Source organism: Bradyrhizobium sp. ARR65 (genome assembly GCF_000472385.1).
GTDB lineage: Bacteria > Pseudomonadota > Alphaproteobacteria > Rhizobiales > Xanthobacteraceae > Bradyrhizobium.
The window spans coordinates 54,113-105,017 of sequence record NZ_AWZU01000027.1; the positions used below are offsets into that span (position 1 = coordinate 54,113).

52 protein-coding genes and 1 pseudogene (1 of these 53 only partly in view) are annotated in these 50,905 nt (G+C 60.9%); 18 read left to right on the plus strand and 35 right to left on the minus strand.

Annotation, left to right across the window (positions count from 1 at the left end; genetic code table 11):
• On the minus strand, window positions 1-371 hold the 5' portion of the coding sequence (locus F758_RS49850) for a hypothetical protein (RefSeq protein WP_157450164.1). Its footprint begins 1 nt before the window's first position; 371 of the gene's 372 nt are visible here — the first part of the coding sequence; it begins with the start codon at window positions 369-371; only part of the stop codon is in view: it crosses the left edge, with 2 bases visible at window positions 1-2.
• 185 nt (window positions 372-556) lie between these two features.
• Here F758_RS49850 and F758_RS50960 point away from each other — a divergent pair, with 185 nt between their 5' ends.
• On the plus strand, window positions 557-730 hold the full coding sequence (locus F758_RS50960) for a hypothetical protein (protein ID WP_198026570.1): 174 nt from the start codon (window positions 557-559) through the stop codon (window positions 728-730).
• A gap of 68 nt (window positions 731-798) precedes the next feature.
• On the opposite strand, the gene F758_RS0126225 is transcribed toward F758_RS50960, so the two are convergent.
• Both F758_RS0126225 and F758_RS0126230 read right to left on the minus strand, forming a co-directional pair.
• The gene (locus F758_RS0126225; protein WP_024510662.1) at window positions 799-1,329 is read right to left on the minus strand and encodes a gamma carbonic anhydrase family protein; all 531 of its coding nucleotides are present in this window, start codon (window positions 1,327-1,329) and stop codon (window positions 799-801) included.
• A gap of 79 nt (window positions 1,330-1,408) precedes the next feature.
• Entirely contained in the window at window positions 1,409-1,738 is a 330-nt protein-coding gene (locus tag F758_RS0126230) for a DUF6949 family protein (RefSeq protein ID WP_024510663.1), read from the minus strand.
• A gap of 197 nt (window positions 1,739-1,935) precedes the next feature.
• Between F758_RS0126230 and F758_RS0126235 the strand changes: the two genes are divergently transcribed.
• Entirely contained in the window at window positions 1,936-2,667 is a 732-nt protein-coding gene (locus tag F758_RS0126235; protein ID WP_024510664.1) for a hypothetical protein, read from the plus strand.
• Between the two features lie 3 nt (window positions 2,668-2,670).
• Here the strand turns inward: F758_RS0126235 and F758_RS0126240 are convergent, their stop codons facing one another.
• Window positions 2,671-2,883 carry a DUF3126 family protein gene (locus F758_RS0126240; protein ID WP_024510665.1) on the minus strand — a complete coding sequence of 71 codons (213 nt, stop codon included), beginning with the start codon at window positions 2,881-2,883 and terminating at the stop codon, window positions 2,671-2,673.
• 236 nt (window positions 2,884-3,119) lie between these two features.
• Entirely contained in the window at window positions 3,120-3,947 is an 828-nt protein-coding gene (cysE, locus tag F758_RS0126245) for a serine O-acetyltransferase (protein ID WP_024510666.1), read from the minus strand.
• Between the two features lie 292 nt (window positions 3,948-4,239).
• On the opposite strand from cysE, the gene F758_RS0126250 reads away from it, so the two are divergent.
• On the plus strand, window positions 4,240-5,598 hold the full coding sequence (locus F758_RS0126250) for a hypothetical protein (RefSeq protein WP_024510667.1): 1,359 nt from the start codon (window positions 4,240-4,242) through the stop codon (window positions 5,596-5,598).
• Here F758_RS0126250 and F758_RS0126255 read toward each other — a convergent pair.
• Entirely contained in the window at window positions 5,584-6,336 is a 753-nt protein-coding gene (locus tag F758_RS0126255; RefSeq protein WP_024510668.1) for an alpha/beta fold hydrolase, read from the minus strand. The two genes, F758_RS0126250 and F758_RS0126255, sit on opposite strands and share 15 nt — an antisense overlap.
• A gap of 46 nt (window positions 6,337-6,382) precedes the next feature.
• Entirely contained in the window at window positions 6,383-7,513 is a 1,131-nt protein-coding gene (locus F758_RS0126260) for a hypothetical protein (protein WP_024510669.1), read from the minus strand.
• A 259-nt stretch (window positions 7,514-7,772) separates the two neighbouring features.
• Between F758_RS0126260 and F758_RS0126265 the strand changes: the two genes are divergently transcribed.
• Both F758_RS0126265 and F758_RS0126270 read left to right on the plus strand, forming a co-directional pair.
• On the plus strand, window positions 7,773-8,015 hold the full coding sequence (locus F758_RS0126265) for a zinc-finger domain-containing protein (RefSeq protein WP_024510670.1): 243 nt from the start codon (window positions 7,773-7,775) through the stop codon (window positions 8,013-8,015).
• A 14-nt stretch (window positions 8,016-8,029) separates the two neighbouring features.
• A complete protein-coding gene (locus F758_RS0126270; protein ID WP_024510671.1) occupies window positions 8,030-9,235 on the plus strand; it encodes an FAD-dependent monooxygenase in 1,206 nt (401 codons plus the stop codon).
• On the opposite strand, the gene F758_RS0126275 is transcribed toward F758_RS0126270, so the two are convergent.
• The 4 genes and pseudogenes from F758_RS0126275 to F758_RS0126295 all read right to left on the minus strand — a co-directional run bounded on the left by F758_RS0126275 (window position 9,214) and on the right by F758_RS0126295 (window position 14,099).
• Window positions 9,214-9,570 carry a hypothetical protein gene (locus F758_RS0126275; RefSeq protein WP_051387050.1) on the minus strand — a complete coding sequence of 119 codons (357 nt, stop codon included), beginning with the start codon at window positions 9,568-9,570 and terminating at the stop codon, window positions 9,214-9,216. The two genes, F758_RS0126270 and F758_RS0126275, sit on opposite strands and share 22 nt — an antisense overlap.
• A gap of 444 nt (window positions 9,571-10,014) precedes the next feature.
• A complete protein-coding gene (locus F758_RS0126280; RefSeq protein ID WP_198026571.1) occupies window positions 10,015-10,788 on the minus strand; it encodes a methyltransferase domain-containing protein in 774 nt (257 codons plus the stop codon).
• A 763-nt stretch (window positions 10,789-11,551) separates the two neighbouring features.
• A pseudogene (locus tag F758_RS53365) lies at window positions 11,552-11,962 on the minus strand (IS5/IS1182 family transposase); the annotation flags it as partial.
• Window positions 11,963-12,959: 997 nt separating this feature from the next.
• A complete protein-coding gene (locus F758_RS0126295) occupies window positions 12,960-14,099 on the minus strand; it encodes an MFS transporter (RefSeq protein ID WP_024510676.1) in 1,140 nt (379 codons plus the stop codon).
• Window positions 14,100-14,408: 309 nt separating this feature from the next.
• Between F758_RS0126295 and F758_RS0126300 the strand changes: the two genes are divergently transcribed.
• Window positions 14,409-14,723, plus strand: a complete 315-nt coding sequence (locus F758_RS0126300; RefSeq protein ID WP_024510677.1) for a hypothetical protein — start codon at window positions 14,409-14,411, stop codon at window positions 14,721-14,723.
• Window positions 14,724-14,912: 189 nt separating this feature from the next.
• On the opposite strand, the gene F758_RS44600 is transcribed toward F758_RS0126300, so the two are convergent.
• From F758_RS44600 to F758_RS46655, 3 genes are all read right to left on the minus strand, one after another.
• Window positions 14,913-15,722 carry a hypothetical protein gene (locus tag F758_RS44600; protein ID WP_051387048.1) on the minus strand — a complete coding sequence of 270 codons (810 nt, stop codon included), beginning with the start codon at window positions 15,720-15,722 and terminating at the stop codon, window positions 14,913-14,915.
• 153 nt (window positions 15,723-15,875) lie between these two features.
• Window positions 15,876-16,490 carry a potassium channel family protein gene (locus F758_RS50965; protein ID WP_198026572.1) on the minus strand — a complete coding sequence of 205 codons (615 nt, stop codon included), beginning with the start codon at window positions 16,488-16,490 and terminating at the stop codon, window positions 15,876-15,878.
• Between the two features lie 121 nt (window positions 16,491-16,611).
• Window positions 16,612-17,397, minus strand: a complete 786-nt coding sequence (locus tag F758_RS46655; RefSeq protein ID WP_502689183.1) for a restriction endonuclease — start codon at window positions 17,395-17,397, stop codon at window positions 16,612-16,614.
• Between the two features lie 77 nt (window positions 17,398-17,474).
• On the opposite strand from F758_RS46655, the gene F758_RS53370 reads away from it, so the two are divergent.
• Complete coding sequence (locus tag F758_RS53370; RefSeq protein WP_084305658.1) at window positions 17,475-17,621, plus strand: hypothetical protein; 147 nt, start codon at window positions 17,475-17,477, stop codon at window positions 17,619-17,621.
• A gap of 25 nt (window positions 17,622-17,646) precedes the next feature.
• Here F758_RS53370 and F758_RS0126325 read toward each other — a convergent pair whose 3' ends face one another.
• From F758_RS0126325 to F758_RS0126370, 8 genes are all read right to left on the minus strand, one after another.
• The gene (locus F758_RS0126325; RefSeq protein ID WP_024510680.1) at window positions 17,647-18,204 is read right to left on the minus strand and encodes an amidohydrolase family protein; all 558 of its coding nucleotides are present in this window, start codon (window positions 18,202-18,204) and stop codon (window positions 17,647-17,649) included.
• A gap of 376 nt (window positions 18,205-18,580) precedes the next feature.
• Window positions 18,581-18,817 (minus strand): DUF6894 family protein, encoded by a 237-nt coding sequence (locus F758_RS0126335; protein ID WP_024510681.1) that lies wholly within the window; start codon window positions 18,815-18,817, stop codon window positions 18,581-18,583.
• Between the two features lie 164 nt (window positions 18,818-18,981).
• Window positions 18,982-19,221 carry a hypothetical protein gene (locus tag F758_RS0126345; RefSeq protein WP_024510682.1) on the minus strand — a complete coding sequence of 80 codons (240 nt, stop codon included), beginning with the start codon at window positions 19,219-19,221 and terminating at the stop codon, window positions 18,982-18,984.
• A 631-nt stretch (window positions 19,222-19,852) separates the two neighbouring features.
• Complete coding sequence (locus F758_RS0126350) at window positions 19,853-21,736, minus strand: TRAP transporter large permease (protein WP_084305662.1); 1,884 nt, start codon at window positions 21,734-21,736, stop codon at window positions 19,853-19,855.
• Window positions 21,737-21,741: 5 nt separating this feature from the next.
• Complete coding sequence (locus tag F758_RS0126355; protein WP_024510684.1) at window positions 21,742-22,767, minus strand: TRAP transporter substrate-binding protein; 1,026 nt, start codon at window positions 22,765-22,767, stop codon at window positions 21,742-21,744.
• Window positions 22,768-22,949: 182 nt separating this feature from the next.
• On the minus strand, window positions 22,950-23,960 hold the full coding sequence (locus F758_RS0126360; RefSeq protein WP_024510685.1) for a transketolase family protein: 1,011 nt from the start codon (window positions 23,958-23,960) through the stop codon (window positions 22,950-22,952).
• Window positions 23,957-24,796, minus strand: a complete 840-nt coding sequence (locus F758_RS0126365; protein WP_024510686.1) for a transketolase — start codon at window positions 24,794-24,796, stop codon at window positions 23,957-23,959. The genes F758_RS0126360 and F758_RS0126365 overlap by 4 nt, the downstream gene beginning before the upstream one ends.
• Before the next feature lie 23 nt (window positions 24,797-24,819).
• On the minus strand, window positions 24,820-25,569 hold the full coding sequence (locus F758_RS0126370) for an SDR family NAD(P)-dependent oxidoreductase (protein WP_024510687.1): 750 nt from the start codon (window positions 25,567-25,569) through the stop codon (window positions 24,820-24,822).
• 110 nt (window positions 25,570-25,679) lie between these two features.
• On the opposite strand from F758_RS0126370, the gene F758_RS44610 reads away from it, so the two are divergent.
• From F758_RS44610 to F758_RS0126405, 7 genes are all read left to right on the plus strand, one after another.
• Window positions 25,680-26,570 (plus strand): LysR substrate-binding domain-containing protein, encoded by an 891-nt coding sequence (locus tag F758_RS44610; protein ID WP_035723100.1) that lies wholly within the window; start codon window positions 25,680-25,682, stop codon window positions 26,568-26,570.
• 601 nt (window positions 26,571-27,171) lie between these two features.
• Window positions 27,172-29,142, plus strand: a complete 1,971-nt coding sequence (locus F758_RS0126380; protein WP_024510688.1) for an AMP-binding protein — start codon at window positions 27,172-27,174, stop codon at window positions 29,140-29,142.
• Window positions 29,139-29,924, plus strand: a complete 786-nt coding sequence (locus F758_RS0126385) for an ABC transporter ATP-binding protein (protein ID WP_024510689.1) — start codon at window positions 29,139-29,141, stop codon at window positions 29,922-29,924. Before F758_RS0126380 ends, F758_RS0126385 begins: the two co-directional genes overlap by 4 nt.
• A gap of 9 nt (window positions 29,925-29,933) precedes the next feature.
• Entirely contained in the window at window positions 29,934-30,863 is a 930-nt protein-coding gene (locus F758_RS0126390) for a branched-chain amino acid ABC transporter permease (RefSeq protein WP_157450166.1), read from the plus strand.
• Between the two features lie 15 nt (window positions 30,864-30,878).
• On the plus strand, window positions 30,879-32,006 hold the full coding sequence (locus F758_RS0126395) for a branched-chain amino acid ABC transporter permease (protein WP_024510691.1): 1,128 nt from the start codon (window positions 30,879-30,881) through the stop codon (window positions 32,004-32,006).
• Between the two features lie 108 nt (window positions 32,007-32,114).
• On the plus strand, window positions 32,115-33,443 hold the full coding sequence (locus F758_RS0126400) for an ABC transporter substrate-binding protein (protein ID WP_035723103.1): 1,329 nt from the start codon (window positions 32,115-32,117) through the stop codon (window positions 33,441-33,443).
• 72 nt (window positions 33,444-33,515) lie between these two features.
• Window positions 33,516-34,358, plus strand: a complete 843-nt coding sequence (locus tag F758_RS0126405; protein WP_024510693.1) for an ABC transporter ATP-binding protein — start codon at window positions 33,516-33,518, stop codon at window positions 34,356-34,358.
• 107 nt (window positions 34,359-34,465) lie between these two features.
• Here the strand turns inward: F758_RS0126405 and F758_RS48155 are convergent, their stop codons facing one another.
• Entirely contained in the window at window positions 34,466-34,705 is a 240-nt protein-coding gene (locus tag F758_RS48155) for a helix-turn-helix domain-containing protein (protein WP_024510694.1), read from the minus strand.
• A gap of 90 nt (window positions 34,706-34,795) precedes the next feature.
• On the opposite strand from F758_RS48155, the gene F758_RS0126415 reads away from it, so the two are divergent.
• Window positions 34,796-35,191, plus strand: coding sequence for a hypothetical protein (locus F758_RS0126415; protein ID WP_024510695.1), 396 nt, complete (start codon window positions 34,796-34,798; stop codon window positions 35,189-35,191).
• A 15-nt stretch (window positions 35,192-35,206) separates the two neighbouring features.
• Here the strand turns inward: F758_RS0126415 and F758_RS0126420 are convergent, their stop codons facing one another.
• The 12 genes from F758_RS0126420 to F758_RS0126480 form a co-directional block, all read right to left on the minus strand.
• On the minus strand, window positions 35,207-35,440 hold the full coding sequence (locus F758_RS0126420; protein WP_024510696.1) for a DUF2274 domain-containing protein: 234 nt from the start codon (window positions 35,438-35,440) through the stop codon (window positions 35,207-35,209).
• 4 nt (window positions 35,441-35,444) lie between these two features.
• Window positions 35,445-36,638 (minus strand): TraB/TrbI/VirB10 family type IV secretion system protein, encoded by a 1,194-nt coding sequence (locus F758_RS0126425; protein WP_245286597.1) that lies wholly within the window; start codon window positions 36,636-36,638, stop codon window positions 35,445-35,447.
• Between the two features lie 86 nt (window positions 36,639-36,724).
• A complete protein-coding gene (trbG, locus tag F758_RS0126430; protein WP_024510698.1) occupies window positions 36,725-37,750 on the minus strand; it encodes a P-type conjugative transfer protein TrbG in 1,026 nt (341 codons plus the stop codon).
• Window positions 37,747-38,451 (minus strand): conjugal transfer protein TrbF, encoded by a 705-nt coding sequence (gene trbF, locus F758_RS0126435; protein WP_024510699.1) that lies wholly within the window; start codon window positions 38,449-38,451, stop codon window positions 37,747-37,749. The genes trbG and trbF overlap by 4 nt, the downstream gene beginning before the upstream one ends.
• A gap of 3 nt (window positions 38,452-38,454) precedes the next feature.
• Window positions 38,455-39,618 (minus strand): P-type conjugative transfer protein TrbL, encoded by a 1,164-nt coding sequence (gene trbL, locus F758_RS0126440; protein ID WP_024510700.1) that lies wholly within the window; start codon window positions 39,616-39,618, stop codon window positions 38,455-38,457.
• An 11-nt stretch (window positions 39,619-39,629) separates the two neighbouring features.
• The gene (gene trbJ / locus F758_RS0126445; protein ID WP_024510701.1) at window positions 39,630-40,385 is read right to left on the minus strand and encodes a P-type conjugative transfer protein TrbJ; all 756 of its coding nucleotides are present in this window, start codon (window positions 40,383-40,385) and stop codon (window positions 39,630-39,632) included.
• Between the two features lie 28 nt (window positions 40,386-40,413).
• Window positions 40,414-42,993 carry a conjugal transfer protein TrbE gene (gene trbE / locus F758_RS0126450; RefSeq protein ID WP_024510702.1) on the minus strand — a complete coding sequence of 860 codons (2,580 nt, stop codon included), beginning with the start codon at window positions 42,991-42,993 and terminating at the stop codon, window positions 40,414-40,416.
• Window positions 42,987-43,244, minus strand: a complete 258-nt coding sequence (locus tag F758_RS0126455) for a VirB3 family type IV secretion system protein (protein ID WP_024510703.1) — start codon at window positions 43,242-43,244, stop codon at window positions 42,987-42,989. The genes trbE and F758_RS0126455 overlap by 7 nt, the downstream gene beginning before the upstream one ends.
• Window positions 43,244-43,528, minus strand: coding sequence for a TrbC/VirB2 family type IV secretion system protein (locus F758_RS0126460; RefSeq protein ID WP_024510704.1), 285 nt, complete (start codon window positions 43,526-43,528; stop codon window positions 43,244-43,246). Before F758_RS0126460 ends, F758_RS0126455 begins: the two co-directional genes overlap by 1 nt.
• A 92-nt stretch (window positions 43,529-43,620) precedes the next feature.
• Window positions 43,621-44,604 carry a P-type conjugative transfer ATPase TrbB gene (gene trbB / locus F758_RS44615; RefSeq protein WP_035723107.1) on the minus strand — a complete coding sequence of 328 codons (984 nt, stop codon included), beginning with the start codon at window positions 44,602-44,604 and terminating at the stop codon, window positions 43,621-43,623.
• Window positions 44,597-45,148, minus strand: a complete 552-nt coding sequence (locus F758_RS0126475; protein WP_024510707.1) for a hypothetical protein — start codon at window positions 45,146-45,148, stop codon at window positions 44,597-44,599. The genes trbB and F758_RS0126475 overlap by 8 nt, the downstream gene beginning before the upstream one ends.
• Before the next feature lie 13 nt (window positions 45,149-45,161).
• Window positions 45,162-47,189, minus strand: coding sequence for a conjugal transfer protein TraG (locus F758_RS0126480; protein ID WP_024510708.1), 2,028 nt, complete (start codon window positions 47,187-47,189; stop codon window positions 45,162-45,164).
• Window positions 47,190-47,784: 595 nt separating this feature from the next.
• Between F758_RS0126480 and F758_RS0126485 the strand changes: the two genes are divergently transcribed.
• The 3 genes from F758_RS0126485 to F758_RS0126495 all read left to right on the plus strand — a co-directional run.
• Window positions 47,785-48,390: a hypothetical protein gene (locus F758_RS0126485; protein ID WP_245286598.1), complete on the plus strand. Its 606-nt coding sequence runs from the start codon at window positions 47,785-47,787 to the stop codon at window positions 48,388-48,390.
• A gap of 68 nt (window positions 48,391-48,458) precedes the next feature.
• Entirely contained in the window at window positions 48,459-48,977 is a 519-nt protein-coding gene (locus F758_RS0126490; RefSeq protein WP_245286599.1) for an RES family NAD+ phosphorylase, read from the plus strand.
• 441 nt (window positions 48,978-49,418) lie between these two features.
• Window positions 49,419-50,905 (plus strand): adenylate/guanylate cyclase domain-containing protein (locus F758_RS0126495; protein WP_024510711.1); only part of this gene is annotated, 1,487 nt, incomplete at its 3' end.

Consider the following 50,905-nt stretch of genomic DNA (forward strand, 5'->3'; position numbering starts at 1 on the left):
CAGCAGCCGCGGCAAATGCCTTTCACCTTGCGATCGACGGATTGATTTTGCGAATCGATCGCCGAGTCATATTGCGTGTCGGGAGCGGTCCCGCTGCTGCCGGGAGCAGCCGATCCTGTCGAGCCTGTGGTCGCGCCTGCCCTCGCATTCGGGGCGCCACCCGATGACTGCGCGGTGCCGACGGCGTTGGGACTTCCTGTCGACGGACCAGTGGCTGCGCCGGCCGCTCCTGTCGCGCCGCCTCCGGCGCTACCAGCACCTCCGCCTCCGCCGCCACCACCGCCCTGCGCCAAAGCGGAATTGCAGCCGGCGAGAATTGCGATCGCAAGCATCGATGCCAAGCGGATCGACCAGGCGTTTGATCGGGTCATGGGCCTCTCCTTTTCTTGCCCCAACAGCGCACCGCGCCCGCGGTTCCTGTAGGCGTCGCCGACACGGGAATCCGAGGTCAGCGCACCGTCGCTCGAGAAAGGGAAGGCCGCTTGACCCGGCCGATCGTTCCTGTTCGCCTTGCCTGGGCGCCGATCAGCGCCGGCGTCCACAGAGATGGCTCACTATGCGTAAATTGATCGAGTTCGATGAGGATACCTACGACAAGCTCAAGCAATTGGCACGGGACCGCATGGGAACGCTGCAGGAGCTGGCGGACGAGGCGTTCGCCGACCTGCTTAAGAAGCACGGCGTTCCGGTCGATCTGAAAGATGCCTTGCGCAAGAGCGCTCGCCTGTAGGAGCCGCCGGCAAAGTCCGGCGCGCGCGCGAAGAGCACAGCCAAGAAGAGAGCGCGCGGAGCCAGCGGCTAGCCGATACGCTTCAAGCCCTTCTTGAACCGCGGACCGTTGGCGACATAGAAGCGTGCCGCGCTTCCCATGCGCTCGACCTGCGCGGGATCCAGTGTCCTGATCACGCGCGCGGGCGCGCCGATGATCAGCGAATGTTCGGGAAACTCCTTTCCCTCGGTGATGACCGCGCCGGCGCCGACGATGCTGCCGCGGCGGATCTTCGCGCCGTTCATCACGGTTGAGCCCATCCCGATCAGCGCGCCGTCTTCCAGCGTACAGCCGTGCAGAATGACATTGTGGCCGACGGTACAGTTCTTTCCGATGGTGAGCGGAAAGCCGAGATCGGTATGGCAGGTCGAATTGTCCTGTACATTCGAGCCCTCACCGATCTCGATCCATTCATTGTCGCCGCGCAGCACCGCGCCGAACCAGACGCTGGCGCCCTTGTGCAGACGCACCTTGCCGATCACCGTTGCGGTTTCCGCAATGAAGTAATCGCCGTCGGCAGGAAGGTCGGGCGCCTGCCCGTCCAGCTCGTAAATCGCCATGAAGTTCTCCTTCTGCTGCGGAGAACTTGGCAAAAGCAAAGCGCGCTTTCAAGCGCGCCCCGCGCGGGCGCGGGCTGACTTAAGCGAGCACGCCGGCGGCGCGCAGCGTCATCAGGAAAAAGGTTCCGGACATCATGCTCCAGAACCCGGCAATTACGGTCGCCATCATCACGAATTCAAAGCGGCGCCGCTCGACCTGAATACCCAGCAGCGTGTTGCGCATGATGATGAAGGGCGCCGCAAAGACCAGGAACGGCACGGCGGCAAAGCGCCTCGGGGTGACCCCCTCCTGCAGCAGCCCAAAGCCGGCAGGCCGCTCCGTCATAAGCTGATATCCGCTGGTCAAGGCGCCCGCCAATGCAAAACCGATGCAAACGGCGAACAGGGAATTCAACGCTTCCGGCGACATCGAACACTCATCCGCAACACAAACCACCCCGCCAACCAGCCTTCGCAGAATTGGCGCGGCGACGCTACATCATCCTTAAGAAAAGGTTAACACCGAAAGCCGCGGCTGCATGGCCCCTCTCCGCGCAAGCCTCTCGGAAATCGCAATCGCGTGGCATAGTCGCCGCGCTGATTCGTTTCCTTCGCGATGTCTCGTTCATGGCTGTGTTTCCGGTAGTTCTCTCCAGCGCACGCGATTGGCGCAAGAGCGGGCATCTGCTTCCCATCATCTCGGGTCTTGCAATCGCGGCCGCCGCGGTTGCGCTGGTGGTCTATCTGTTGTGGCCGACCTGGCGAACGGAAAACGCCGGTGATCCCACACGACTGCCGGTCAGTGTTGGCGGCACGCTGTTCAACGTTCCAACCGCTGCTATCAGGATAAAAATCCAGCGACACACCGGGCCACAGGAGCGCGTCGACCTCAGCTTCGCCTTCCCTTCCCTCGAGCCGCCCGCGCCCAAGCACGTGACCGCTGAAATGGTGGAAAACGCGATGCCGCCGATCGACCGGATCTTTGTGTCGATAGCGGCCCATCACGATGCGCTTTCGCCCGACGCAAGGGCGAGCACGATCTATCCGCGCTATCTCGCGGAGACGACCACGGCGCTCGAGAATGGCTTGACGATGCGCGCGTTCCGCGACGGCACGCCCTACAGCGGCGAGGATCTGTTCTCCGCCGATGCGCCAAGTCTCACTGCACCAAGTCTCACTGCACCAAGTCTCACTGCGCGCTGCACCCGAGACGCCTCGACGCCCGGCATGTGCTTGAGCGAGCGCCGCGTCGGCGGCGCCGACCTCATCTTTCGCTTCCCGCGAAGCTGGCTCGCGCAGTGGCCCGATGTGGCGGAAGCGATGGACCGCCTGACCGTGCAACTGCACGGCGCGGGATAGCGCCTATTCGACGAGATCGTCCTCGAGGATGGCCATCTGGAATTGAAAGGACCGGTCGTCATCCTCGTCATCGACAAAAAGAACGCCGATGAACTCCTCGCCGATATAGACCTCGGCGGAATCGTCCTTCTTCGGCCGCGGCACCACGCGTATCTTGGGATTGCCGAACACGCGCTTGAGATAGGCGTCTAGCTTCCTGACTTCTTGAACGTCCACGGCAGTCTCCAATCGGATCTCGAGCGAGATGACTTTCGACCGAAAGTCATCTCGCTCTTCTTTTGTTGTCGGAGCATGATCTCTCTTCGGAAAACCGGTACCCACTTTGCGCTAGCGCGGCCCTCCGGGTCCGGATCATGCCCATGAATTTCCGGGGAGGTTTTAGGACGGGACAAAGCGGACCGCCAGCGTTATCCGGCAGAAAAGATATGCCGGAGACCACTTGCAAACACCCTCTAGAGACCCAATGCGTTGATCATCTGATCCATAGTGCGCGATGGCTCGGCGCAGCCGGCCTCGCCAATGATCTTGGCCGGAACGCCGGCGACGGTGACGTTGTTCGGCACCGGCTTCACCACCACCGAGCCTGCGGCAATCCGCGCGCAATGGCCGATCTCGATGTTGCCGAGAATTTTCGCCCCTGCCCCGATCATCACGCCGTGACGGATTTTTGGATGGCGGTCCTCATTCTCCTTGCCGGTGCCGCCGAGCGTGACGCCATGCAGGATGGAGACATCGTCCTCGATCACAGCGGTCTCGCCGCAGACGAATCCGGTAGCGTGGTCAAGGAAGATTCCGCGGCCGATCTTTGCCGCTGGATTGATGTCGGTCTGGAACACTGCAGAGGAGCGGCTCTGCAGATAATAGGCGAAATCCTTGCGTCCCTTCTGATAGAGCCAATGCGCAAGGCGATGGGTCTGCAGGGCATGAAAGCCCTTGAAGTAGAGCAAGGGATCGATGAAGCGCGAGGTGGCGGGATCGCGGTCATAGACCGCCACGAGATCGGCGCGGAAAGCGTTGCCCAAATCGGGATCATCGCGGAGCGCCTCGTCGTAGGTCTGGCGGATCAGGTCGCCTGAAATTGCCGAATGGTCGAGACGGTCAGCGAGACGATGGACGACGGCATCCTCGAGCCGGTCGTGGTGCAGCACCGTCGAAAAGATGAAGGTGGCAAGCTCCGGCTCTCGCCGGACGATGTCTTCCGCCTCGCTGCGGACGCGACCCCAGATCGGGTCCAGCGCCGCCAGTCGCCCGCTCTGCGGATTGGCATGGTGCATTGCCATGGATGACCCTCGCAAATCTCGTTTGCCGCGCTTTATAGCACGGCTGCCTAACGGAGTCTCACGGCTCCCGCAAAGGCGAATAGCAGCCTCCCGTTTCCGGTAGCGGCCAGAACCTTGAAACGCCCCTTTTTCTTGGTCGGAAAGACAGCCCCGGCCAAGCAGGTTGCTACAACTTGGTCAGCCGCTTTGTGAAATCAAGGCGGCGTGTTGCGACTATTGGGGTATTTCGGCTGGCCCGCCATTCCCGGCATGGTGAGGCAAACAGGGGAGACTCACCATCAATACCAAGGTTTTGCGCGCGCGCCTGGCGGATACCGGCGCGATATGGATCGCTGCGGTCGTCATTCCCGCATTTCTGATCGCCCCGGCGCTGTGGAACGGCTATCCGTTGTTGCAATTCGATACCGGCGGCTATCTCGCGCGCTGGTATGAGGGCTATCTGGTCCCGAGCCGCTCCACCGTGTTCGGCCTTTATCTGCACTTTGGCGAAGGCTCGGATTTCTGGATCAACCTGGGCATCCAGGCGCTCTCAACCTTCTGGATCCTGCAACTCACCTTGCGCGTGCTCGGTCTCGCCCAGCCCTTTCGGCTGCTCTGGATCGGTCTGCTGCTGATCCTGACCACGGCCTTGCCCTGGCTTTCCAGCATGCTGCTGACCGACATTTTTTCCGGACTCTCGGTGTTGGCGCTGTTCATCCTGGTGCTGCACGGACAGAAGATTTCCCCGCTCGAGAAGGCCTCATTGTTCGTCTTCATCGCCTTTTCGGCCGCCACCCACAGCGCAACGCTCGGCGTGCTGCTGGGACTGTGCCTGCTCGGCTTGATCGCCAAGCCCTTGCTGCGTACGCGCATCGCGTTGTCAGGACTGTTGCAGGGCGTGCTTTCAATCGCGACCGGCGCGATGATGCTGCTTGCCGCCAACCATGCGCTGTCAGGGCAATGGGCATGGACGCCGGGCGGCTATGGCGTCGCCTTCGGGCGAATGCTGCAGGACGGCATCGTCGCGCGTTACCTGAACGACCACTGCCCGCGCCAGAACTTCAAGCTTTGTCCCTATCGCAACGCGCTTCCCGCCACCGGCGATCAGTTTCTCTGGGGCGACAGCATGTTCGACAAGCTCGGCCGTTTTGCAGGGCTCGACGACGAGATGGGCTACATCGTCACCCATTCGCTGGCCGACTATCCGGCCTTGCAGGCAGAGGCTGCGTTGAAAGCGACCGTGGAGCAATTGCTGCATGTCGCCACCGGGGAAGGCTGCACTGAATGGCTGGGCCACACCTACGGCATCATCAAGCGCTACATCCCCTCACAGACCAGGCAAATGGACGCCGCGCGCCAGCAACGCAAGGAAATTAATTTTTCTGCCGTCAATTGGCTGCATGTTCCGGTGGCGCTGGCCTCGATGCTCGTGGTCCTCTCGCTGCTCGGCTACGGCGCGTGGCAGCGCCGGTTCGACGATCTCACTCTGCTTGCGGCGACAGTCAGCTTCGCGCTGCTCGGCAACGCCATGATCTGCGGCGTGATTTCGGGACCGCACCACCGTTACGGCGCGCGGCTGGTGTGGATCGCGACGTTCACCGCGCTGATCGCGGCGTCCCGATTTTTTGCTGACGACGAGAGCGAACTGAGCGACGATCTAGGCACGCCGTGACAGGAAATCGACGACGCCGGTCTTGTAGACCTTGTCGCCGACCGCGCGCATGTGGTCGCGATTGGGAATGTCGAGCACTTCGGCGCCGGGGATGAGCTCTCCGAGCTCTTCCGCCGAGCCCGCGACTTCATCGGCGGTGCCGACCGCGATCAGCACCGGCACGTGGATCGCCGATACCTGTTCCCGGCTCATCAGGCCGCGCGAGCCGCGCAGGCAGGCGGCGAGCGCCCGCCGATCCGAGCGGGTCTGATCGGCAAAGGCCCGGAAGATGCGCCCCACGGGATCTTCTACGTCGTCGAGCGAGGGGGCCTCCAGCGCCTGCGCTACATTTTCTCCAGGGCCGCCGCCCTCGATCATGGCCATCCCGATGCCGCCCAGGATCGCCGACCGCAACCGTTCCGGCTCGTTCAGCCCGAGCCAGGCCGTCATCCGCGCGCCCAGCGAATAGCCCATCACATCGGCGCACGCGATCTCAAGGTGATCCATCAGCGCGACCACGTCGCTCGCCATGATCGGAATGGAATAGTCCGCGGGATCGTAGAGCTTTTCGGACTCACCATGGCCGCGATTGTCCAGCGCAATGACGCGGCGGCCGTTCTTGCGCAATTCCGAGACCCAGGTCGGGTAGACCCAATTGACATTCTTGGTCGACGCAAAGCCGTGCACGAGCAGAATGGGATCGCCCTCGCCTTCGTCGAGATAAGCAATTTCGACGGCGCCGTTGTGGAAGCTCGGCATCAATCGTTCCATTTTTTGCGGGGTGGAAAGTGGAGGCTTGTTGAAGTTAGGCGTGCGCCGTTCCGTTCGCCAGAGCGGCGGCTGCCCTCTGTTTATGCAGGCGCCGCCTCTTGCCGCGATCGAGTAAGGCCTGGGTCGCCCGCTCGGCGGTCGCCTTGATCGAGGACAGAAAGCCGAACAGCGCCATCAGCGCGCCGAATAGCCACAGTGCGAGATCGAACGCGCCGCTTGCGAGCAGCAGCGCGCCGCGGCCGAGGAGTTTCAGAATCGCGCGGGTGCGGCCGCCTTCCGCTTTCGCCAAACGTGCGGCCCGTGCGACATCCTTCGGATCTTCGGCGATCTTCAGCGTGTCCAGCGCCCCACGCGTGCCGGCCCTCTCGGTGACGCGGCCGACATCCTTGGCAAGCGCCACCAAGGCGCCGGCCTTTTCCGTGCGGAAGGCGGCGCGGATCGCGCCTGCCGTCTGGCCCGGTCGCAGCACGGATCCTGACGCCACCGCCTGCTCAAGCGCCGGCGTATCGACGATCTCGCGGGTGGAACGGCCGGCCCATTCCGCAAGCCCCTCGCCCAGCCGGCCGACCTTGCGCGCGTCCTTCACCAGGGAAAGGCCCGCGCGCACAGGTCCCGTCCCGCCGACCGAAACATAGGTCGCTGCAGTCACCGCAAGACCGGCGGCGGCAAGGCCCAGCACCAGGCGGTCAGCATCCTCGCCCATCACCAGATGTTTGCCCTCGCGCAGGATGTCGCGAATGTCGCCGAAGACGAAGAGGTCACCCGTCACCGTGCCAGACAGGCTCGCGACATCGTCGGCCTGGCCCGTTACAAGCCCCGCGGCAAAACGCTTGGCGAAATGCGCGCTGGAGTTTTCCTCCGCGACAGCCTCCGCCACCCGGCGGGTCATGTCATCGGGCAGAGAAATGTTCTTCTCCCCCGCCAACGCGACAAAACTGTTGGCTAGGTCGGCGTCGCCCGCGGCCAGCGCCGCGTCGATATTTTGCGCAATGACCGTCTGGTTGTTCCGCAAGACAGAATCGAGCTGAAGATTGGATAGAGTTGACGGATCATCCTGCGCGGCCAAAACGGCCCCCGCATGGCGCGCATGCGGCCACAGCGCAACGCACAGAACTGCGCTGACTGTGACGCATAGCAATGCCGTACGGAGATGTCCTCGTTTCATCCAAAATCTAGGGTTTTGCCGCCTTTTTCGCGTGCTTCTAAATCGTGCTTCTAAATAGTGTGCCGAATTTGCGACACAACGGCCCCGACGAAAGAAGGGCTTCTCTGAGAGGACAAGATTGTGTCGAATTTACATGAACAAATCGGTGGCCACGGGCTAATAAGGAATCAATCCATCCGCAGGTCAGGGGTGCGCGGCGGCTTCCCGCCATGCGTAGCATTGATTGCGTCCGTTACCATTGCCACTTAAGGTGAATTCGATGTCCGATAATGTTGTCCCGCACTTCCATAACGATGCCGGCGTGCCCGTCATCGAGATCGGGTCGCAGGAGTTCATGTGCGTCGGTGCGAATCCACCGTTCGATCATCCGCATGTCTTCCTCGATCTCGGGAACGACAACGAGATCATCTGCCCCTACTGCTCGACGCTGTACCGCTTTGCGCCCGATCTCAAGGCCGGCGAAGCCCGCCCCCCCGAGTGCGTCCTGAAGGACGTCGCCTGACCTAACCTCACGCGGTGGCTGCATCCCGCACCATCTTCATCGCCGGTGCCGGTATCGGGGGGCTCACGGCGGCGCTTTCGCTCGCGAACAAGGGATTTCGCGTCGTCGTTCTGGAGAAGACCGAGCGGCTGGAGGAAGTCGGCGCCGGCCTGCAGTTGTCGCCCAACGCCAGCCGGATCCTGATCGATCTCGGCCTGAAAGACCGGCTCGGCCGCCGCGCCGTGATGCCGGAGGCGATCTCGATCATGAGCGTACGCGCCGGCGGCGAGCTTTTGCGCGTGCCTCTTGGCAAGGCGGCCTGCGAGCGGGCCGGCGCTCCCTATTGGGTGATCCATCGCGCCGACCTGCAGAGTGCGCTGGCGGATGCTGTGACCGACCATCCCGACATCGAACTCAAGCTCGGCTGCCAGTTCGAGGATCTCGCAGCCCATGCCAAGGGGCTCACGGTCGTTCACCGCAGCGGCAACGATCGCCGCCAGGACGTCGGGCTGGCGTTGGTCGGTGCCGACGGCGTCTGGTCCGCCGTGCGAAATCACTTGTTCCCGGACGCGCAGCCACGGTTTTCCGGGCTGATCGCCTGGCGCGGCACACTCGATGCAAACCAGTTGCCGCGCGAGTACACCGCCCCCCGTGTCCAGCTCTGGATGGGACCGAAGGCGCATCTCGTCGCCTACCCGATTTCGGCGGGACGTCAGATCAACCTCGTGGCGGTCGTGCCGGGAAGCTGGAACCGGCCCGGCTGGAGCACCCCGGGTGACGAGCGGGAATTGCGGAGCGCGTTCGAAGCCTCGGGCTGGACGGGTCCCGTGCGCATGTTGATCGGCGCGGTCGACGGTTGGCGCAAATGGGCGCTGTTCACCATGCCGGAAGGCTGCGACTGGCATCAGGGCGCGGTGGCGCTGTTGGGCGATGCCGTCCATGGCATGCTGCCCTTCGCCGCGCAGGGCGCGGGTATGGCGATCGAAGATGCAGCGGTGCTCGCGAAAACGTTGAGCGAGGGACCAAGCGAGACCTCGGCCCAGGTCGCGGCGGCATTCAAGCGCTACGGACGGCTGCGCCGCGCGCGGGTCGCACGGGTGCAGCGGCTGGCCATCAAGCAGGGCCGCATCTATCATCTCGCCGGGCCGATCGCGCTGGCGCGCGATCTTACGATCAAGGCGATGGGGCCGGAGCGGATGCTCGCCCGGCAAAACTGGATTTATGACTGGCGGCTGACGTGACCGCGCGGGGGCGCGGGCTTTGCGGGGGGCGTTGCCGGTGCGGCCGGGGGCGTTTCATGGCAGTTGTTCTTGCGCCAGGCTTCCTCCGCAAACTTGGCCTGGCCGCGCACCGCGATATAGTCGTTGCGATACGCCAGTTCGGCGACCACCGGTCCGGCGGTGCCGGTCTGGGCCTTGGCCATCAATCCCTCCAGCTCGGCGGCGCGGTTGGCGAGATTCTTTCGCTCCGGCTCCAACTGCTTGCAGTCCCACAGTTCGTATTTGGCGGGATCGGCAAAGGCCGTGCTCACACCCTCGCCCACACTCGCGCAACCCGCCAGCGTGACAGGTAACATCAGCAGCACCGCCCCCGCGGCGGGACGGAGCGAACTCAGCAAAGCGGACAAAGAGGATGCGCGGGCGGCCATAACCGGTTCGTAAATCGACAAGATTGACATTTGCTAAAGCAGCCGCTCTTGTCCGGATTGAGGCTGGCGGGCGAAGCAGCTCAGCGGCCCCCGGCATGCGGGAAAGCTGCCGTTCCCTCGCCTCACTCCACTTCGGAAAATGCGCCAACTGTCTGATTTGTCTAGCATGATCTGTTTGGCTAACGGCGGGATCAAACCAAGCTATCAGCCGACGTGGGAGTCGGGGCGATCGGCCACGCAAAGAAAAAATTGTACCTGCGATTAATCCAACACGGATCGCGGTCGAGCAATGGGGGCATGAGGATCGACTCAAAGAGGTGCCGCCGGCGGCCGCCCGAGTCATCAGCGCGCATGGCGCCGCCGTGCAGCGTATCAGCCATGCCAGAATCTAAGTTTGCGCTTGATGAGACTTGCAGCGCTGCGGTGTGGCGCGTCGCGATAGTTCTCGGCAACCTGCTCTGATAACGTCGCGTGGGTCGTACGCAATTCAAGGCCGATGCGAAACCGCTCGGCCACTGCCTTGCGCAGCACGTAATTGACGTTGAAGTTCGGGAGTGTCTCCGGCGCGCCGGCGCTGTGTGCTGTGTTCATGTGATCGGGATCGCGAACATCGAGACCATCAGAACGGAAGGCGCCACTTCCGGCCGCTGTGTAAAAGCGATCAACTACTTCATAGCCATTGATTTGGGCGAGGTCATTGAGCAATAGCGGATTATAGTTGAAGTATCCGTGATCGACATAACCGACACTCGGAAGCTGATGCATCACAACGCCGCCCAGACGCAGTGCATCGTGGATCACTTCGAACGCATTCAATTGGTTGATGACGTGCTCCGTCGTCCCGAAATTAAGCACGAGATCAAACTTCCCGCGCCGATCACGTGGAATGTGGTCGTTGTTTAGATCAAAAATGTCGGTGCGTGGCGCCGGGCACACGTCATAGCCAACATAATCGATTTCGGTGAGATCAAGCAGATCAGCAAGAAAGGCAGTTCGCTCGCCTGGGCGCACGATTGAGGTGCGTGATATGCGCCTCGCCGCCTCCTCAATCTGCGCGGGTTCGAGCGAGCGGCCGAATTTCTGAAGGAATGCGGTGATGCGCTCCGGAGCCGCATTGTAGAGATTTTGCGTGCCGACATCGAGCATGCGCGTCGACGGCGTGAGCAAGCCCATTTGGGCCAGATATTCCAGTGCGCCGAGCCCGATCGCCATTGTTGGTCCCTCTTTTCAGCGGCCTGATTTCAGCACTGATGCGAACCTTGCCGGCTATCGCTTGGGTCCCGTGGAATGTGTCCGATCATTACGATGTTTCGGGGCTGTAAAATGGCCGTCAGCCACTTCGTTTGGTGAATCGAGTCTTGATCTCGGACGGCCTAGGATGATGGGGCCATAGCAGCAGCCTCTCCAACATCCTAAAGCGTTTTTAGCCCACAACCTGATCGCGAGCAAATCAATGCGGCTCGCCCTGCCCGCCTGCGCGGGCAGGTTGTCGGGATCAACCAGATGCGTCTTCAGCCCAGGGCGGACGGACCCAGGCCGTTCAGGTGCCGCTACGGTTCTGCAAAACACGAGGGATCTTCTGCAAAACAATTGCGGCGAAAAGGCAAAAAAGCTATGCAAATCAACATCGCGGACGTGGCGGAATTGGTAGACGCAAGGGACTTAAAATGCCTTGCGACTCTTGAAAGCTCTGGCTTTTTTTGGAAAACACGACGGCGCTTTCGGCCTCAACGTGCCGGAACGAAGGGAGATCTGGAAAACCTTTCGGCGCCGTCATAGCCGTCGCGATGGCATACACGCAGGAATGCCGAGACGGCAATAAAGCATTAACAGTGATGATCGATGGCCGTGGCCTCGACCATTCGGCGAGGGCTTTTTGCCACGGGTCGTGGATAGATCGTCGTCGCCGTTAAGAAGCCCATTTGATCGCGGCTGGAGCGGCGAGCAGGTGCGACAGGGCGTTCAGGATTAGGCGCGACAGAAGCCTCAGCCAAGCGAGGACGAGCCGGAGGTCGTGGCCGGTCCTGAGAATGTTGGCCGCATCGCCGTGACGACGCTTGAAACAGCAGCGATCGAAGTGCCCCTCCGTCCTCATGTGACCGATTACGGGCTCGATACCCGAGCGGCGGCAGAGCTCGTGCTTGATCACTCCGAAGACGCCGCGCTCCCGGCCGGAGATGAAGACACGACGCGGGTTTTCGGTTTTGTGACCTTCCATAGCCCTTGTTTTGGGCGCGCTCGACCGGACAGCGGTGAGCGTCTCGGCGCTGACGATAACGTCGCCGAGCGTATGTTTATCACGGGGATTGCCAGGCAGCGCCTTCCATTGAGTCGACTTGCTGCCGGGAAACCGGCCGCCCTGAACGTGGGACCGGGCCGCTCTAACGCATGCCAAGCTGCTCCATCTCGCACTTACGACTTGTGCCTCCTCACCGGTGAGTCCTCTTAGACGAGTGGCCGCTTGAGCTCCTGGTGCGCCCCAGCGCTGTTCCCTCCCCCGCGACGGCGAGCCGCCGGCCAGCGGGCTTTGTCGGATCGAATTGCCGAGTGCTGCGCTTCGCTGCGGAGACGTGAGTGGATGCGAAGGCGCTGACATTGAGCAAATATTTAAAGCGTCTCCAAATGCACCTGCATGTCTTTCATAGCCGCCCCATTTACGCGCTCTGGGAGCCGCCCATGATGAGCGATCCCGGGTCGCGATTGGCTCCGAGCGTCACTTCAGTTTTGCCTCACTAGGTGCCCCAGAACCTCGTTGCAACCCTGCACAGCCTCAGCGAACGTTCTGAAGGGCGAACCGCCTATCTTGATTGCGCCGCACCTCGGGTCAAGTTGGCGCCATGACGCCACGTAGCCGGCACGTCCATGAAAACCGGGGCCGGTGGGACTCTCATAGGTAATGACGAACGAAAAGCCGGCGTCAGTTGCGCTCCACACCTTCAAATGCTCGACGGCGGGGTGAAATTGGAGACTCATCGCCAGTGGTTTAGACTGTCCGCTCGCAGCAGGGATTGAGGCCAGCGCAGATGTCAATGGACGCACATGCAGTTTGGCGAACACGCGTTGGCTCTCTGGACTCCGCTTGACCAGTTGCAATTATTCCATGATCCATCTTTGGATGACCGATTTCGCTGTCTCAGCTTCTAACAGTGAACTGGCGACTGGCGCTTGGCACATCCGAACCGATACGAGCCCATCCTCGTTGCCCGGCCACTCCCTTCCGAGAATGCTACAGGATTTAGGCCATTGCTCCTGCCCCGCAGCTTTAACCCTTTTCCGGCGCAACGTGGCTCTCGAAACTTCGGCGCCTCGAACTGCACTCACGTCGGATCTAGAATGACCATCCGAGCCGAAAGCGTCACCATGCACATCAAGCCGCCTAGCAGGGCGAACGCCAAAGGCAAGCCGGCTATATTGGCGACAAAGCCGACCGCAGCGGGACCGAAGAGCATACCCGCGTAGCCAGCTGTCGTGATTACAGTGATTGCAAGCCCAGTCGGCATCGATTTCTGTTTGCCGGCGCGGCGGCAAAGCACCGGCACAACGTTCGATGCACCCAGTCCGATAAGCAGAAATCCGCTCGCGGCAATCACCGCAACGGGCGAGGCAAGTAGAGCCGCGAACCCTGTCATGATCGGCAGAATTCCAAACGTGATTGTGGCGCGGTCACCCACTCGCGTCACGACGGCGTCCCCACTGAGCCGCCCTGCGGTCATCGCAACGGAAAACAGCAGATACCCAACGCCAGCATCGGCAACCGCGACAAGGCCCCGGTCAACCAGAAGCAAGGCGCTCCAGTCGAGCATCGCGCCTTCGACAAGAAAAGTAACGGCGGCAAACGCCGCTAACAGCAAAAGGTTGCGATGTGGAAACACGAACGATGGTCCCTGGTGCATCCGAGATGTTGCACGCAACCGCGGCCAAGCCACCATAGTTGCAGTTGCGATCAGCCCAGAACAAACAAAGGTTGAAACGAGTGAGCCGATCCGCAGCGAGAGGCAGGCGGTCATACCCGCAGAGCCAGCGACTTCGCCGATGCTGTACAGGGCGTGAAAGCCGGACATCAACGGACGACCTGCGACACGCTCCAAGTCCATTGCACAAACGTTCATGCTTACATCGATTGCCCCGAGCGAGGCGCCGAAAGCAAGCAGCACCATGCCAAGTTCCAGGGGGGTACTGGCGACAGAAAGCCAGGGCAGCGCGAGCGCAATACCAACCCCGCCCGCTAGGATAATGGACTTGCAGCCGTAACGCATGGTCATCGCGCCGGCCAAAAGCATGGCGATGACCGATCCAACGCCGAGGCAGAGCAGCAGTTCACCAAGCACGCGATCATCGACCGCGAGCCGGGCCTTCGCAAGGGGGACCAAAGGCGCCCACGCAGATAGGCCGAATCCAGCTACAAAAAATGCTAGTCGCGTCGCGAGCAAGCCGGCTGGCCGATTGGCAGATGATATCAAAGGGGACTCCGGACAGAACGGCATCGCGAGCGCGGCGTCGGGCGCTTCTTGCGCGCTGCAGAAATTGACGCTGATTTCGTCAAGTAGACACGTTGATGGTTGCAAGTTCGATGCCGCTAGCAGGTGTTCCCGGTCGGTTTGCCTCAGAGCGCGGACAAGAGACGCGCCGAACCCTTTCTGGAAGCGGTTACGGCGGACCAGGCGCCCCGCACAATCGCGCGGGCTTCCAGATCCTCCATTGTCGTCGGACGCACTACACAGCCTTGTCGCAAACCGCACACATTCGCAGTAACCGATGACGATCAGTTGACGTGGCAAGGCTCAGCTGACTATCCGCCGCGGAATGTAACGCAATGGGTCGATTATTTACGAGCCGGCATCAAGCCGATCCATGCGGCGCGCGGGGAGCTCACCACAGTATTCAATATGGAGCTCGCGCTCGGTCTTCGTGCGCTCGGTCAGTCCGAGAATGGCCTCGGCATTGTGAAGCCGCGCGCAAGCTGGACGCCATGTTCGGAATCGACGATTTCAAGCAGAGGAACGAACAGCGCTCGGGAGCTTCAAAATGACTTTAAAACGAGTCAAAACGTTCTCGTTCTGATCGCCCTCGATAACCGCTAAACGCTTGATGACCGCCCTGGTGTCGCCGGGAAGTCCACGCCTGAAACAAGCAAGCGAACCTCGTCACCATTTACAAAAATGAAATCCGCGCGGTTCGAAATAAAGCCGATCGGATCGTGCGCACCGCGAACCTTCCCGTGCGCGGTGTTAAACGTGATATTTTTCGTTGATTAGATAGCCGTATCGGGCCTACCCGGTCCCGTATAAGCCATCCTTTCCTTTCGGGTACTGCGTGAACTGAACTTTGTTGTAGTCCGGCTTCAAAAGGTTGACGAACGCCTTCTCCGCATCCGCAACGACCATCTTGTTATCGATATTTCCGGAGAACTCCTCGCCGGTGAAGTCATGCTCCGGCTCGAACGTCTGCATCACCAGGGAGTTTACCCTGAACAAGAACAAATACGTCTCATCGGAAACGCGTGCTCCAGGATATCGCTGCGGCTCGTTTGCCAAAATCTCGGTCCGCGCGTGGTGACCTTTAGCGATCACGCGATCGAAGCTATCCCCGGTTCTCGCGATGCCAACGTACAGAAGATCGTAAACGGCAAACTCAGCATGCCGGTCCAGCCCTTCGATTCCTCGCCGTCCATGCGAACGGTCAAAAATCAGCTTCTCCGTCGTGAACCACTCGAGAACGTTCGAGTCATCCTCATCCGCCGGGCCGTCCCAGATGCGGACGAACTTTGGTCCGAGTTCGATGCAAACAGTTTCGGGGGCGGCATTCTCGACACCCGGCAGAGATCGGACGTTAAGAACGACAGCGTCTGTCAAACGTCCCTCGATAGTGACGTTAAAGCTAAGCCGCCAGGTCTCGTCATCCTTCTGGAAGTCGCTAAATTTCGCCTCGGGCCGACCTCCGATGACGTAAAAATCGCTTTCGCGAAGCAGAGCCTCGACCTCGGGATCGTCCTTAAACCAAACGGCTTCCTGGTTGGGCATTGGCGGGTATACCAATTCCAACATTGAGATCTTGGACTTCGTGACGGTCGCGTCTGGCATCGTCCGTGAATCCGTTAAGACAGGCCAATTAGAAGGTCAAATCTATCGTCGAGAAGCGGTTTTAAACCAGGCGGCGATAATCGCACGAGCGATCTTAATCTGCGTCACCGCCACGCACCGCATGCGAACACCTTCTCGCTCAGTGACGTGCTTTCAGCGAGAGAGTTGACGACGCTGTCGATGATGCACTCGTTTACGTGATGTCGGGATACTGGAAGGGCGGATTCGAGGAGTCAAAGGCCCAGTGGGTCTGAAACCGCGCTCTGGTCGGCTCATGACCCGTGCCAATATCACCACGATTAGTATAAATGCGACGAGAATTTCAAGCATGGTCGCTATCTTTGCGGCCATTGATTCTGGGTGGATATCGCCATAGCCCACTGTCGCCATGGTGACGAAGCTGAAATACAGGCAATCAACGACCATTCCGATCGGAGGCGGGGTCAACAATCGTGGCAACCGATTATACTGAAACCAGATCCACGAGTTCTTGTCCGCCAAATCGATCATTCCAGTGTATGCCTCGGGACCGGAAAACAGAGCCACATAGTAGTGGATCAATGCAAACAATATCGCTGTCGTGCCGACGAGTTGCACGACGGTGAAAACAGATCTTGGAGATCCATCCAAAGCGCCTAGCGATGCAAAGCTGTACCACAGTAGATAAAGGTAGTGCGCTGCAAAGATTCCAGCGACAGGGATGAGCGTCAGGATGATCGAGAGGGATGCAAACTCGAAATTTATGTCTGTGTTGCCCGCTCTCAGCATTTGAATCGCTATTGCGATTGCGAGGCCCAAGCTACCGCTGCAAACCAACGCGGAAAACAGATACGAAGGCAGGAGAAGAAGGAGAATAATCGGATGCCGGCTGACGAACTCTGTGTATTTGCTATGAGCTCTTAAGATCAGAACAGGCGTCGAGCGGAAGAGCCTGTTGACACGCTCGAGAAGAGTTGGACTTCGCATTGATATCCCCCATATGATGCGAGGCGGGAATATACAACGATCTTGCAACGCAGAGGGAACGAACAGCCGGCGCCGGACGCGTGCGCGGATAGGTCGCCTGGATGCCCGGCAGTTTGATCGCGAACGCGCTCGTTGAGGAGCTCGTGCCGGTGGCTGAAACAGAGCTTTGGGACAGGTCACGCACCCTGGCGAATGCTTGCTCGGTCTCAGCGGCATGTCGGACCTTGCGCTCCAATACGACGTCGAGCGGCAGCTCTCGCCCCAACGTCTCCGACAGGTCGAACCCGTCCATGCAAATGATGTTTTTCGCTCGCCCGAAGGCCTTCAGGCCGTCCTCGGAGAATCCGATGTAGCTGACGAACAGCCCGCGGGTCCAAGCCGCCTTCTCGCCGATTTTGGCGTGGAAGCCGTGGAGGTCCTTCACAGCGGTTTGCTGGTTTTGCCACTTGGCCTCGACGAGATAGGTCTGGCCATTCAGCTCGAAGCTGCCGTCGATCTGCTCACCGATCAGACGGAAGGAACCGCGGGCGTTCAAACTGAAGGAGTTGAACATTTTGGTCAAGAATTTCTCAAAGCCGTAGCCGCGCGGCTGCGGATCGAGAGGGGACAACGCGATCAGGGCGTCGTGAAGTTTCCGGTACACGGCGCGATCGCCGGCCGGCTTCGGTTGCGGGTCGGGCTCTTGATTCGTGCCGGCAATGCGCTCCAACTGCTGGTCTATGCGATCGCAGATGCGGTATCCTTGGCAACGCACCGCGATCCGCTTGCGAACCGGTTCTGCATGCAATGTGGATTATCGGCTTGTTTCTGCTCCTGGGGCACCTCCTACATAACCTAGTTCGCCGGCGCGCAGTTCGTTATTTCCTGCTCGGACCGGCAACCGACGCGCTCGCCGTGCCACTCTATGAGAATCGCAAGCTGGTCACCTCGTGATCTCCCGTAGCTCTACGGTTCTCAGTCATGGCAATCCGTAGAGAGCGGCAGGCGTGTCGCCAAGGATCCGCTTTCGAGCGTCCTCGCCCGGGACGAGCTCGTCGAGCCATTCCAGGGTCTGCGCATAGGTTGGCGCATAGGCGTGAGCGGCTGTGATGTGCGGCCACTCTGGCGCCCAGAGCAGCCGTTCGGGCGCGAGCTCCTCCAGCATCCTTCCCGCTACTGCCTGCGCCCAGCGATCTGTGACGCGTCCGATGCCCGACAGCTTGACCCAAACCTGGGCGCCCTTGGCGAGTGCCAGGAGCCGATCGAGCCGCACATCCCAGGCAGGATCGCGGGTACTGTCTGCATGTCCGAAACCAGGGAATACCAGGCGATGGCCGTCGGCCAGGAGCAGCTCTGCCTTGCGCTCATCCGCCGGGCACTTCCAGGTGGAAGCCCACTGAAGCAGCCCTGAGGGACTCGGCCAGGGGATCCAGATCATCGAGGGTGAGCGCCAGCCTGCCGCGCCTGATCGGCGCCATTCCTCAAGAACCTCAGGCGCGAGTGGTTGCACGAGGGGCGGAACGAACCTCTCCGGCATCTGGGCCTGGCTCGCCTAGGCGAAGAGCTCGGTTGGGTCGCCCTTGAGGAAGTCAGGCTGACCAGGACTAGCCCGCTGATCCCGCAGTCGCGCGGCACCTTCCAGCTGCTCCAAAGAGCCGTCGATGACGGGCGCCACCCGCCGGGCCTTCCAGCGGAAGGCGCGGACTTCACAGTCGATCATCGTTGCGCCGATCCACGGGTCTTGTCGTCAGTTGCGCCAATGGCAGCGGCGGCATTCTTCTCGGGTGCCCCGCGGCCGGCCGCCCCCTACTCGCGGACGGCTCAAAGCGCAAGGCCTGCATCATATTCGTGCGCCTGGTGTTCTGCCGCTAATCGACGTCCACAATTGCAAGTTCGATCCCAACCGATGGCTTTTACGTCGCGCGCAGTTTCAGCACGAAGCTAACGCTCGCGTCCAGGATGGGGCCATGATCATCGCGAACTTCAACTGCCATATGATGCTGCGGCCTGCCTCTGACCCAATCGCGGGTGATCTCCGAAAGCGTACTGGTCGCCTCTTGCCGCGCAGACTCGATGTTCGGCAGCACCACGCCTTCATCATCGCTGATGAATTGGCTGCCGTCGCGGATATCAAAATAGTACTTCTTCATCGTGACCTACTCACGAGGCGTGCCATCAAACAGCTTGCAGCTTTCGAATCGATTTTGCTGTCGTCGAGGTGCTGCTGCATGGCCATCTCGATGTGCCCAATGATGAAGTTGAAATCGTGGTCGGTCCGGAAAAAAGAGTTCAAGCGCCTGCTCAGACGTTGCGGCTAGAAGAAACCGGCGCTGATATCGAGACCGTATGTCAAAGCGCAGCCTAACGAAGCAAGCAGACCAAGGACGGAAAAAATAGCAAGGTCCTTGCGTGTTTCAACGTCGATATTGATGCCACTCAGCCTCGAAAGGACCTTTGCCGACGCCGCCATTCCAAGTTCTCTGATGTCCTCGGCGAGGAAGATAAACCGAAGCGCTGCAAAGGGTCTGCAAATAAGATCACGAGTCAATTTCATTACCCCGCAACGATCTCATTTGCAGCTCCAGCTCATCGACAATTTTGCGAAGCAAGCGCAGCACGTGGATTGCTACTGAATCTGGCGACGTGTGGAAAGGACCAACTTTGTACGCAACGTACACATTGTCATTCGGCCGGCAATGTTGCCCCTCTAAGCCGAGGGATCGGTGATTAGCATTTGGGAGCGTCGCAGCGCCTAATCGGCATCCAACCGGATCCTGAGCTGCAAGATAGCTCCGCCACCAGTGATGGGCGCAGGCTTCGCGCCAGCGCAGCCGCGCAGCAGTGCGGCGGAGGTCGGCACAATCCGTGCACGGCGGACCTTCGGGCCAGGCTTCGGCCACAGGGAGCACGTAACCGGTACCGAGCCCGTCAAGCAGGATGCCGCGCCGCCGCCGCCACACCAGCGGCGACGCACGGTCCGCGGCCGCCATATCGGCAATCCAGGCGGCTTTTCCATTGTACGACGCCGCCACGGCGACATCGAAGAGATTCCGATCCGAATGGCAGAACGGCAAACTTATGGCCCTTGCCGACCGAAGTCACCCGCAGCGCCTCCCGCTGCATCTGCCGAAATTCGCTTGACGAGGCGCCTCGGGATTTGTCCCGCGAGGCGTCCGGCCATGTTGTCAAAGGAAGCCGATCGACAGCCAGGGCACGGCGGCAACAATCAGTGTGCCGATCAAGAGTGCGATCATGTAGCCCACGATGGGTTTCATGCCTTCGTCCGGATTGATGCGGCTGATGGCGCAGGCCGCGTAATAGCCGACACCGAACGGGGGCGCGAACAGTCCGATGCCCATGGCGAGAACGACGACCATCGCGTAGTGCACATCGTGCACCCCGACCTGCCGCGCGATCGGGAAGAGAAGCGGACCAAACAGAACGATTGCCGGAATCCCTTCCAGCACGCTGCCCAGGATCACGAAGGTCACGATCGTCACGGCCAGGAAGACTGGGACTCCGCCCGGAAGGGTGGTCATGAACTTGGCCAGAGAGGCAGAAAATCCCGATTGGGTCAGCGCCCAGGCCATGCCTGTCGCCGCGCCGATGATGAGCAGAATCGCCCCTGACAGCGAGGCTGTCTCGACCAGCATCGGATAGATGCGGCGCCAGTCGAACTGGCGGTAGATGAAGAGACCCGCGCAGGCCGAGTACAGGATGCCGATGGTAGAGACCTCCGTTGCCGTTGCGACGCCTTCGACGACAGCGGTCCGGATCACGAATGGCAGCGCGATGGCGGGTATCGCAATGACAAAAGCGCGGCCGATCTGCCGCCCCGTCGCCTGCTTGACGTGAGACAGATCCTCGCGGCGGTATCGCCACCACACCACGGCCGCGAGCATGACGGCAAGCACGACGCCCGGAAGCAAGCCGCCGGTGAACAGGGCCGAGATCGAAACGCCGGTGACCGAGCCGATCGTGATTAGAACCAGTGACGGCGGGATCGTCTCGGTTTGCGCGCCGGTTGCCGCGAGAAGCGCAACCAGATCGCCTGGCTTGGCTCCCCGCTGCCGCATCTCGGGAAACAACACCGGAGCTACCGCAGCCATGTCCGCCGCCTTGGAGCCGGAAATGCCAGAGACCAGATACATCGCCCCGACCAGCACGTAGTGCAATCCGCCGCGCACGTGGCCTAAGAGGCTCGCCAGGAAGCTGACCATGGCGCGCGCCATGCCCGTCATCTCGATCAGAAGGCCGAGAAAGACGAAGAGAGGCACCGCAAGCAGGGTCAGGTGGCTCATGCCCTCATCCATTCGTCCGATCATCACCACGTCGGGCGTGCTGGTTGTCAGGGCGAGATAGCCGACCGTGGCGAGGCCGAACGCGAACGCGATCGGCACGGCCGCGAAGACCATGGCGCCAACCACGACAACGAAGAAAATCAGAAGATTCAGATTGCCGAGCGGCTTCAAGACCGGCGCCAGCAGAACGAACGTCGCGATGATGCCCGCGACGATCGCCAAGGACGCCAGCAGGCTGCGCGGGCTCGCGATGCGGATGAGTCGGAGAACCGCTGCGATCAGCATCAATCCAATCCCGATCGGCAAAGCCGCCGCACGCCAGCTATTGACGATCTCGAGCGCCGGCGTGGTGACGAATGCCTCGTCTGCGGCGAATTCATAGGCGGGCCAGACGACGAGGACGAGAAATGCAAGCGACGCCGCGGCCGCGACGACGTCCAGAAACGCTCGAACCTCAGCACTGAGAACGCCGACGATCGCGGTCATCCGCATGTGCTCGCCGCGCTGGAACGCAATCACGGAACCGAACATGGCGAGCCAGAGGAAGAGAATGCCCGCGAGTTCGTCGGACCAGATGATCGGCGAGCGGAACACGTATCGCCCCACGATGCCGGCAGACAGTACCGCAATCTCCGCCAGCACGAGCAGTGCTGCCGGGACCGCGACGATATGACCAAGCACCGTGTTCGCCGTTATCACCCAACGGCGCCGGCCTGCCTGCGACACGCCGGCCGCCAATCCGGCATCGACACGCGGCGTATGGCTCATGCTGGTCATGATAGCTGGCCCGCCGCTTTTTCGAGCTGGGACCATGCCTCCTCGCCAAACTTGGCTTTCCAGTCGGCGTAGAAGCTGGTTTTAGACAAGGCCTGACGGAAGGCGGCGCGATCGACGTCGATGAATTTGAGACCCTTGGCCGAGAGATCGGTGCGCAGCGACTGGCTGAGCTTTGCGATGTCGGCGCGCTGATCGATGGCCGAGCGGTCAAGCTCGCGTGTCACGATCTCCTGCACGTCCTTGGGCAGGCGCTCGAAGGCGCGCTTGTTGCCAAGGATCCAGTAGCCGTCCCAGACGTGCCCCGTCAGGCTGCACGTGCTCTGCACCTCATAGAGCCGCGCGGTCGCGATGATGGGCAACGGATTCTCCTGGCCATCGACGACCTTGGTCTGCAGAGCGGAATAAACCTCGTTGAAGTTGATCGGCGTCGGCCCGGCGCCGAGCGCCTTGAAGAGCGAAGTGAGCAGCGGCGCGGGCGGAACGCGGATCTGGAAATTCTTCAGATCATCCGGGGTGCGGATCTCGCGGCCGGACGAGGTCACCTGGCGGAACCCGTTGTCCCAGGCCTTCGACACCGCCATGATCGGTGTCTTGGCGATCTGCGCCCGGATGTAGGTGCCGAGGTCGCCGTCCATCGCCTTCCACACGCTGTCGTAATCGGCGAACGCGAAGCCCGTGTTCACGATGCCCGCGCTCGGCACCAGGGTGGCGAGGATCGAGGACGATTGATTAAAGAACTCGACGCCACCGCTGCGAACCTGAGTCAGCAGTTCGGTGTCGGAACCCAGCTGGTTGGCCGGGAACAGCCTGATCTCCAGCCGGCCGCTGGTCGCTTCGCGGATACGGTCGATCGCCTCTTGGGCTCGGACATTCACCGGATGGGTCGGATCCTGCCCGGTGGCGAACTTGTAGACGAACTCGGCGGCTGATGCCGGGCGGGTCAGAATCCCGCAGAGAGGTGCGGCACTGGCCGCCAGCAATAGCGAACGGCGGCTGATGCGTCCGGGTTTCGAGACAGTCATGTTTTTCCTCCTGATCCTGTGTTGACGTTGTGCCGGCTGCATCAGCCTGCACTGGTCTTCCGCTTTTCCGGGCTCCTCGACCGCCCGCATTCGGGCAAGAGGCCATCACTCGCCCGCCGCGACATGCAGCGGGCGCAACTCCTCACTCGGGCTTGGCCTGATTGGCGTTCAGTGCCGGTGCGCTAGAGCCACAGCTTGATCTGCCTTACGACCTCTGCGGTGGAAATGCCGTAGCGGTCGTGCAGCGTCGGAAGTGCGCCGGCGTGAAGAAATTCGTCAGGCAATGCAATCTGGCGGAAAGGCGGATGGACGCCTGAACGCATCAAAAGTGCGGCTATGGCCTCGCCGAGGCCACCGATGGTCGTGTGGTTTTCGGCGACGACGACCAGGCGGCCCGACTTGCCGGCTTCGTGCAGTATCGTCTCGGCATCGAGCGGCTTGATGGTCGGAACGTGGAGCACCGCAGCATCGACGCTGTCGTTTTTAAGGACTTGCACGGCCTCGAGCGCACGCATGGTCATGATGCCGGATGAGATGATCAGGACATCCTTCCCGTCACGGATCACCTTGGCCTTGCCGAGCTCGAACCTGTAATCATATTCGTCCAGCACGACCGGCACCTGACCACGCAGGAGGCGCATGTAGACCGGCCCCTGATGTGCCGCGATCGCGGGCACCAGCTGCTCGATTTCATGGGCATCGCAGGGATCGATGACCGTCATGTTCGGCATCGCGCGAAACAGCGCGAGATCCTCGGCGGCCTGATGGCTCGGACCATAGCCCGAGGTCAGGCCCGGCAATGCGCAGACGATCTTCACATTGCGGTCTTCCTCCGCAATCGTCTGGTGTATGAAGTCGTAAGCGCGCCGCGATGCGAACACCGCGTAGGTGGTCGCGAACGGCATGAAGCCTTCGGCGGCAAGACCTGAGGCCGCGCCGAACAGAAGCTGCTCGGCCATGCCCATCTGGTAATAGCGGTCCGGAAATTCCTTCGCAAAGATGTGCAGGTCGGTGTATTTGCCGAGATCGGCCGTCATGCCGACCACATCGGGGCGGCTGCGCGCGAGCTCGACGAGCGCGTGTCCGAACGGCGCCGGCTTCGTCTTCTGTCCCTCCGCCGCGATCGAGGCGATCATGGCCGAGGTGGTCAGGCGCGGCTTGCCCGGCTGCGGTGCTGATCTGGCGGTCTTCATGCCTGCCTCCCGGCTTCCAGCGCGGCCAGCGCGAGCTGCCATTCGTGCTGCTCGACCCGGATGAAATGGTTCTTCTCGCGCTGCTCCAGGAAAGGAACGCCCTTGCCCATCAGCGTGTCGGCGACGATCATCCGTGGCTTGGGCGCGGGATGAGACTTGGCGACATCGAACGCGGCAACCACGGCATCGAGATCATTGCCGTCAATGCGCTGCACGAACCAGCCGAAAGCGTGAAGCTTCTCGACCAGCGGCTCGAACGCCATGACCTGCGTCGAAGGACCGTCCGCCTGCTGATTGTTGACGTCGACGATTCCGATCAGATTGTCCAGCTTGTAATGGCCCGCCGACTGGATGGCTTCCCAGACCGAGCCTTCATCGAGCTCGCCGTCGGAAAACAACGTGTACACCCGCGCGTCGGATTTCTTACGCTTGAGCCCGAGGCCCATGCCAACGGCGATGCTGAGCCCAAGCCCGAGCGAGCCGCCCGACATTTCCATTCCGGGCGTGTAGGAGGCCATGCCCGACATCGGCAGGCGGCTCTCGTCGCTGCCGTAGGTTTCGAGCTCCTCCTCGGGGACGATCCCCGCCTCGATCAAAGCCGCATAGAGCGCGATCGCGTAGTGCCCGTTTGAGAGGAGGAAGCGGTCGCGTTCCTCCCAGGACGGATCTTCCGGCCGATAGCGCATGGCGTGAAAATAGGCCACGGCGAGAACGTCGGAGATATCCAGCGCCTGCGCGATGTAACCCTGACCCTGGACTTCACCCATGCGCAGCGCGTTGCGGCGAATGTTGTATGCGCGATCCGCCAGCTTTGGCACATTGGTTAGTGTTTCCATCGATTTGGCCCTGTCTCGCTCGCTCAGTGGATAAGCATGCCGCCATTGACATCAATGACCGCACCCGTGACGTAGGCAGATAGATCCGAGGCCAGGAAGGTGTAGATGCCGGCGACGTCTTCAGCCGTGCCGAGACGATTGAGCGGAATACCTTCCAGGATCTTCGCCCTCATCTCGTCGGTCAGCTTGCCTGCGGTGATATCGGTGCCGATCAGGCCGGGCGTGACGCAATTAACGCGGATGCCGTCTGGGCCGAACTCACGGGCCATCGCCTTGGCGAGACCGAGCACTCCAGCCTTGGCCGCCGAATAATGCGGGCCGCCAAAAATTCCGCCGCCACGCTGGGCCGAAACCGACGACATGCAGGCAATCGATCCAGACTTCCGTGCGCGCATATGGGGGATCACAGCCTGGGAGAGGAACAGAACACCCTTCAGATTGACGTCCTGGATGCGATCCCAATCGGCCGCCGAGATCTGTAGGAACTTGACCGGCTGGGTGATGCCGGCATTGTTGATCAGAATATCGACGCCGCCTAAGAATTCGATCACTCGGGCCACCGCCTGCTCGCAGGATGATTTGTCGGCGACGTCGCACTGAAGTCCGATGTGGCATTTTCCAAGGGATACCGCAGCATCCGCCGCAGCGTCGGCGTCGATATCCAGAATGGCGACCCGAGCGCCCTCGGCGGCAAACCGCCGTGCCGTGGCCAGCCCGATGCCGCGCGGCGATGCCGCGCCCGAAATGATGGCCGTCTTACCGCTGAGCAGCATCAGTTCCTCCCGCAAATTGTTTTTCCTTGGCAAGGCTAGAAATGCCCCGCGGACGCACAACAGACAAACGCACAGTTGTCACGGATCGATGAATCTGGTTCACTTATGGAATGCTGTCGAATGTCCCGATATCAGCAATTCGCGCCTTTGAAGCCGCTGCTCGGACGGGATCATTCCGCGATGCGGCGAATGAGCTTCACCTGACGCCGAGTGCCGTCAGTCATGCGATCCGCAAGCTGGAGGACACGCTTCGCACCGTTCTGTTCGAGCGCAGCGCGCGATCGGTGCGGCTCACGCCAGCCGGCGAAAATCTGATGCGGCACACGGGAGCGGCATTCGATCAGCTCCGCCGTGGTCTCGAGGAAGTTGCCGCGCGCGGACCGCAATTGGTGCGCGTGCACTCCGCGCCAAGCTTTGCCGCGCAATGGCTGGCGCCGCGGCTCGCACAGTTTCTCGCCGCTTATCCGAAGCTCGAAGTGCGGCTGGCCGCCAGCACGGACTATGCGCGCTTCAGCAACGACGATTTCGATATCGACATCGTCTACGGTCCGCCGCGCGCGGAGGGCGTCGAAATTGTCCCTCTGCCGGAGGAGACAGTCACTCCGCTCTGCTCCCCTGCGCTCGCAAAATCGATACGGAAGCCTACCGATCTCCTCGATCAGACGCTAATCCGCTCCGATGTGAAGCAGGTGCAGTGGCATCAATGGTTCACCGCCAACGGATTGGAAGCCCCTGCACTCCACGGCATGAGGTTCGATCGCAGCTTTCTGGCAATCGCAACGGCTGCGGAGGGATTGGGAGTGGCGTTGGAATCAACGCTTCTGGCCGAACGCGAACTGGGAAGCGGGCGATTAGTAGCGCCGCTGACAGGACGCGCCAACGATATCCGCTACGTCGGCCATCGGCTGATTTACCCGCGCGCCAGCCGACAGAGATCTGCGGTACGAGCCTTTGCAGACTGGCTCGTGGCGCAGCTTGAGGATCAAAACACGCGCTCCTGAGAGTGACCACATCGTTGGTCCCGCCTCTCGGCTTACTTCGCAAGCTGGTCCGCACAGTCTCAGGATCGCAAGCTTGAGCGTGGAACCATCGGTTCTCGCACACAGCAGTTGCCCGATTTACTTGACAAGAACTTCGCTTGCAGTTGGACGTCGAAAACGTCCAACTGAAAAGTCCGTTCTGATGCTCAATCGCTGCAAGCAATTGATTTTATTTGGTGGGCGCACCAGGGCTCGAACCTGGGACCCGCTGATTAAGAGGCATGCGATTTACTTGGAAGATCAATGTATGTTCCGACAAGAAGCTCGTCAAACCTGCGTTGAACTCGCAATGTCGGAATGCAGCGCAGCTTCAATATCGCAGCGCAACATAAATCTGGATACTCGAGTTTAGTCGTCAATACCGCAATCGGTGATCGGCAGGCGGGCCCTTGAATGACCCACCGCGCGGACGGCCACGGTCCGGCAAACCGGGACTTGTCGGACTATCGATCCGTTGTAATGTTGGAACATGCGGCGTTCGCATGGCTGCTTCCCGGAAAGGGCGCGGCGTCACCATAAGCAGGCGTGAACCAACGCGCCGGTTTTTGGGATCGAGAGCGACATGGCCGGTGGCGGATCGTTTGATACGTTCCCCAAATTGCTTCTGCGCAATGCAACGCAGTTCGGCACGCGTCCGGCGTTTCGGCACAAGGATCTTGGCATCTGGCAGACGTGGACCTGGGCCCGGGTCGCTGCGATCGTTCGGGCTTACGCCGCGGGCTTGCATCGACTTGGACTGCAGCCAGGAGAGAAGATCGCGGTAGTAGGTTCCAATCGACCGAAGCTCTACTGGACCCTCATGGCAGCGCAGGCGCTGCGAGCGATTCCGGTCCCGGTTTACTCGGATGCAGTGGCTGACGAGCTTGCCTTTGTTCTCGCTCACGCCGAAGCAAGGTTTGTTGCAGCACAGGATCAGGAGCAAGTCGACAAAATCTTGTCTGTATCCGACCGAGTGCCGCACCTTCAAAAGATTGTCTATGACGAGACGCGCGGCCTTGATGGCTACGACGACGGCCGGCTGATCGCAATCGACGATGTCATCGAAGATGGTCGCGCAGCGCTGACGGCAGATCCGGCGCTCGGTGGACAGATGGATGAATTCGTCCGGCAGGGTGATGGTTCTGACATCGCGGTCATCCTCTACACCTCGGGAACGACTGGCGCGTCGAAGGGCGTCGTGCTGTCGACGCGAGGCTGCATTGATGCCGCGACGGATACCACCAGGTTCGACAGACTGGCCGACCACGACGTGGTATTCGCTTATCTGCCACTGGCCTGGGTGGGCGATCATTACCTCAACTATGTGCAAGGCCTTGTCGCCGGCTTCTGCACGGCGTGTCCCGAGAGCAGTGAAACGATCGAACAGGACCGGCGTGAGATCGGACCGACCTTCTATTTCGCACCGCCGCGTGGTTTTGAGGCCATGCTGACGCGCCTGATGATCCGCATGGAGGACGCTGCGCCGGTCAAGCGGCGAATGTTCAACTACTTTCTCGACGTGGCACGCCGGTATGGCGAGCAGGTGTTGACCGGAAAACCGGTGCCGCTGCGGGGCCGGTTGCTCTATGCGCTCGGGCGCTTGCTGGTCTACGAGCCTCTCAAGAACGTTCTCGGCCTGTCCCGGGTGCGCGTCGCGTACACTGCAGGCGAGGCCATCGGTCCGGATCTGTTCGCGTTCTACCGCTCGATCGGACTAAATCTGAAGCAGCTCTACGGCCAGACCGAAGCGTTCCTGTACGTGACGTGCCAGCCAGATGGCGAGATCTACCCCGATACGGTTGGTCCGGCGGCGCCGAACGTCGACATCCGCATCGCGGAATCGGGCGAAGTGCAGTTTCGCTCGCCTGGCATGTTCATGGGATATTTCAAGGACCCGGCAAAGACCGCGGAAACCATGACATCCGACGGTTATGTCAAGACCGGGGATGCGGGCTTTTTTGACGAGAAGACCGGCCATCTAAAGATCATCGATCGCGCGAAGGACGTCGGTTGGCTGGCTGACGGCACGATGATTGCGCCGAAGTACCTTGAGAACAAACTGAAGTTCTTTCCCAATATCAAGGAAGCAATCACTTTCGGCGACTCAAGAGAGTTCGTTTGCGCCATGATCAACATCGACCCGGTCGCTGTCGCGAATTGGGCGGAGCGAAACAATATCGCCTATGGCTCCTATCAGGAGCTTGCCGGGCATCCGCTGGTCTACAACATGGTGGCGGAAGATGTTGCGAGGGTGAACCACTCTCTCGTCAAGGAAAAGGCGCTGGCGGGCGCTCAAATTCGCCGCTTCCTCATTTTGCACAAGGAGCTTGACGCAGATGACGGCGAATTGACCCGCACGCAGAAGGTGCGCCGCCGGTTCATTGCTGAACGCTATGCGCCACTGCTCGCGGCACTCTACGACGGCTCGCATGAGGCCGACATTTCCACTGAAGTCACTTTTGAGGATGGCCGCAAGGGCACGATCGCGGCTCGGATCAAGATCCGCGACATGCACGCCGCTGGTTCGGCGGACCCCTTAGGGAAGGCAGCATGAGAGCGCCGGACACAAACGAGATCTTGCTCCAGGTCGAGGGCGTAGCGCTGGCCTTCGGCGGCGTCAGGGCGCTGAGGGACGTTTCGTTCAACGTGAGAAAAGGCGAAATTCGAGCCATCATCGGCCCCAACGGCGCCGGCAAGACCTCGATGCTCAATGTCATCAACGGTTTCTATCACCCTGATCATGGCACCATCACCTTCAAGGGGCGCACCCGGGCCAGGATGCAGCCTTTCGAGGCCGCCCGCGGCGGTATCGGGCGCACCTTTCAGAACGTCGCCCTGTTCAAGGGAATGAGCGCGCTCGACAACATCATGGCTGGTCGAAGCTTGAAGGTGCGCCGGGGCTTGTTGTGGCAGATGCTGCGTTACGGCCCTGCTCTGGCAGAGGAGATCGGGCATCGGCACCGGGTCGAGGAGATTATCGACTTCCTGGAGATCGAGTCGATCCGCAAGGTGCCTGTCGGGCGCTTGCCATACGGCTTGCAGAAACGCGTCGAACTTGGTCGTGCTCTCGCGATGGAGCCCGACCTTCTTCTCCTCGACGAGCCCATGGCAGGCATGAATCTCGAGGAGAAGGAGGACATGTCGCGGTTCATCATCGATGTGAACAGCCATTACGGCACGACAATTGCGCTGATCGAGCACGACATGGCTGTGGTCATGGATCTCTCGGATCGAGTGGCGGTGCTCGATTACGGCGTCAAGATCGCCGACGGCACGCCCGACGAGGTGAAGAAAAGCCAGGCCGTCATCGAGGCCTATCTTGGCGTTGCACACTGAGGAGCGTTCGTGGTCGCATTGGGCCAGTTTCTGGAGATCTTGATCGGCGGATTGATGTCCGGCGTGCTCTATTCGCTGGTCGCGCTCGGCTTCGTGCTGATCTTCAAGGCATCTGGCGTGTTCAATTACGCCCAGGGCGCAATGGTATTGCTCGCTGGGCTGGCGCTGGTTCGCGCTCTCGATCTGCTGATTGCCAACGGCTTTCCACTGTGGGCCGCGATCGTACTGGGTATCGGTTTTGCCGCCGTTATCATGGCGGCGACCGCCTGGCTGATCGAGCGGCTTGTGATCGGACCCCTCGTCAACCAGGACGCCCTCACGCTGTTCATGTCGACGATCGGCGTGACATTCGTCATCGAGGGCGTGGCGGAGATGATCTTCGGGTCGGATGTCTACCCATTGCGGCTGTTCCCGACGGACGCCTGGTTTGTGTTTGAGGACCTCTTCCCCGGTGGAATTCTGATCAACAAGCTGGATCTCTGGGGTGCGTTGATCGCGGGCATCCTCGTCGCCGGACTTGCGATCTTCTTTCAACGTACCAGGACCGGTCGCGCACTCAGGGCTGTGGCCGACGACCATTTGGCAGCCCACTCGGTCGGGATTCCAATCAGTTGGATTTGGTTCGTGGTCTGGCTTGCCGCCGGTCTCGTTGCGCTGGTCGCGGCGACCGTGTGGGGTACCAAGCTTGGTGTGCAGTTCTCCATCACCTTTCTCGCACTGAAGGCCCTTCCGGTTCTGATCATCGGGGGCCTCACCTCCATTCCGGGGGCCATTGTCGGCGGGCTCATCGTTGGGGCGGGTGAGAAGATCGCAGAGGTTTACCTGGGGCCGTCCATCGGCGGCGGTATCGAATATTGGTTTGCCTATGTGCTGGCGTTGGCGCTGCTGCTCGTGCGGCCGCAGGGTCTGTTCGGCGAGCGGATCATCGAACGCATCTGAGACGAGGATTTCGTTGTGCTTTATCGCGAGGCTGGCCAGTTCAAGACGACTTACGCGGAGGACATGGCGATCTTCCCTGTTCGTCAGGACCGTATTGTGCTCGCTGTCTTGCTCGGTATCGCCTTCATCGGCGTGCCGGTGTTGGCCACTTTCCATATCTGGCCGTTCCGCAGCGAGTATCTGTTGTGGGCCATCCTGCTGCCCTTCCTTATCCTGGCGCTCGCCGCCATCGGGACCAACATTCTCGTCGGTTATTGCGGCCAGATCTCGCTCGGCAGCGGCGCGTTCATGGCCATCGGCGCCTATTCCGCCTACAAGCTAGCGACAGGCGTTCACATCCCGCTCGGCTTTCTCGGCTTCGCGATCTCGATCCCGCCATTGCCGGTGCTGGCATCCATTCTGCTTGGCGGGCTGATGGCGGCTTGTGTCGGAATCCTGTTCGGCATTCCCAGTCTGCGGATCAAGGGCCTCTATCTGGCGGTTGCAACGCTCGCCGCGCAGTTCTTCTTCGATTGGGTATTCCTGCGCATCCCGTGGTTCACCAATTACGCCCCGTCGGGATCGGTGAATGCGCCGGTACTGGATTTCTTCGGCCTGGTCGTTCGCACGCCGGTGGAGCGCTACCTGCTCTGCCTGCTTTTCGTGGTTGTCATCGCGGTGTTGGCGAAGAACCTCATTCGCAGCAATCTTGGCAGACAGTGGATGGCGATCCGCGACATGGATATCGCCGCCGAACTGATCGGTATCCGGCCGCTCTATGCAAAGCTCACGGCTTTCGCGGTCTCTTCATTCATCGTTGGCGTTGCGGGCGCACTCTGGGCGTTCGTCTACCTCGGTTCATGGGAGCCGCTTGCGTTCTCGATCGACCGTTCGCTGGAGCTTCTATTCATGGTCATCATCGGCGGGCTCGGATCGATCATGGGTTCATTCGTCGGGGCGGCTTTCATCCTGATCGTGCCGATCCTGCTGAACCTCGTTCCAACCGAGCTCGGCGTGCCATTGTCGACCGAAACGATCACTCACTTCGAATTCATCATCTTCGGATCGTTGATCTGCTATCTTCTGATCAAGGAGCCCCATGGGTTCGCCCGGCTGATATCGATCGGCAAGGAGAAGCTCAGACTTTGGCCGTTTCCTTATTGAAGCAGCGGTCGCGCCTGCATCGCGACGCGGATAGCGGCCGCAGGTAGAGGAGGAAGGACAACGAAGCCCCGGACGCAAAAAGAGGGGCTCAAACAGGAGGATATCAGCATGGCAGCTATTGCACGCAATGTATTGATACTGGCGGCGGCCGTCCTGTCGGGCGCGCCGTTTGCCGCACCGGCCGCAGCGCAAAACGAGCAGTTCGTCCCGATACTGTCCTACCGGACAGGACCGTACGCCGTGAACGGCGCACCCTATGCAAACGGCGTTGCCGACTACTACAACCTGGTCAACGAGCGCGACGATGGCATCAACGGCGTCAAGCTTCTGGTCGAAGAATGCGAGACCAGTTACGCCACCGACAAGGGCGTCGAGTGCTATGAGCGCCTCAAGGGCAAGGGGCCGACCGGCGCGGCCTTCATCAATCCGCTGTCGACCGGCATCACCTTCGCCCTCACCGAAAAAACGCAAACGGACAAGATCCCGATCATCACGATGGGGTACGGCCGTGCCGACTCAAAGAACGGCGCGGTGTTCGCGTACAACTTCCCATTGCTCGGCACCTATTGGTCCGCGGCCGATATCGCAATCCAGCACGTCGCCAACGAGCTTGGCGGGTTCGACAAGCTCAAGGGCCAGAAGATTTCGCTGTTGTATCACGACAGCCCGTACGGCAAGGAGCCGATCCCCATGCTTCACGTGCTGGCAAAGAAGTACGGCTTTGAGTTTACCCCGATCCCGGTCACGCACCCCGGTGTCGAACAGAAGTCGCAATGGCTGGCGATCCGCCAGAACCGGCCGGACTATGTCCTGGTCTGGGGCTGGGGCGTCATGAACAGCACGGCAGTCAAGGAAGCGGCGGCGGTCGCCTATCCGCGCGAGAAGATGATCGGCGTCTGGTGGTCGGGTGCAGAGCCGGATGTCACCCCCGCAGGCGATCAGGCCACAGGCTACAAGTCGCTGATGCTTCAGCATGGCGCTGGTAAGTTTCCCGTGCATGCCGACATAGCGAAATACGTCTACGCCAAGGGTAAAGGTTCAACAGAACCTGGCAAGGTCGGCGAGGTTCTCTACAACCGCGGGATAGTCAATGCCATGCTCGGCGTGGAGGCGATCCGCAAGGCGCAGGAGAAGTTCGGCCAGAAGCCGCTCACCGGCGAACAGGTCCGGTGGGGCCTTGAGAACCTCAATCTCTCCGATGCACGCATCAAGGAGCTCGGCTTCGAGGGAATGTTGAAGCCGATCAGGATCTCGTGCTCCGACCACGAGGGCACGCGCGATGGGCGCGTACAACAGTGGGATGGCAAGGCCTGGAAGGTGATCTCCGACTGGTACACGGCTGACGAATCGCTCATCGACCCGCTCGTCGCCGACGTTTCCACGAAATATGCGGCCGATAAGAAGATCCAGCCGCGCGATTGCACGAAAGAGAGCTGAGTACCTGTAAGCGATCCGGGAGCTGGTTTACCGGCTCCCGAATCCGGCCACCCCGTTTGGAGAGGTCTGCGCGTGTCGATACCCAAAGTCGTCGCCACGGCGACGGAAGCGCCAGCTTTGGTTCTGTCGGTCAACAATATCGAGGTTGTCTACGATCACGTCATCCTCGTGCTAAAAGGCGTATCGCTGGAGGTCTCGCGGGGCGCGATTGTCGCACTTCTCGGCGCCAACGGTGCCGGCAAGACCACGACCCTGAAGGCGATCTCGAATCTGCTGCATGCAGAGCGCGGCGAAGTCACCAAGGGGTCGATTCTGTTCGACGGAATCGAGGTGAAGTCCCTCTCGCCAAACGATCTGGTGCAGCGCGGTTGCATTCAGGTGATGGAGGGGCGACGTGCCTTCCCTCACCTCACGATCGAAGAGAATCTCCTGACTGGCGCCTTCACGCGCAGGGACGGCAGGTCAGCAATCGCGCAAGACCTTGAGCGGGTCTATGCTTATTTCCCCCGCCTCGGAGAGCGACGTGGTTCCACCGCCGGTTATACGTCAGGCGGGGAACAGCAGATGTGCGTGATCGGACGCGCGCTGATGTCGCGCCCGAAGATGATCCTGCTCGACGAACCGTCGATGGGCCTTGCGCCGCAGATCGTGGAGGAGATCTTCGAGATCGTGAAGGATCTCAACGTCAAGGAAGATGTTTCCTTTCTTCTCGCCGAGCAGAACACCAATATGGCGCTCAAATACGCGAGTCACGGCTATATCCTCGAAAATGGCCGCGTGGTGATGGACGGCGAGGCGCGGGCGCTCGCAGCAAATGAGGACGTCAAGGAGTTCTACCTTGGCGTTGCCGGTGACCGACGAAAATCATTTCGCGACGTGAAGCACTACAAGCGTCGCAAGCGCTGGCTCGGATGACGCGCCGTGCAAACGGCGACCGCCTGTCGGAATGGCCGCTGCGAGAGGTCCCTAAGCTATTGAAAAGCTTGGTGGGCGCACCAGGGCTCGAACCTGGGACCCGCTGATTAAGAGTCAGCGGCTCCGCCAGGCCGCCGTCGTCGACGACGAAACAGCTCCTCCGGGTCGACATCCAAAGCCTTGGCTAAGCGTTCAAGTACCAAAAGAGAGGGATTTCTCTTCCCAGTCTCGACACCACTTAAATAGGTCTGATGGATCTTGGACCTATGAGCCAGCTCTTCTTGGCTGAGTTTTCTTGCTCGGCGCAATCCTTGGATATTTAGGCCGACTCGGTCCCGCAAACACATGCAGGGAAACCAAAGGAAACTGCGCGGTCAGCCCATAGACTATAAGTCATAAAACGCGTAGCTTTCGCGGTCCCTAAAAATGAGGTTCTGATGCCGCCAGATACGATAGAGCTGCGCCTCGGTCCGTTCGTCGAAAGCGGCCGATCGATTACGAATGTAGGTTATCGAGACGTACTGACGGGCCAGATTGTGTCGTCGGTTGAGATTCCGTCAGAGCTAATCGAACGCGCGGTTCTCAATGCCGTTTCGGTGGAAATCGGTTTTTCAGCAGACGGACAGATTTCATCGGCTGCAAATGGCAGCGCGTCATGTTCTTCGAAGAAGATGATCCACATCGATGAACTAGTCGAAACGTTCTTGGCCAGCGATAATCTTCACATGGAAGAGGTGACTGTATGGGATTTGAAAAGACTACTCGAGAAGCTCGAGAAAGCAGCTCGGGCAGTGAAGCAGTCGATCACATCGCTCGAGCAGGTCTCGAATTGAGCGATCAAGCGCAGGTCAGGACGAAGAGGCTTTTGGCTCGTCGCGCGTGACTTTCCTGTTTTTCCTGAAATCTGCATCGCCGTCCAGAAATGCATCAAGCATAAACGGTATCAGCTCGGCCACCTCCTCCCGGCTGCCATAAGTCTCCGCATAAAAATCCGCATACTCGCGCAGCCGCTTCGCAAGGCTCGGCGCTAGGACAATGTTCATCTTGACCGGTGTCCGCTCGGGTAGCTTCGCAAGCTTCATGCCATCACCTGCCCTTCGCCGCCGTTTGGACCTCTTGGTATGCCTTCAGCGCGAGATCCTTTGAAACAATTACCCGCAACGGCCATCCCGGCCGCACCGTAATCGTCGGCTGAACATCGAGCTCTCGCTCCACAACACGCTGGCCCGCGCGATTTGTCGTCTGCTCAGTGCTTTCACGCAGTGCCTTGATGAGATCGCTCTCGTCATTGCCGATCGAGAGCTGGGACCCCACCCCAATCAGTGTCGCCAGGGCCACGCCCTTGAGCAGCTGCCAGGTGTGGAAATCAACCTCGTCCTCGAGTCCGGCATAGCCGGACACATCGGTTGCCGGAAGGTTCTCGATCACGATCGAATTACCGTTCGGCAAAATGAGCCGTGACCACACCACCAGCGCGCGTTTCTGGCCAAACGCGACGACGCTATCGTATTTTCCCACGAGCCGCGTCCCCTGCGGAACTAGCAGATGCTCGCCTGTCACCGTGTCGTACACGTTCTCGGTGACCTGAGCGATCGTCGCGCCCGGCAAGTCCGAATTCAAACCGGTGATAAGGCTAGCCGGAATGATGGATCCCGCCATCACGGCGTAGGTAGAGAGTGGCGGCGCAAGGGCATGAGGATTGGTCGTCTCGGTATCGGCCTTCGCGTTCACAAAGGCAAGCTTGCGCGCCTGAGATGAGGGAATGATTTCGCTGGACCGGTCGATCAAGCCTTGTGCAGCCTTTGCCAGCTCGGCAGCGGAGGGCGTCGGCCCGACGCTAGGTGGACGGAACGCAGACGGAGGACTCGCCGGCAGAGCAGTCGCGCTTGCCTGCTTACTCTTTTCCGGCTTCTCCGACAGCCGAACAAATAGCCCCGACTCCTTGGCTTGTTGGGCGATACGCATCTGGCGGACGCGCTCGGCTCTTTCGGCATCCTCTTCCGGATTGGTGCCAAAGCCCCCCGCGGGAGACACACCGGACTTCTTTTCGTTTTCGGCAAAGGCTCGCCCGATATCGCCGGGTGATGGCGAGCCAAGCCGCGGAATTGAGGGTGGCAGCTCGGCATAGGACTTCGGCAGCTTGTCTAAGCCGTCGGCGGTCTGCTTCCGGTCGGTGTTGTAGAGCTCGGTGTGCTCCGTTCCTTTGAATACCCTCGGGGGGCGAAGCGCAACGATCGTCGCACCGGCGATCAACAGCGCGGCTACCGCGCAGCCGACCATCAGAGCCCGCCTGTTGAGACGCCGAATTGGCCTCGGCCGCGCCCGCAATTCCAACGGCTCCAGAGGGTCCTGGTCCGGCCGGTTCGTCACGAGGCGCTCCCGGCGCTGAAAGTCTGCGAGACCGGTCGGGCGTCAATGCGGATGATCCGCACGATACGCTGCGGGTTTTCGCCTAGGCGAAGTTCGGCGGCGGCGAACATCCGATCCACGATGTAGTAGGATCCCCGTACCCGGTAGTTCACCAGGTTGGGGCGGCCATCTGCGCCTGCGACAAACAAGGGTGGTGCCTCGCCTTGTGATAGCCCCGAGGGCATCTGGATGTAGACCTTGCGGCCGTCATCGAAGGCACGGAGCGGACGCCAGGGCGGGTCATCGCCCTCGATGCGATAGCGGAAGTTCAAGTTGTCGAGCCGAACCCCACGGTCAGCGACGCGCTGCTCATTTTCCTGAGCCGCGGCATTCTGCTTGTGAAGCGCAACGAGCGTATCGGTCGGATACGTCCACGAAATCGAGGCCATGTAGGTCTGCTTGGTAGAGACGAGCTCGAGGTGATAGGTACGCCGGTCGGTCAAAATGACGAGGTTTGTCTGGATGTCCGGCAGCGTCGGCTTGATCAGGATATGAACGCGCCGACTGCTTCCCTCTCCGCTCGCGCTGTCGCCTACGACCCAGCGGACGGTATCCCCCGTGGAGATGTCGATCAGTTCCTCAGCCGCTTGAAGCGCGATGGTCGACACCTTTTCGGGGCTCGCGTAGAGCCGATAGAGCGCTCCTTCCGTCCAGGGATAGACCTGGATCGCGTTGATGTATCCGGCACGGGTCGGCTCCATCCGCGCCGCTTTGTTGGCTTTCGAAATCGCTTGCTCGGGCGGAATCTTCTCTCCCTTAGCACCCTTTGTGGGATACGGCTTCAGCTGACCTGGCAACGGCAGGACCTTTGGCGTTTCGACGACTTGAACCTCCTTTGGCGGGTCGGTCTCGGGAATTGCCCGCTCAAAAGTCATGTCGTCATAAGGCGCTTCCAAATTGAGCTTGGTCGCGCATCCACAGAGCAGGAGCGACAAGGCAACCACGCTGGTCGACGCGAGTTTGGTGCGGGCAGCAGAGTTCATTTGGGATCTCCGATAAGGTCGCGTGACCAGTTGATGGAATGAACGTAAAGGCCGAGAGGATTCTTGCGCAGCGTCTCGGCATCCTTTGGCTGCTTGAGGAGCGTGGTGACGAGCCCGGTGTAGCTCTCCGTCTTCGCCATCGATCCATTCTCGTAGGTGTTTTCCTTCCAGCGGATCTCGAAGCTGTCGCCGGACGCGCGCACCACGGAGGTGACTTCGACCGTCACCGTCCTTGAGCCGATCTTCGTGAACGGATCAGCTTCGCGCGCATAATCGTTCAAGACCTGCGCGCCGCGGTCGGTCACGAAGTCGTAGGCGCGCAGCCAATTCGTCCGTACGATGACAGGATCAATGGACAGGGATCGGACGTCCTCGATAAGCCGGGCAAGAAAATGCGCGATCTGCGCGTCTGAGGGCTGGTAGGCTTCGAGCGCGGGGCCGACCGCGCGGACCTCACCAAGCCGGTCGACCTCGACCACGTATGGCACGACACCTGAGCGGCCGATTTGGGTGAGGATCGTCACCCCAAGCACACCGGACAGGCCGATGGCTGCCAGAGCCGCTAAGCGCCAGTTGCCCGCCTGAACCCGCGCAGAGCCGAGCCGCTCATCCCAGACTTGGGCCGCCTTCTGGTAGGGTGTAACCGGTTCTGGTGTCTCGCCGTATCGAACGGAAACGCGCTGAAAGGGATGGGCTGCCATTTGTCAGTCCTCCCCCAACTTTGGACCCGATGAATGTCCGCCCTTGTCCCCATCCTTCAGGGTATGCGCGGCCACCTGCGCTGCTTCTCTCGCGCGTCCTTGAGCCGACGGCGAGACTGGGCGAGCCGCATTTGAGGCAGCCGCCCCCCTCGCCGCGCTGCCACCGCCCGAATTCGCGAGCTGCTCAGCAGCCACGGCTCGGGCTGAGGCGCCACCAACCGAAGACGCGCCAGTAAGCGATGCCGCAGATCGAACAGCGGCGATTGACCCGCCTGCCGCAGCGCGCAAGCCACCGAGGGCGGCCGCTCCACCGCCGATCACGACCGCCGCCGCACCCGCTACCGTTCCGGCGGCTGCTCCCGCTCCAAGCTGAGGTGCACCCGACACCAACCCTGCCGCGATTCCGGGTGCGAAGATGCCGAGCCCAAAGAGGGACAGAGCCGCCAGCAACAGGCTCATGGCGGATGCGATATCGATCGGGTGTGTCAGTGTGCCCGCAAGCTGACCGAAAACGGTCGATCCAATACCGATGATGATTGCAAGCACCATGACCTTCACGCCGGATGCGACGACGTTGCCGAGCGTCTTTTCCGCCAGGAAGGCGGTCTTGCCCCAGAGCGCGAACGGCACCAGGATGAAGCTTGCAAGCGTGGTAAGCTTGAACTCAATTAGCGTAACAAAGAGCTGCACCGACAGGACAAAGAACGCGAGCACGATCAGGATCCAGCAAAACAGCAGGATGAGGATCGTCGGCAGATTGGTGAGGACGTCAAAGCCGGAGAATTGGCTGGTCTCCTCCAGAAGAGGATGGGCAGCCGTGAATCCGGCAGAAGCAATAAATCCCGGCCGCGCCAAATCGGCCGCGCTCAGTGTCCCGCCCGAGGCCTTCAGGCCGATGCTGGAAAAGGAAGCAAAGATGATAGCGGCAAGGCTCTTGAAGTTGCCGATAATGAACGCGAAGGCACCCACATAGAGCACTTTCTTGGCAAGCGTGACCAAGATCTGATCATCGGCCCGCACGCTCCAGGCAAGTCCGGCGAGCGTCAGGTCGATGCCGACCAAGGTTGAACTCAAGAATGAGACGTCCCCTGACAGAAGGCCAAAGCCCGAGTCGATGTAGTGCGAGAAGGTCTCGGTAAAGCGGTCAATCACGGAGAGATCAGCCATGGCGCCCTCACCTATTTGCCGCCGCTATATGCATGACCGTCGCCGATGAAGCGGATGAATCGCTCCTGTGCGGCAGCAGCTGAAGCCTGCTGTTCAGCGGCTCGCAAGGTGTCCGCGCGCGCTTGAGTCGCCATAAGTGCCTGTGTTTGCAACGACTGCTTGATCTGCAGTGCAAGCAGCTCGTTGCCGGACTGTTGAGCCTGCAGTGAGCCGATGGCGCTCGACGAGTTTGCCATCAGGGTTCGAAGCGTCTGGCCGTCCTGGTCCAGAGTGCTCACGATGGCCGACTGGATGATGAGCGTCTGCTTCAGCCCCTCGTAGCTGTTGTCCCAACGCGTGGTCGCATCCTGCACCATCTTGTCGGACGAGACAGCTGCCCCGTACTGGCGAGGATAGAGTTGCTGAAAAGCCTGTTGGGTCTTCTGAACATCGAACGAAATGCCCTTTGCCTGAGCAATGAGGCTGTTCATCTGATTGATCGTCGAGGTCAGTTGGCCGACGACGCTTGTCGGCAGGCTTGCAAGGTTCTTCGCCTGATTGAGCAGGGACTGCGCCTGATTTTCTAGGCCCCTGACCTCGTTGTTGATCTGTTCAAGCGATCGAGCGGCAGTCAGCAGATTCTGACTGTAGTTCGAGGGATCGAACACGATGACTTGCGCGCCAAGGCGCTGGGATCCATTCACTGCGATGACGATGGCGAGTGCAATGGCGGCACTCGCTTTTAGCGTTCCGCGCGCGACGGGCGCGCCGAAGATGGCTTCCAGCATGGGACGACTCCGGGAGTAGAAATTGAGGTCAAGCCTTGCGAGCTTGTTCGAAGGTTCTGATCAAGTTCGCGGCCCAGTGCAGGTCCCGTTCGGCGAGATAGCGCTTGGCGAAATGGTGTGGGCCGCTCCTAGCCAAAACCGCGTCTATGGCGCGTTGATCGTCGGCTGAGGATGCCGCGGCAAACGCGAGCGCCACGGGCCCAAGCCCCAGCTCAAACAGGCGATTGCCGGCGCGCGATTGCAGATAGTAATCGCGCTTGGGAAAGGCCTCGGCGATCAGGCTGACCTGAGTGTCGTTCAAACCGAAGCGGCGATAGGTCTCGCTCTGAGTTTGCTCGAGCGCGCGCGGGTTCGGTAGGAATATCCGGGTTGGGCAGGATTCGATGATCGCAGGCGCGATCTGGCTGTCGGCGATATCGGCAAGCGACTGGGTGGCGAAGATGACAGCCACGTTCTTTTTGCGCAGCGTCTTTAGCCATTCGCGGATGCGGCTGGAAAAAAGTGGATCATCCAGGAATACCCAAGCCTCATCCAGCACTAGCAAGGTGGGTCGGCCGTCGAACCTTCCTTCAAGAGTGTGGAAGAGATAGGTGAGAACCGGCGCGACCAGACCTGGCAGCGCCATCAATTCCTCCATTTCGAAGGTGAGCACGTCGGCAGCGGAAAGACGGTCGGCATCAGCATCCAGAAAGCGGCCGTAGGGTCCTTCCAGCGTGTAAGGCTGCAATGCCTGACGCAGTGCATCGCGGGCAAGCAGCGCCACGAGCCCCGTCATGGTCCGCTGGGAAACTGGCGCCGAGCCGAGGCTCTTGAGCGCCGACCAGAGCGTCTCCTTGACCTCAGGCGTCACGGTAACGCGCTCATGGGCAAGCACGCCACAAAGCCAGTCGAGCGCCCAGAGCCGGGCTCCCTCCTCCGCCACATCCTTCAGTGGTTGAAAGGCGAGTCCGCCCTTGGCTCCAAGCTCGTACCATGCGCCAGAGAGAGCGAGCGTGGTTGCACGTGCGGAGCCACCTTTGTCGAACGTGATCACTTGCGCGTTCGGATAGCGCCGGAATTGAAGGGCGAGCATGGAGAGCAGGACCGACTTGCCCGCGCCCGTAGGGCCGACAATGATCGTGTGTCCGACATCCCCGGCGTGGAGCGACAGCCGAAACGGGGTCGCACCCTTGGTCTTGGCAATCAGGAGCGGCGGGCCGTCCAGGTGCTCGCATCGCTCCGGTCCCGCCCAGACCGAGGACAAGGGACACATATGAGCGAGGTTCAGCGTGTGGACGATCGGCCGCCGGACGTTGGCGTAGGCCTGTCCCGGCAGGCTCCCGAGCCACGCCTCGACGGCATTGATGGTCTCGCGGATCGTGGTGAAGCCGCGGCCGTTGATGACCCGTTCGATCGCGCGGATCTTCTCGTCGGCCGCGCGCGAGTCCTCATCGCTGACGGTGACTGTCGTGGTGATGTAACCGAAGGCGACCAGATCATCGCCGAGCTCCGACAGCGCCGCATCGGCATCGGCCGCCTTGTTGCTGGCATCGGTATCAAGAAGAGCCGCCTGCTCGTTGAACATCACCTCCTTGACGATCGCGGCAAGTGACTTCCGCTTCGCAAACCACTGCCGCCGGTACTTCGCCAAAGTCGCATTTGCCTGCGTCCGATCGAGCGGAAGGAAGCGCGTCGCCCAGCGATACGGGACGCCAAGCCTGTTTAATTCGTCGAGCAGGCCAGGAAAGGTCACATGCGGAAAGCCGAGAACCGTCAGCGCACGAAGATGGCTTCGTCCAATGGCCGGTGACAATCCTCCGGTCAGCGGCTCGTCGCTCAGAAAACAATCAAGATAGGCCGGGATTTCTGGAACGCTGACTGGGTGCCGCTTTGTCGAGATGCAGCTGTGGAGGTAAGTCAGGGTCTCCTCGTCGCTGAGGGGCCAAATTTCGGGAAGGACCGACGACAAGAGATCGATCGCCCGATCCGTTTCCTGGATGAAACGCTCAAGATGATCTCGATAGCTGCGCTCGCGCTCCGGCCGGGTGTGTTCGCCCTCCACTCCGTTGGGCGCATCACCATCCGATGAGCCCTCGTCTTGCGTCACCTGCCGAGCAGCTTCGCTACGCTTCCGATGCAATCGCCGATCGCTGACCTCGCTCTCCTGCGGACGCTCCAGAAAGAGAGCTTCAAACCGCGACACTCTTTCGGCCGGAGGCAAGTACATGAGGGTAAGATGCAGGACGCTCTCAAAATGCTGTCCGTGCGGCCGGGACGGATCCTCCCACGCATCGGCATCGCCCTCAAAGGCGGCCCGCCGTTCTTCATCGATCAGCCATGAGACCGGGTCCGGAAACTCTGAACGCGGGTACTCGGCAGCAGGTATGCGCGTCGCATCGAAGAACAACGCCCAGCCCGATCCAAAGCGCTTCAGCACGTTGTTCACGCGCGAGGCGGCGCTCATCAGTTCGGCTTCGGTCGCGCTATCGAGATCGGGACCTCGATAGCGGATGGTGCGCTGAAAGCTGCCATCCTTGTTCAGGATCACTCCAGGTGCGACCAGGCAGGCCCAGGGCAGCCAATCTGCGAGCCGATACGCATCAGTGCGAAATTCTCTCAAGTTCAGCATGCGAGCCGCCCCTTGTGCTTGGTGTGGCGGACAGCGACCTCGACGAACGCCGGATCGCGTTTGGCTAGCCAAACTGCGACGCCGTGACTGACAAGCCAGAGTGCAAGCCCGGCGAGCCAGAGCCGCAGCCCGAGCGCCAGCACGGCGGACAAGGTGCCGATCAGGATCGCGGCAGAACGCGGCGCGCCGCCGATCAAAATTGGCTCGGTGAGCGAGCGGTGGAGCACAAGCTCAAATCCCTCTGGTCGCATCAGATCAGTGCTCCGCCGCCGAAAGAGAAGAACGAAAGGAAGAAGGAGCTGGCGGCGAAGGCGATCGACAGGCCAAACACGACCTGGACCATCCTGCGAAAGCCGCCGGAGGTGTCACCAAAGGCAAGCGATATGCCGGTCACGGTGATGATGATGACGGCGACGATCTTGGCGACCGGCCCCTGTACTGACTCGAGGATACGCTCCAGCGGGGCTTCCCACGGCATGCCGGAGCCGGCCGCGTGAGCCACTGAGGCGGTCACGACAACGAATGAGACAGTCATGCCAAACTGGACAAGCGGGGATGGAAGAACTCGGTAGACACAGATATGCGCGGCCGAAATCAGTCGAACAAACATCTCGTACTCTCCGTTGATTAGGGGCGATGACTCGTTGCTGGAAGGCCGGGTGGGGTTTCGAGCAGGTAGTCACCGGCAGGATCGAGTCCCTTGAGCTCGGCCACTGTCTCAATTCGACGTGCCGGGCCTCGACCCTTGATGAAGACGATGAGATCGATCGCTTCCGCGATCAGTCGGCGCGGCACAGTTGCCACGGCCTCCTGGATCAGTTGCTCAATCCGGTAGAGCGCCGCGCGGGCTGAGTTCGCGTGCACCGTGGCAATCCCACCGGGGTGGCCGGTATTCCAGGCCTTCAGCATGTCGAGGGCTTCGGCTCCCCTCACCTCGCCGACAATGATGCGGTCGGGACGCAAGCGAAGCGTGGAGCGCACGAGGTCGGCGAGACTCGCGACACCCGGCTTGGTCCGGAGTGTCACGGCGTCCCTGGCTTCACATCGCAGCTCGCGCGTGTCTTCAATGATGATGATGCGCTCGTCGAGGCGTGCGATCTCGGCTAGAAGCGCGTTGGCGAGTGTTGTCTTGCCTGACCCCGTGCCGCCGGCAATCAGAATGCTGCGACGCTCCCAGATTGCAGCCGCAAGGACCTTTGTGACCAGGGGCGAGACAATCTGCGCTCTTACATAGTCGGAGAGATGGAACGTGGTCGTGGCTGGCTTTCGGATCGAAAAGCAGGGTGCAAGCGACACCGGTGGCAAGATGCCTTCGAACCGCTCACCGGTCTCGGGAAGCTCGGCTGAGATGATCGGAGACGATGCGCTTGCCTCTGCCCGCACATGGCTTGCCACCAGGCGAATGATGCGCTCCGCCTCCTGCGCTGTCAGGATGACGCCGGTATCCGCGCGCCCCGACCCGTGCCGGTCGAGCCAAAGCTTCCCATCCGGATTGACCATGACTTCGACCACGTCGGCCTCTTCCAGGGCAAGGGCGATGGCCGGCCCCATCGCCGTTCGGAGCATCGCGCGGCGGCGTTCGCGGGTTTCGGGCGAGAGAAGGTCAGACATTGCCAACCTCCTCCCGCCCTGCCGGAGACGGCCCCGGCTGCTCGCCCGTCGCGTCTTGCGAGCGGGATCTCGTTTCCGCATTCTCAGCGCCGCCCAGCGGCGCGCCCTCCTCGATGTGGCGAGTGAATAGATCCGGCTTTGACGTGCTGACGCGCTCCATGACGTCGGCAACAAGGCGACTGCCGGAGGCAACGCGTTTGCCGACCTGGGCGACAAACATTTCGAATCTCTCGCGCCCGAGCGCGCGTGCGGCCTCCTGGTCGCCCGATGGCAGAGGCGGCGTGATCGTCAGGTAGTAGCGGACGAAGAGCGCAATGGTCTCGGCCATGACCGACAGATCGCCATCGATCCGGTCGAGCTGGCGGCTCATGCGGTCAAGCCGGCGGATCAGCGCTGCATCGCCGCTTGTGTCCCGCTCCGGATTAAGGAAACGATCCAGTGCCGCTTCGACGATCGCCGATTTGTTGGTCCCCGGTCGTTTGGCCGCGAGTTCGAGCCGCTGCGATACGCTGTCAGACACATAGGCAGAAAGTTTCGGTTTCATGAGAGAAGCTCTTTCAGAATGCGGGAAGAAGATCGTCGTCATCGCGGGTGACGGCGTGGGCGCGACGAACGGCGCTGGAGGCGCTCGCCGCCCGCTGCATCTGGTTGCGATCGGCGGCTGCGTCGGCCTCGTCCTCGAAAAGGCGCTCCTCGGCCGAGCGAACATCGTTGGCAGGCGGTGGCGCTTCATCAAAGAGCGGCAGTTGCTGCTTGAGCCCGCCCTCCTCGCTGCCTGCCTGCATGAGCTCGCGATATGGCAGCGTCGCAAGTCGAAGATCGACGGAGCGGGTCTCACCGCCCCAGTCGTCGGGACGCGCGGCCGGACGATCGAAGTAGTCTTGGCCAGTCAGACGCGGCGGAGGACGCAGGCGACCGACAAAATTTGCGTCCTCATAGTGCCGGAGCTTCAGGGCGCGTATTGGCGCAAGGCCCGAGACCAGGACGATGGCCTGATCCGGCGGCAGCTGCATCACTTCACCTGGGGTAAGCAGCGGCCGCGCGGTTTCCTGGCGGCTGACCATGATATGGCCAAGCCATGGCGCGAGCCGATGACCTGCATAGTTGCGCTGGGCACGCAACTCGGTGGCGGTACCTAACGCATCAGAAATCCGCTTTGCTGTGCGCTCATCATTGGCGGCAAAGGCAATGCGAACATGGCAATTGTCCAGGATCGCATTGTTCTCACCGTAGGCTTTCGCAATCTGGTTGAGGGACTGCGCGATCAAATAGGCCCGGATGCCGTAGCCGGCCATGAAGGCGAGCGCGCTTTCGAAGAAGTCGAGGCGGCCGAGTGCTGGAAACTCGTCCAGCATCAACAGCAGCTGGCGATGCTTCTGACCACCGATCTTTACGTTCAAGGTTTCGGTCAAGCGGCGTCCGATCTGATTGAGGATCAACCGGATCAACGGCTTGGTGCGGCTGATGTCCGAGGGCGGGACGACGAGATAGAGCGTGACCGGCTTGTCAGCGCCGACCAGGTCCGCAATGCGCCAGTCGCAGCTTTCGGTGTTTCGGCTGACGATAGGATCCCGATAGAGCCCAAGGAAGCTGACGGCGGTCGATAGAACGCCTGAGCGCTCGTTTTCGGACTTGTTGAGGAGTTCCCGCGCGGTCGCGGCGACAACCGGGTGCACCTTTGGCTGAGCCTCGGTGCCGAGATGGTTGGTGGCCAGCATGATCCTCAGCGTCTTCTCGAAGGACTGCGCAGGATCGGCGAGGATCTCGGTGACGCGGGTGAGCGTCTTCTCTTTGTCGGCGTAGAGAACGTGCAGGATGACGCCAACCAGCAGCGAATGGCTGGTCTTTTCCCAATGGGTTCGGCGTTCGAGCGCACCTTCCGGATCAACCAGGATGTCGGCGATGTTCTGCACGTCCCGGACTTCGGCCGCACCCTTGCGGACCTCAAGCAACGGGTTGTAACGGGCGCTTCTTGGATCGGTTGGATTGAAGAGAAGGCAATGGGAGAAAGTTGAGCGCCAGCCGGAGGTTAGCTCCCAGTTTTCACCCTTGATGTCATGCACGACGGCAGACGAGCTCCAGGACAATAGCGTCGGAAGAACGAGCCCGACACCCTTACCCGAACGTGTCGGCGCAAAGCACATGACGTGCTCCGGCCCATCGTGGCGGAGGTAGTTGTTTTCGAGACGACCGAGGAACACCCCCTTTGCTGCGAATAGGCCGGCAGCCCGGATTTCCTTCGTGCTTGCCCAGCGTGCCGAGCCGTAGGTCGTCACGAGTTGGTTTTGCCGCGCCCGCCATACCGAATTGATGATTGCGAACAAGGCGCCGGCGACACCACCCGCAGCCGCGATTGCGCCACCTTCCCCAAAGATTTCAGGCGCATAGGCTTCGTAAGCGAACCACCATTCGAACAATCGCCACGGCAGATATACGGGATAGCTGGCGATGACGAACCAGGGTTCGCCGAGCCGCTCCTGAAATCCGAGAGCTCCGGCCGTCCATTGCGTCGCGCCCCAGGTCGACGCGATCACGATTCCGAACACGATCGTGATCTGACCGACATAGATTTTCGCTGGAAACATTCGCCGCCCCATTCACACGCGCAACGTCAGCGGCGCGATGAAAAGGGCGAAAGGTTTGCGCGTTCAATCGAAATAAAAAATCGCGCCATCAGCGAGCGCGAGCTTCATCAAGCTTCGTACACCGAAGGAATTTTCAATCATGTCCGAGGCAGTGTCAGCGAACGCTTCAACAGCTCGTGACCGATTAGCGCAAACAGGATTTCGCTGCCGTTTTCCGATCGAACCACGACGAATGCGCTCCTCGAGACGGAAGCTCGACTCGCGAGTCGGTCCAGCGAAGCATTTCCGATTCAGGGCGCGACACGACGAAACGGGTCGACGCTTCCTCGAGCTGCGGGACGGTTATGATCCGTGATTCCAGGTAAACCCTGGTCTTGTTCGCTCCTTGATACCGGAGTCTCCAGGACAACGACGGTCATTCTTCCGGCAAACGCGCGAAGCGGTCAGGGTCTCAACGTACCTCGCCCCCCCCGGTTGCTAAAGTTGACAAAGTTGCAAACGGCCCCATATTGGGGCTGGAGTTCAGTTCATGCCCAAGACTCAGTCAAAGCCATCTACCCCCTCCAAGGGCCCGTCCGTTCACGAGGAGGGCGTAATGATGGTGCTTGAGCACAAGCCGGCCGCCCTGAAGAGCCTCGCTCTTCCTGGCGATGTTCAGGTCGCGATTGTTTCCAGGGACGCAAGAGCCCTTCAGAAAGTCCGCGAGCGCAACAAGCAATTGGGCGGTTATGAGCTCAGGTTCTTTGCTGAGGCCACCAACCCCAAGGCGCCGGTCGTCAACAAGGAGGTGTTCGCCCCCGACCCTCGCGCGCTCGCCGTTCTCGAGGGTGTTCGCATTGCGCAGGAGGATCTAAGGCGATCAGGAGGTGCCTATGACCTCGACCAGGTCAGGACACTCTTGCGGGGCATCTCTCGGCAGGCCGTCGACAAGCGTTTGCAGGAAGGGAGCCTCCTTGCTGTTCCTGGCCCTAGTAACCACCGCAGCTTTCCAACGCTTCAGTTCAATGCGGATGGCACAGTCGTTGAAGGGCTCAAGTCTGTCCGCGAGGCATTACCGACAGACAACCCATGGACGATGTTGAACTTCCTTGCTCAGCCTGATGATCGATTGGGCGGTCGCAAACCCATCGATCTGCTCAAGGAAGGCAAAGTCGAACTCGTGGTCGAGGCCGCCCGGCGAATGGCCCAGCAAGGCGCGTGACCGCACCGCTGCCGCCGGGGGATCTCGCTCGTCGTCGTCCCCGCGTGGTCCGGCTGCGAGCGGGCACGGTGCTTCATCGGTTTTACACGGCCGAATTCTATCCGGTCTTTTTCGATCCGTCCCGCCTGGGTCGGCTGAACGCTCCCGACGGGAGTTATCGGGTCCTCTACGCCGCACGCGAGCCCTACGGCGCATTCGCCGAGACGTTTTTGCGTAACCCTGGGCGGACGCTGATCGACACGAGCCTGCTCCGGCGCAAGGCCTATGTACGGCTCGAAGTTACAAGCGATCTCAGGCTGATCAGGCTTGCCGGCCCGAGCCTCGCGATTCTGGGGGCGACCGCGGAGGTGGTTCATGGCGGGTTGCCCTACGATGTACCGCAGGCCTGGTCAAAAGCGCTCTTCGAACACCGCTTTCGCCCTGATGGGATCGCTTACTACGGTCGCCACGACGACGAAGGACTTTGCTACGCGATCTTTGACCGCGCGCGTGCCTCCATCCGGGAGATCCAGCGCGAGCTCAATTTGGATCAGGATTGGTTCTGGCAGCTCGCACGGCGATACAGGGTCGGATTGGCGCCCGGTTGACTCTTGTTCACGCGAGGCAATTCACAGCGCATTATTCGACACCCCAGTTGGGAAGCTTGAATCACAGGCGTCCGAGCAAACACAATGCTTATGGCCTGGCCCTGCCGTCGGCGCTTTCGGGGTAAAGCGGACCTCAACCAACCGACAATCTCCGCCACCTCCGTCGAAAATGACCCCTAGCGGACTATTAATGTTTGACGCGTGAAATCATATTGCGGAAGCTGGAGAGTGGCGGCGCGGCCATTTGTATGAAGCGTGCGTAGCGGAGCGATCAGCTTCAGTTTCGCCTCAGAAGCTGCGCCGTGCCGTGCTCAAGGGCGGTCGCCACGGACGCGGTCAATCTGTGATACACTCCATATTGCCAATAGAGGCGTATCTCCTTCTGCCTGATCGGGTTTTGATGTAACCTATTCCGGCATCACAGCCGCAAGGAGACATCCGGTGGCTACGATCACGGATTGGCTGGCCTCGCTCGGATTGTCCGAGTATGCGGGCCGCTTTGCCGAAAACGACATCGATATCGACGTACTCCCCGAGCTAACGGATCGCGATCTGGAACAGCTGGGCGTTTCGCTGGGGCATCGTCGGAAGATTTTGCGCGCGATCCGGGATATTGGCGCCACCGCGACCGCCACGGTTCAGTCCGCGCCCGAGCCGAAGCAAGAGCATGATGCCGAGCGGGAGCACGATGCCGAGCGTCGCCATGTGACAGTGATGTTCACCGATCTCGTCGGCTCGACTGCACTCTCCGCCCGCATGGACCCGGAGGATTTGCGCGAGGTCATCTCGGCGTATCAGAAATGCGTCGCCAAGACAGTGCGGCGCTTCGACGGCTTCGTGGCGAAATACATGGGTGACGGCGTCCTGGTGTATTTTGGCTATCCTAAGGCCCACGAGGAGGACGCTGAGCGGGCAGTGCGGGCGGGACTGGAGCTGATCGCGGCAGTGAACGGGCTTAAGTCCCGCGCCTCGCTGCAAACTCGCGTCGGCATAGCGACCGGCCTGGTCGTGGTCGGAGACCTGATCGGATCCGGCGAAGCACAGGAGCGCGGAATCGTCGGCGAGACGCCAAACCTTGCCGCGCGCCTGCAAGCGATCGCCGAGCCGGACAGCGTGGTCATCGCCGAAGGCACGCGAAAACTGCTCGGCGATCTGTTTGAGCTGCAGGACCTCGGGGCCAGGGACCTCAAGGGCCTTGCGGGACCGACGCGGGCCTGGGCAGTGCTGCGGGGCAGCTCGATAGAGAGCCGCTTCGAGGCGTTGCACTCAGGCCGGACGACCCCACTCGTCGGTCGGACTGAGGAGTTCGAGTTGCTGCTGCGACGCTGGCAGCAGGTTAAGTGCGGCCAAGGACGCGTGGTGGTCCTCGCAGGCGAGGCGGGCATCGGCAAATCTCGAATTACGGCTGCGCTTCAAGCGCATCTGCAAGGCGATCCGCATACGCGGCTACGCAATTTCTGCTCGCCGCATCACCAGGATACGGCGCTATACCCGGTGATCGGCCAGCTCGAAAGGGCGGCTGGCTTCACGCGCGACGACACGGTCCAGCAGAAGCTCACCAAGCTGGAAGCCGTGCTAGTCCAATCCGATGCGCCGCCCGAGGAAATCGGCCTCATTGCCGCGTTGCTGTCGATCTCGAGCGCTGAGCGCTACCCTGTTCCCGAGCTGAGCCCGCAAAAGCGCAAGGAGAAGACCCTGGCAGCGCTGCTGGCGCAGCTGGAGCGGATGGCGGCGAGCCAACCCGTGCTGCTCGTTTACGAGGATGTGCACTGGATCGATCCAACGACGCTCGAAATCCTGACGCTCGTGATTGAGCGCGTACAATACTTGCCGGTGCTGTTGCTGATCACGGCGCGGCCGGAGTTCAAGCCGCCATGGCCCGCCTACGCGCATGTGACCAACGTCGCGCTCGGGCGCATCGGAAGAGA

Coding starts and splice junctions, on each gene's coding strand:
- F758_RS0126460 (WP_024510704.1), bottom strand. CDS start 43,528: ATGACTGTCTCATTCGTTGTCGTGACCGCCTCAGTGGCTCACGCGGCC.
- F758_RS0126350 (WP_084305662.1), bottom strand. CDS start 21,736: ATGAGCCATACGCCGCGTGTCGATGCCGGATTGGCGGCCGGCGTGTCG.
- F758_RS0126345 (WP_024510682.1), bottom strand. CDS start 19,221: ATGAAATTGACTCGTGATCTTATTTGCAGACCCTTTGCAGCGCTTCGG.
- F758_RS0126235 (WP_024510664.1), top strand. CDS start 1,936: ATGGCTGTGTTTCCGGTAGTTCTCTCCAGCGCACGCGATTGGCGCAAG.
- F758_RS0126485 (WP_245286598.1), top strand. CDS start 47,785: ATGATGGTGCTTGAGCACAAGCCGGCCGCCCTGAAGAGCCTCGCTCTT.
- F758_RS0126335 (WP_024510681.1), bottom strand. CDS start 18,817: ATGAAGAAGTACTATTTTGATATCCGCGACGGCAGCCAATTCATCAGC.
- F758_RS48155 (WP_024510694.1), bottom strand. CDS start 34,705: ATGTGTTTGCGGGACCGAGTCGGCCTAAATATCCAAGGATTGCGCCGA.
- F758_RS0126415 (WP_024510695.1), top strand. CDS start 34,796: ATGCCGCCAGATACGATAGAGCTGCGCCTCGGTCCGTTCGTCGAAAGC.
- F758_RS44600 (WP_051387048.1), bottom strand. CDS start 15,722: ATGCCAGACGCGACCGTCACGAAGTCCAAGATCTCAATGTTGGAATTG.
- trbG (WP_024510698.1), bottom strand. CDS start 37,750: ATGAACTCTGCTGCCCGCACCAAACTCGCGTCGACCAGCGTGGTTGCC.
- F758_RS0126455 (WP_024510703.1), bottom strand. CDS start 43,244: ATGCGACCAGAGGGATTTGAGCTTGTGCTCCACCGCTCGCTCACCGAG.
- F758_RS0126255 (WP_024510668.1), bottom strand. CDS start 6,336: ATGCCGAGCTTCCACAACGGCGCCGTCGAAATTGCTTATCTCGACGAA.
- F758_RS0126365 (WP_024510686.1), bottom strand. CDS start 24,796: ATGGAAACACTAACCAATGTGCCAAAGCTGGCGGATCGCGCATACAAC.
- trbB (WP_035723107.1), bottom strand. CDS start 44,604: ATGTCTGACCTTCTCTCGCCCGAAACCCGCGAACGCCGCCGCGCGATG.
- F758_RS0126475 (WP_024510707.1), bottom strand. CDS start 45,148: ATGAAACCGAAACTTTCTGCCTATGTGTCTGACAGCGTATCGCAGCGG.
- trbE (WP_024510702.1), bottom strand. CDS start 42,993: ATGCTGAACTTGAGAGAATTTCGCACTGATGCGTATCGGCTCGCAGAT.
- F758_RS53370 (WP_084305658.1), top strand. CDS start 17,475: ATGTGGATTATCGGCTTGTTTCTGCTCCTGGGGCACCTCCTACATAAC.
- F758_RS0126280 (WP_198026571.1), bottom strand. CDS start 10,788: ATGCTCGATGTCGGCACGCAAAATCTCTACAATGCGGCTCCGGAGCGC.
- F758_RS0126380 (WP_024510688.1), top strand. CDS start 27,172: ATGGCCGGTGGCGGATCGTTTGATACGTTCCCCAAATTGCTTCTGCGC.
- F758_RS0126260 (WP_024510669.1), bottom strand. CDS start 7,513: ATGAAACGAGGACATCTCCGTACGGCATTGCTATGCGTCACAGTCAGC.
- F758_RS0126265 (WP_024510670.1), top strand. CDS start 7,773: ATGTCCGATAATGTTGTCCCGCACTTCCATAACGATGCCGGCGTGCCC.
- F758_RS0126355 (WP_024510684.1), bottom strand. CDS start 22,767: ATGACTGTCTCGAAACCCGGACGCATCAGCCGCCGTTCGCTATTGCTG.
- F758_RS0126385 (WP_024510689.1), top strand. CDS start 29,139: ATGAGAGCGCCGGACACAAACGAGATCTTGCTCCAGGTCGAGGGCGTA.
- F758_RS50965 (WP_198026572.1), bottom strand. CDS start 16,490: ATGCTGAGAGCGGGCAACACAGACATAAATTTCGAGTTTGCATCCCTC.
- trbL (WP_024510700.1), bottom strand. CDS start 39,618: ATGGCTGATCTCTCCGTGATTGACCGCTTTACCGAGACCTTCTCGCAC.
- F758_RS0126230 (WP_024510663.1), bottom strand. CDS start 1,738: ATGTCGCCGGAAGCGTTGAATTCCCTGTTCGCCGTTTGCATCGGTTTT.
- F758_RS0126420 (WP_024510696.1), bottom strand. CDS start 35,440: ATGAAGCTTGCGAAGCTACCCGAGCGGACACCGGTCAAGATGAACATT.
- trbJ (WP_024510701.1), bottom strand. CDS start 40,385: ATGCTGGAAGCCATCTTCGGCGCGCCCGTCGCGCGCGGAACGCTAAAA.
- F758_RS44610 (WP_035723100.1), top strand. CDS start 25,680: ATGCTGTCGAATGTCCCGATATCAGCAATTCGCGCCTTTGAAGCCGCT.
- F758_RS0126325 (WP_024510680.1), bottom strand. CDS start 18,204: ATGCCGGAGAGGTTCGTTCCGCCCCTCGTGCAACCACTCGCGCCTGAG.
- trbF (WP_024510699.1), bottom strand. CDS start 38,451: ATGGCAGCCCATCCCTTTCAGCGCGTTTCCGTTCGATACGGCGAGACA.
- F758_RS50960 (WP_198026570.1), top strand. CDS start 557: ATGCGTAAATTGATCGAGTTCGATGAGGATACCTACGACAAGCTCAAG.
- F758_RS0126275 (WP_051387050.1), bottom strand. CDS start 9,570: ATGTTACCTGTCACGCTGGCGGGTTGCGCGAGTGTGGGCGAGGGTGTG.
- F758_RS0126425 (WP_245286597.1), bottom strand. CDS start 36,638: ATGGTCGGCTGCGCGGTAGCCGCGCTGTTGATCGCCGGTGCGACGATC.
- F758_RS0126480 (WP_024510708.1), bottom strand. CDS start 47,189: ATGTTTCCAGCGAAAATCTATGTCGGTCAGATCACGATCGTGTTCGGA.
- cysE (WP_024510666.1), bottom strand. CDS start 3,947: ATGGCAATGCACCATGCCAATCCGCAGAGCGGGCGACTGGCGGCGCTG.
- F758_RS0126225 (WP_024510662.1), bottom strand. CDS start 1,329: ATGGCGATTTACGAGCTGGACGGGCAGGCGCCCGACCTTCCTGCCGAC.
- F758_RS0126370 (WP_024510687.1), bottom strand. CDS start 25,569: ATGCTGCTCAGCGGTAAGACGGCCATCATTTCGGGCGCGGCATCGCCG.
- F758_RS0126360 (WP_024510685.1), bottom strand. CDS start 23,960: ATGAAGACCGCCAGATCAGCACCGCAGCCGGGCAAGCCGCGCCTGACC.
- F758_RS0126400 (WP_035723103.1), top strand. CDS start 32,115: ATGGCAGCTATTGCACGCAATGTATTGATACTGGCGGCGGCCGTCCTG.